This is a genomic window from Mesorhizobium sp. B4-1-3, assembly GCF_006439355.1.
GTDB lineage: Bacteria > Pseudomonadota > Alphaproteobacteria > Rhizobiales > Rhizobiaceae > Mesorhizobium.
The window spans coordinates 1-54,920 of record NZ_VFTG01000019.1 but is presented as its reverse complement, the minus strand read 5'-3'; the positions used below and the strand labels follow the sequence as shown (position 1 = coordinate 54,920).

At 62.6% G+C, this 54,920-nt stretch carries 58 protein-coding genes and 1 pseudogene (1 of these 59 running past the window's edge); 30 read left to right on the top strand and 29 right to left on the bottom strand.

The window, feature by feature from the left end; translation table 11 throughout:
• Positions 1 to 455 carry the 5' portion of an inositol-3-phosphate synthase gene (locus tag FJW06_RS21555; RefSeq protein WP_140754370.1) on the bottom strand. 649 nt of this gene lie to the left of the window's left edge, so 455 of the gene's 1,104 nt are visible here — the first part of the coding sequence; its start codon is at positions 453 to 455; its stop codon lies off the left edge, out of view.
• A gap of 157 nt (positions 456 to 612) precedes the next feature.
• On the opposite strand from FJW06_RS21555, the gene FJW06_RS21550 reads away from it, so the two are divergent.
• Complete coding sequence (locus tag FJW06_RS21550; protein ID WP_140754251.1) at positions 613 to 2,361, top strand: hypothetical protein; 1,749 nt, start codon at positions 613 to 615, stop codon at positions 2,359 to 2,361.
• Here FJW06_RS21550 and FJW06_RS21545 read toward each other — a convergent pair whose 3' ends face one another.
• The 9 genes from FJW06_RS21545 to FJW06_RS21505 all read right to left on the bottom strand — a co-directional run bounded on the left by FJW06_RS21545 (position 2,362) and on the right by FJW06_RS21505 (position 11,564).
• Positions 2,362 to 2,547 (bottom strand): hypothetical protein, encoded by a 186-nt coding sequence (locus FJW06_RS21545; RefSeq protein ID WP_140754249.1) that lies wholly within the window; start codon positions 2,545 to 2,547, stop codon positions 2,362 to 2,364.
• Positions 2,548 to 2,628: 81 nt separating this feature from the next.
• Positions 2,629 to 3,663, bottom strand: coding sequence for a UDP-glucuronic acid decarboxylase family protein (locus tag FJW06_RS21540; protein ID WP_140754368.1), 1,035 nt, complete (start codon positions 3,661 to 3,663; stop codon positions 2,629 to 2,631).
• Positions 3,664 to 3,686: 23 nt separating this feature from the next.
• The gene (locus FJW06_RS21535; RefSeq protein ID WP_140754247.1) at positions 3,687 to 4,796 is read right to left on the bottom strand and encodes a glycosyltransferase; all 1,110 of its coding nucleotides are present in this window, start codon (positions 4,794 to 4,796) and stop codon (positions 3,687 to 3,689) included.
• Entirely contained in the window at positions 4,793 to 5,887 is a 1,095-nt protein-coding gene (locus tag FJW06_RS21530) for a glycosyltransferase (protein ID WP_140754245.1), read from the bottom strand. The genes FJW06_RS21535 and FJW06_RS21530 overlap by 4 nt, the downstream gene beginning before the upstream one ends.
• The gene (locus FJW06_RS21525) at positions 5,884 to 7,011 is read right to left on the bottom strand and encodes a glycosyltransferase (protein WP_140754243.1); all 1,128 of its coding nucleotides are present in this window, start codon (positions 7,009 to 7,011) and stop codon (positions 5,884 to 5,886) included. The genes FJW06_RS21530 and FJW06_RS21525 overlap by 4 nt, the downstream gene beginning before the upstream one ends.
• Before the next feature lie 2 nt (positions 7,012 to 7,013).
• A complete protein-coding gene (locus FJW06_RS21520) occupies positions 7,014 to 8,114 on the bottom strand; it encodes a glycosyltransferase family 4 protein (protein WP_140754241.1) in 1,101 nt (366 codons plus the stop codon).
• Positions 8,099 to 9,391, bottom strand: coding sequence for a TIGR04295 family B12-binding domain-containing radical SAM protein (locus tag FJW06_RS21515; RefSeq protein ID WP_140754239.1), 1,293 nt, complete (start codon positions 9,389 to 9,391; stop codon positions 8,099 to 8,101). The genes FJW06_RS21520 and FJW06_RS21515 overlap by 16 nt, the downstream gene beginning before the upstream one ends.
• Positions 9,388 to 10,461, bottom strand: a complete 1,074-nt coding sequence (locus tag FJW06_RS21510; protein WP_140754237.1) for an NAD-dependent epimerase/dehydratase family protein — start codon at positions 10,459 to 10,461, stop codon at positions 9,388 to 9,390. Before FJW06_RS21510 ends, FJW06_RS21515 begins: the two co-directional genes overlap by 4 nt.
• Positions 10,458 to 11,564: an NAD-dependent epimerase/dehydratase family protein gene (locus FJW06_RS21505; RefSeq protein ID WP_140754235.1), complete on the bottom strand. Its 1,107-nt coding sequence runs from the start codon at positions 11,562 to 11,564 to the stop codon at positions 10,458 to 10,460. The genes FJW06_RS21510 and FJW06_RS21505 overlap by 4 nt, the downstream gene beginning before the upstream one ends.
• Before the next feature lie 187 nt (positions 11,565 to 11,751).
• Between FJW06_RS21505 and FJW06_RS21500 the strand changes: the two genes are divergently transcribed.
• Entirely contained in the window at positions 11,752 to 12,024 is a 273-nt protein-coding gene (locus FJW06_RS21500; RefSeq protein WP_140754366.1) for a hypothetical protein, read from the top strand.
• Positions 12,025 to 12,118: 94 nt separating this feature from the next.
• Here the strand turns inward: FJW06_RS21500 and FJW06_RS21495 are convergent, their stop codons facing one another.
• The 3 genes from FJW06_RS21495 to FJW06_RS21485 form a co-directional block, all read right to left on the bottom strand.
• On the bottom strand, positions 12,119 to 12,358 hold the full coding sequence (locus FJW06_RS21495) for a hypothetical protein (protein WP_140754233.1): 240 nt from the start codon (positions 12,356 to 12,358) through the stop codon (positions 12,119 to 12,121).
• Between the two features lie 57 nt (positions 12,359 to 12,415).
• On the bottom strand, positions 12,416 to 13,594 hold the full coding sequence (locus FJW06_RS21490; RefSeq protein WP_140754231.1) for a zinc-dependent alcohol dehydrogenase: 1,179 nt from the start codon (positions 13,592 to 13,594) through the stop codon (positions 12,416 to 12,418).
• Positions 13,595 to 13,670: 76 nt separating this feature from the next.
• Positions 13,671 to 14,456 carry an SDR family NAD(P)-dependent oxidoreductase gene (locus FJW06_RS21485; protein WP_140754229.1) on the bottom strand — a complete coding sequence of 262 codons (786 nt, stop codon included), beginning with the start codon at positions 14,454 to 14,456 and terminating at the stop codon, positions 13,671 to 13,673.
• A gap of 162 nt (positions 14,457 to 14,618) precedes the next feature.
• Between FJW06_RS21485 and FJW06_RS21480 the strand changes: the two genes are divergently transcribed.
• Positions 14,619 to 14,825 carry a hypothetical protein gene (locus tag FJW06_RS21480; protein ID WP_140754227.1) on the top strand — a complete coding sequence of 69 codons (207 nt, stop codon included), beginning with the start codon at positions 14,619 to 14,621 and terminating at the stop codon, positions 14,823 to 14,825.
• A gap of 242 nt (positions 14,826 to 15,067) precedes the next feature.
• On the opposite strand, the gene FJW06_RS21475 is transcribed toward FJW06_RS21480, so the two are convergent.
• Positions 15,068 to 15,385 (bottom strand): hypothetical protein, encoded by a 318-nt coding sequence (locus tag FJW06_RS21475; protein WP_140754364.1) that lies wholly within the window; start codon positions 15,383 to 15,385, stop codon positions 15,068 to 15,070.
• Between the two features lie 138 nt (positions 15,386 to 15,523).
• On the opposite strand from FJW06_RS21475, the gene FJW06_RS21470 reads away from it, so the two are divergent.
• The 4 genes from FJW06_RS21470 to FJW06_RS21455 all read left to right on the top strand — a co-directional run bounded on the left by FJW06_RS21470 (position 15,524) and on the right by FJW06_RS21455 (position 17,326).
• The gene (locus FJW06_RS21470) at positions 15,524 to 16,018 is read left to right on the top strand and encodes a hypothetical protein (protein ID WP_140754225.1); all 495 of its coding nucleotides are present in this window, start codon (positions 15,524 to 15,526) and stop codon (positions 16,016 to 16,018) included.
• Between the two features lie 25 nt (positions 16,019 to 16,043).
• Positions 16,044 to 16,310, top strand: a complete 267-nt coding sequence (locus FJW06_RS21465) for a hypothetical protein (RefSeq protein WP_140754223.1) — start codon at positions 16,044 to 16,046, stop codon at positions 16,308 to 16,310.
• Positions 16,311 to 16,321: 11 nt separating this feature from the next.
• On the top strand, positions 16,322 to 16,684 hold the full coding sequence (locus FJW06_RS21460) for a response regulator (RefSeq protein WP_140754221.1): 363 nt from the start codon (positions 16,322 to 16,324) through the stop codon (positions 16,682 to 16,684).
• A gap of 210 nt (positions 16,685 to 16,894) precedes the next feature.
• Positions 16,895 to 17,326: a hypothetical protein gene (locus tag FJW06_RS21455; protein ID WP_140754219.1), complete on the top strand. Its 432-nt coding sequence runs from the start codon at positions 16,895 to 16,897 to the stop codon at positions 17,324 to 17,326.
• A 53-nt stretch (positions 17,327 to 17,379) separates the two neighbouring features.
• Here FJW06_RS21455 and FJW06_RS21450 read toward each other — a convergent pair whose 3' ends face one another.
• Positions 17,380 to 17,952 (bottom strand): response regulator, encoded by a 573-nt coding sequence (locus tag FJW06_RS21450; protein ID WP_246674766.1) that lies wholly within the window; start codon positions 17,950 to 17,952, stop codon positions 17,380 to 17,382.
• A gap of 262 nt (positions 17,953 to 18,214) precedes the next feature.
• On the opposite strand from FJW06_RS21450, the gene FJW06_RS21445 reads away from it, so the two are divergent.
• Both FJW06_RS21445 and FJW06_RS21440 read left to right on the top strand, forming a co-directional pair.
• A complete protein-coding gene (locus tag FJW06_RS21445; protein ID WP_140754215.1) occupies positions 18,215 to 18,427 on the top strand; it encodes a hypothetical protein in 213 nt (70 codons plus the stop codon).
• Between the two features lie 16 nt (positions 18,428 to 18,443).
• Positions 18,444 to 19,046: a diguanylate cyclase gene (locus tag FJW06_RS21440; RefSeq protein ID WP_140754213.1), complete on the top strand. Its 603-nt coding sequence runs from the start codon at positions 18,444 to 18,446 to the stop codon at positions 19,044 to 19,046.
• Positions 19,047 to 19,208: 162 nt separating this feature from the next.
• On the opposite strand, the gene FJW06_RS21435 is transcribed toward FJW06_RS21440, so the two are convergent.
• Positions 19,209 to 19,412, bottom strand: coding sequence for a DUF2934 domain-containing protein (locus tag FJW06_RS21435; RefSeq protein WP_140754211.1), 204 nt, complete (start codon positions 19,410 to 19,412; stop codon positions 19,209 to 19,211).
• A gap of 145 nt (positions 19,413 to 19,557) precedes the next feature.
• Here FJW06_RS21435 and FJW06_RS21430 point away from each other — a divergent pair, with 145 nt between their 5' ends.
• Entirely contained in the window at positions 19,558 to 19,872 is a 315-nt protein-coding gene (locus FJW06_RS21430) for a hypothetical protein (protein ID WP_140754209.1), read from the top strand.
• 165 nt (positions 19,873 to 20,037) lie between these two features.
• Here the strand turns inward: FJW06_RS21430 and FJW06_RS21425 are convergent, their stop codons facing one another.
• The 4 genes from FJW06_RS21425 to FJW06_RS21410 form a co-directional block, all read right to left on the bottom strand.
• Positions 20,038 to 20,295: a hypothetical protein gene (locus FJW06_RS21425; protein WP_246674765.1), complete on the bottom strand. Its 258-nt coding sequence runs from the start codon at positions 20,293 to 20,295 to the stop codon at positions 20,038 to 20,040.
• Positions 20,296 to 20,500: 205 nt separating this feature from the next.
• Entirely contained in the window at positions 20,501 to 20,704 is a 204-nt protein-coding gene (locus tag FJW06_RS21420; protein ID WP_140754205.1) for a hypothetical protein, read from the bottom strand.
• A gap of 54 nt (positions 20,705 to 20,758) precedes the next feature.
• Complete coding sequence (locus FJW06_RS21415; protein ID WP_140754203.1) at positions 20,759 to 22,750, bottom strand: protein-L-isoaspartate(D-aspartate) O-methyltransferase; 1,992 nt, start codon at positions 22,748 to 22,750, stop codon at positions 20,759 to 20,761.
• 16 nt (positions 22,751 to 22,766) lie between these two features.
• Positions 22,767 to 24,527, bottom strand: coding sequence for a thiamine pyrophosphate-dependent enzyme (locus FJW06_RS21410; RefSeq protein ID WP_140754201.1), 1,761 nt, complete (start codon positions 24,525 to 24,527; stop codon positions 22,767 to 22,769).
• A gap of 1,317 nt (positions 24,528 to 25,844) precedes the next feature.
• Between FJW06_RS21410 and FJW06_RS21405 the strand changes: the two genes are divergently transcribed.
• Positions 25,845 to 26,108, top strand: coding sequence for a hypothetical protein (locus tag FJW06_RS21405; protein WP_140754199.1), 264 nt, complete (start codon positions 25,845 to 25,847; stop codon positions 26,106 to 26,108).
• 288 nt (positions 26,109 to 26,396) lie between these two features.
• Here the strand turns inward: FJW06_RS21405 and FJW06_RS21400 are convergent, their stop codons facing one another.
• From FJW06_RS21400 to FJW06_RS21390, 3 genes are all read right to left on the bottom strand, one after another.
• Positions 26,397 to 26,996 carry a hypothetical protein gene (locus tag FJW06_RS21400; RefSeq protein WP_140754197.1) on the bottom strand — a complete coding sequence of 200 codons (600 nt, stop codon included), beginning with the start codon at positions 26,994 to 26,996 and terminating at the stop codon, positions 26,397 to 26,399.
• Between the two features lie 14 nt (positions 26,997 to 27,010).
• Complete coding sequence (locus tag FJW06_RS21395; RefSeq protein ID WP_140754195.1) at positions 27,011 to 27,739, bottom strand: DUF4142 domain-containing protein; 729 nt, start codon at positions 27,737 to 27,739, stop codon at positions 27,011 to 27,013.
• Between the two features lie 304 nt (positions 27,740 to 28,043).
• Positions 28,044 to 28,556 carry a ferritin-like domain-containing protein gene (locus FJW06_RS21390; protein WP_140754362.1) on the bottom strand — a complete coding sequence of 171 codons (513 nt, stop codon included), beginning with the start codon at positions 28,554 to 28,556 and terminating at the stop codon, positions 28,044 to 28,046.
• 227 nt (positions 28,557 to 28,783) lie between these two features.
• Between FJW06_RS21390 and FJW06_RS21385 the strand changes: the two genes are divergently transcribed.
• From FJW06_RS21385 to FJW06_RS21375, 3 genes are all read left to right on the top strand, one after another.
• Positions 28,784 to 28,999 (top strand): hypothetical protein, encoded by a 216-nt coding sequence (locus FJW06_RS21385; protein WP_140754193.1) that lies wholly within the window; start codon positions 28,784 to 28,786, stop codon positions 28,997 to 28,999.
• Positions 29,000 to 29,011: 12 nt separating this feature from the next.
• The gene (locus FJW06_RS21380; protein ID WP_246674764.1) at positions 29,012 to 29,608 is read left to right on the top strand and encodes an isochorismatase family cysteine hydrolase; all 597 of its coding nucleotides are present in this window, start codon (positions 29,012 to 29,014) and stop codon (positions 29,606 to 29,608) included.
• Between the two features lie 338 nt (positions 29,609 to 29,946).
• Positions 29,947 to 30,867: a hypothetical protein gene (locus FJW06_RS21375; protein ID WP_140754191.1), complete on the top strand. Its 921-nt coding sequence runs from the start codon at positions 29,947 to 29,949 to the stop codon at positions 30,865 to 30,867.
• Positions 30,868 to 30,965: 98 nt separating this feature from the next.
• Here the strand turns inward: FJW06_RS21375 and FJW06_RS21370 are convergent, their stop codons facing one another.
• The gene (locus FJW06_RS21370) at positions 30,966 to 32,036 is read right to left on the bottom strand and encodes an HWE histidine kinase domain-containing protein (protein WP_140754189.1); all 1,071 of its coding nucleotides are present in this window, start codon (positions 32,034 to 32,036) and stop codon (positions 30,966 to 30,968) included.
• The gene (locus tag FJW06_RS21365) at positions 32,036 to 32,779 is read right to left on the bottom strand and encodes a Crp/Fnr family transcriptional regulator (protein WP_140754358.1); all 744 of its coding nucleotides are present in this window, start codon (positions 32,777 to 32,779) and stop codon (positions 32,036 to 32,038) included. The genes FJW06_RS21370 and FJW06_RS21365 overlap by 1 nt, the downstream gene beginning before the upstream one ends.
• A gap of 147 nt (positions 32,780 to 32,926) precedes the next feature.
• Here FJW06_RS21365 and FJW06_RS30380 point away from each other — a divergent pair, with 147 nt between their 5' ends.
• Complete coding sequence (locus tag FJW06_RS30380; RefSeq protein WP_210238986.1) at positions 32,927 to 33,427, top strand: hypothetical protein; 501 nt, start codon at positions 32,927 to 32,929, stop codon at positions 33,425 to 33,427.
• Positions 33,428 to 34,097: 670 nt separating this feature from the next.
• Positions 34,098 to 34,472, top strand: coding sequence for a hypothetical protein (locus FJW06_RS21350; protein ID WP_210238985.1), 375 nt, complete (start codon positions 34,098 to 34,100; stop codon positions 34,470 to 34,472).
• Positions 34,473 to 34,722: 250 nt separating this feature from the next.
• Here the strand turns inward: FJW06_RS21350 and FJW06_RS21345 are convergent, their stop codons facing one another.
• Genes FJW06_RS21345 through FJW06_RS21335 form a run of 3 tightly spaced genes read right to left on the bottom strand, consistent with a single transcriptional unit; the run spans position 34,723 to position 37,758 of the window.
• The gene (locus FJW06_RS21345) at positions 34,723 to 35,226 is read right to left on the bottom strand and encodes a gamma-glutamylcyclotransferase family protein (protein WP_246674763.1); all 504 of its coding nucleotides are present in this window, start codon (positions 35,224 to 35,226) and stop codon (positions 34,723 to 34,725) included.
• A gap of 16 nt (positions 35,227 to 35,242) precedes the next feature.
• On the bottom strand, positions 35,243 to 35,455 hold the full coding sequence (locus FJW06_RS21340) for a hypothetical protein (RefSeq protein ID WP_140754181.1): 213 nt from the start codon (positions 35,453 to 35,455) through the stop codon (positions 35,243 to 35,245).
• On the bottom strand, positions 35,452 to 37,758 hold the full coding sequence (locus FJW06_RS21335; RefSeq protein WP_140754179.1) for an FdhF/YdeP family oxidoreductase: 2,307 nt from the start codon (positions 37,756 to 37,758) through the stop codon (positions 35,452 to 35,454). The genes FJW06_RS21340 and FJW06_RS21335 overlap by 4 nt, the downstream gene beginning before the upstream one ends.
• Before the next feature lie 934 nt (positions 37,759 to 38,692).
• Between FJW06_RS21335 and FJW06_RS21330 the strand changes: the two genes are divergently transcribed.
• From FJW06_RS21330 to FJW06_RS21265, 13 genes are all read left to right on the top strand, one after another.
• Positions 38,693 to 39,199: a cytochrome c3 family protein gene (locus FJW06_RS21330; RefSeq protein ID WP_246674762.1), complete on the top strand. Its 507-nt coding sequence runs from the start codon at positions 38,693 to 38,695 to the stop codon at positions 39,197 to 39,199.
• On the top strand, positions 39,183 to 42,158 hold the full coding sequence (locus tag FJW06_RS21325) for a TAT-variant-translocated molybdopterin oxidoreductase (protein ID WP_140754175.1): 2,976 nt from the start codon (positions 39,183 to 39,185) through the stop codon (positions 42,156 to 42,158). Before FJW06_RS21330 ends, FJW06_RS21325 begins: the two co-directional genes overlap by 17 nt.
• On the top strand, positions 42,151 to 43,509 hold the full coding sequence (gene nrfD, locus FJW06_RS21320; protein ID WP_140754173.1) for an NrfD/PsrC family molybdoenzyme membrane anchor subunit: 1,359 nt from the start codon (positions 42,151 to 42,153) through the stop codon (positions 43,507 to 43,509). Before FJW06_RS21325 ends, nrfD begins: the two co-directional genes overlap by 8 nt.
• Positions 43,506 to 44,033, top strand: coding sequence for a DUF3341 domain-containing protein (locus FJW06_RS21315; RefSeq protein WP_140754171.1), 528 nt, complete (start codon positions 43,506 to 43,508; stop codon positions 44,031 to 44,033). The genes nrfD and FJW06_RS21315 overlap by 4 nt, the downstream gene beginning before the upstream one ends.
• Complete coding sequence (locus FJW06_RS21310) at positions 44,030 to 44,572, top strand: cytochrome c (RefSeq protein ID WP_140754170.1); 543 nt, start codon at positions 44,030 to 44,032, stop codon at positions 44,570 to 44,572. Before FJW06_RS21315 ends, FJW06_RS21310 begins: the two co-directional genes overlap by 4 nt.
• A complete protein-coding gene (locus FJW06_RS21305) occupies positions 44,569 to 45,684 on the top strand; it encodes a hypothetical protein (RefSeq protein ID WP_140754169.1) in 1,116 nt (371 codons plus the stop codon). The genes FJW06_RS21310 and FJW06_RS21305 overlap by 4 nt, the downstream gene beginning before the upstream one ends.
• The gene (locus FJW06_RS21300; RefSeq protein WP_140754168.1) at positions 45,677 to 46,126 is read left to right on the top strand and encodes a hypothetical protein; all 450 of its coding nucleotides are present in this window, start codon (positions 45,677 to 45,679) and stop codon (positions 46,124 to 46,126) included. Before FJW06_RS21305 ends, FJW06_RS21300 begins: the two co-directional genes overlap by 8 nt.
• Positions 46,127 to 46,134: 8 nt before the next feature.
• Complete coding sequence (locus tag FJW06_RS21295) at positions 46,135 to 46,875, top strand: SCO family protein (RefSeq protein ID WP_181178493.1); 741 nt, start codon at positions 46,135 to 46,137, stop codon at positions 46,873 to 46,875.
• Entirely contained in the window at positions 46,872 to 47,825 is a 954-nt protein-coding gene (gene coxB / locus FJW06_RS21290) for a cytochrome c oxidase subunit II (protein ID WP_140754166.1), read from the top strand. Before FJW06_RS21295 ends, coxB begins: the two co-directional genes overlap by 4 nt.
• Positions 47,822 to 49,465 (top strand): cytochrome c oxidase subunit I, encoded by a 1,644-nt coding sequence (gene ctaD / locus FJW06_RS21285; protein ID WP_140754165.1) that lies wholly within the window; start codon positions 47,822 to 47,824, stop codon positions 49,463 to 49,465. Before coxB ends, ctaD begins: the two co-directional genes overlap by 4 nt.
• Positions 49,462 to 50,097 carry a cytochrome c oxidase subunit 3 gene (locus FJW06_RS21280; RefSeq protein ID WP_140754164.1) on the top strand — a complete coding sequence of 212 codons (636 nt, stop codon included), beginning with the start codon at positions 49,462 to 49,464 and terminating at the stop codon, positions 50,095 to 50,097. Before ctaD ends, FJW06_RS21280 begins: the two co-directional genes overlap by 4 nt.
• On the top strand, positions 50,094 to 50,342 hold the full coding sequence (locus FJW06_RS21275) for a cytochrome C oxidase subunit IV family protein (protein WP_140754163.1): 249 nt from the start codon (positions 50,094 to 50,096) through the stop codon (positions 50,340 to 50,342). Before FJW06_RS21280 ends, FJW06_RS21275 begins: the two co-directional genes overlap by 4 nt.
• 1,971 nt (positions 50,343 to 52,313) lie before the next feature.
• Positions 52,314 to 52,685, top strand: coding sequence for a hypothetical protein (locus tag FJW06_RS21265; RefSeq protein ID WP_140754161.1), 372 nt, complete (start codon positions 52,314 to 52,316; stop codon positions 52,683 to 52,685).
• Between the two features lie 71 nt (positions 52,686 to 52,756).
• Here the strand turns inward: FJW06_RS21265 and FJW06_RS21260 are convergent, their stop codons facing one another.
• Positions 52,757 to 53,653: a hypothetical protein gene (locus FJW06_RS21260; RefSeq protein ID WP_246674761.1), complete on the bottom strand. Its 897-nt coding sequence runs from the start codon at positions 53,651 to 53,653 to the stop codon at positions 52,757 to 52,759.
• Between the two features lie 385 nt (positions 53,654 to 54,038).
• Here FJW06_RS21260 and FJW06_RS21255 point away from each other — a divergent pair.
• Positions 54,039 to 54,920 (top strand): annotated as a pseudogene (locus FJW06_RS21255) (glutamine--fructose-6-phosphate aminotransferase); the annotation flags it as partial.

The window sequence follows — 54,920 nt, the reverse complement described above, 5'->3', positions numbered from 1 at the left end:
AGTGCGCATTCGGCATAAAAGTGCGCAGCCTCTTCGGAGCCGACCGGAAGGTAGCATATGAGCACCTCGGTCCCGCTTTCCTTGAGCCGTGCGATTACGTCTGTGACCGGTTCACCCGACTCTTCGATCTCATCGCGCAGATACTTGCCGATTCCGTCCAGCGTCGGGCCGCGCTCAACGCGCACCCCGATCGGAGCGACATCGGCGAAACGGAAGGTGTTGTTTGGCGCGGTGTAGATCGCTTCCGCCACATCGCGCCCAACCTTGTTTTTCGCAACATCGAAGGCGCAGACCACCTCGATATCATCGACATGGTAGCCGCCGAGATCGGCATGCATCAGTCCGGGGATCGGCTCGTTGCCATTGGCGTGGCGATAGTAGGAGAGACCTTGCACAAGGGATGATGCGCAGTTGCCTACGCCGACAATGCCGATACGAACTTTCTTCGGTGTCACGAAACCACTGCCTCTTTTAAGTTGGAGGTAAGTTCCTCGCCGCCGAACCGGGAGTGGCCTCGAATGTTCCTTCGCGCCGCGAAAAATTGGTGAGCCTGATTGCGGATCAAACAGGCGCCGCTTCGCGTTGGCGGCCAGACAGCTAGGCAGGAGCCGTATGATCGTCTTCGGCGACCACAAGCGAACGCGTAGCGCAAAACAGCTCCGGAAGGCTGTCTTGGCCGCGGCTGGAGCTATCGGCGATCTGCCTGCCGGCCTCGAACGTCACGCCGCTGTGGTCGATCTATTCGTCACCGCCTCCGAACTTCTGCAGGGCCTCGCCGATGCGGAATTCGACATAACAGGCGTCGACAGCAGTTCGTCGAGACAGAAGCTCGGGTCGGAAATTCTCGTCGAGTTGTCGCAGGAAGTGCTGCGGTCCTGGCAACAAGGATTTGCTCGAAGCGGAGTGCTTGATGCGTCGCTGCTTGCAAAGCTTGCCGGCATCGACTGCGGCAGCGCAATAACCACCGGACCGGCTGAAGGCTATGCGCTGTACGCCCTCTACCCGGAAACCTATCTGCTTGCGGCGCTGGGGTCGGGCCTCGGCGCAAACACATGCGTCATCGGAATCCGCAGCATCGGTCTCGGCCTCGCGGCGATGGTGGCCGCCGCCCTACATGCGCCGCCGCCTATCAGCCTGCGACCGATCGGCCATCCGTTTTCCCGGCACATAAGCGCCGCGCCCGAACTCCTGGGTTCTTGGCTCGACAGACCGCAGTCCGAATTTGCCATCGTCGATGAAGGTCCGGGTCTCTCCGGCAGTTCCTTTCATGCTGTCATTGCCTGGCTTGGGCGGCACGGCATCGACCATGAGCGCATTCATCTGTTCCCGAGCCACCGCGGCGGCCCGGGCGCGCAAGCTGCTGCCGAAACTGTCGCTGCCTTGTCGCAGTGCCAAAGTCATGTCGCGGATTTCGAAGACGTCTTTGATGGCGCGGTCGGCCCCGGGCTGCGGGACTGGATAGGACATTTGCTCGGCAAGGCTGATGTTGAGCTTCATGAAATTTCAGGCGGCGCATGGCGCGAAGTTCTTTCAGTACCGACCGGCGCTTGGCCCCCGATATTCCCGGCATTCGAGCGGCGCAAATTCATCGCTTCGGTCGGCGGCGAGCGCTGGCTGGTCAAGTTCGCAGGTTTCGGCGAGGCCGGCCAGCGCAAGCTGCGTACGGCCAAGGCACTCCACGAAGCGGGCTTTGGCGCTCAGCCTGCCGGTGTCTGTCACGGTTTCCTGGTCGAGCGCTGGATCGATGCCGGCAGGCTGGACCGGGCAGGGCTGCCCAGAGATGTGCTGATCGACTGGCTCGGGCGCTATCTCGGCTGGCGCGCCGCCAAGCTGCCGACCGACGAGGCCGGCGCCTCGCTGGAAAAGCTTGTCGACATGGCCGTACAAAACTGCAGGGAAGCTTTGGGAGAAGGTCGGGCCAAAGTATTGGCGGGTTGGTTCGCCCGCAACCCGTCACAGACCGGGCTGGGGAGGATCGAGATCGACGGGCGCCTTCATCCATGGGAATTTCTGGTTCGCCAGGACGGGACCGTGCTCAAGACGGATGCCGTCGACCACTGCCGCTCGCACGACATCGTCGGCTGTCAGGACATAGCGTGGGACATTGCAGGCGCGAGGGTTGAATATGAGCTTTGCGAAGCCGAGCTTGCGCGGCTCATCAAAGGCATCGAGACAGAAATGTCGCGTGCCGTCGATCGTTCCCTGGTCGATCACATGGAGCCCTGCTATCTCGCGTTGCAGCTTGGCCTGTGGACGATGGCCGAACAGTCTGCAGAGGGCCGTGATCGGGTGAAGGCCATTCGCGCCGCTGACCGTTACCAGATCAGGCTTTCGCGTTTCACCGAGCGCTTGAAGACTTGATCAGTCCAGCCTGCGCAGCATGTCGGCTTCCTGCTCCAGGATGTTTGCCACTTCCTCGCGTCGCAGATGCGTCATCATCAGGCTGACGCAGCACTCGAGATAGGTAATGGAAGCTCTTCGCAAGAATGCGGCCGTTTCCGCCGCCGCCATCTGCTCGATGTCCTTGACTGATCGCTTCGACTGCACAGCTCTTCCTCCAACGCGGTTGTCATGCCCAACCGCGATGTCTGCTGGTTGTTCCGCCCCGGTGAAAAAGATGCCGCTGCTTCAGAGCTGCAGGTCCTGCAGCTTTCCTCCGCCTGCTCTGTCGATCGCAACCACGGGCTCGGTCGCCAAGTCGTCCATATTTGAAAAGTAGACGATCGTCTGCAGCAGGCCTTGCCTTAGAGGCACCTGGGGCGACCAGCCGAGGAGCGCCTTTGCGCGGCTTATGTCGGGGCGCCGGCGGCGCGGGTCGTCCTGCGGCAACGGCAGGTACTTCACGGGCGATCTGGTGCCGGTCAGTTCGCGCACCAATCTTGCCAGCTCGAGGATCGAAAACTCTCCAGGATTGCCGAGATTGACCGGTTCGCGCGGATTTGGATCGACATCCATCAGGCGGCGCAGTCCCTCGACCAGATCAGTGACATAGCAGAAGGAGCGGGTCTGTCGGCCGTCCCCGAATATCGTCAGCGGCCGCTTTTCGATCGCTTGCATGACCAGGTTCGAGACGATGCGGCCGTCGGCAGGGTCCATCCTGGGCCCATATGTGTTGAAGATGCGGGCCACGCGAATATCGGCCATCGCGGCTCGCAGATAATCGAAGCAGAGCGTTTCGGCGGCGCGCTTGCCCTCGTCGTAACAGGCTCGCGGTCCCGTGCAGTTGACGTGGCCGACATAGTCCTCGCGCTGCGGATGCTGTTCCGGATCGCCATAGACTTCGCTGGTCGATGCCTGCAGGAAGCGGGCACCGTTGCTGGCGGCGAGCTCGAGAAGATTTAGGGTCCCGATGACACAGGTGCGCGTCGTGTGGATCGGGTCGGCCTGATAACGAGGGGGCGATGCCGCGCAGGCCAGATTGAAAACGCGATCGACAGGTTCACCGAGTTCCAGCGGCGTGCAAACATCCTGCTCGATCAGCCGAAAGCGCGCCAGGCCAACCAGCGAGCCGATGTTCTCCATTCTGCCAGTAAGGAAATTGTCGACGCAGATCACACGATAGCCGTCATGCAGCAGCGCCTCGCACAAATGCGAACCGAGGAAACCGGCACCGCCGGCAACAAGCGCCGTCTGTGTTTTTTCAGCCCTTTTTGATCGCCGCATCTCGATGGTCTCCTGTCTGTCACTCATGCTGCACTTTCGACGTCCAGATCGATCGCCGGACGCGTTCCAACGGACGGCGTCAGCGCCGAAACGAATTCACGCGCCCGCGCCAGGGCGGTATGTCTTGAAAGCACCGCCTCCCGCGCCGCCCTGGCCATGTCGAGCCTTTCCCGCTCGGATTTGGCGTTTAGGATATCCTCGACATCTGCGGTGCTTGCCGCCGTCTCGATCGCCGGCGCCGGGAAGAAATCATCGAGCCCGGGCCACCGGTCGCTGATGATCGGCGTGCCGCAGGCGGCGGCCTCGAAGAGCCTCACGCTGGGCGACCATCCTGCGGCAATCATCGATGCCCGGGTAAGATTCAGCGTGTAACGCTGGCGGCTGTAGAACGCGGCATGCTCGGAGGGCGGCAGGTGCTCGATCCGCTCGACGTTCTCCGGCCAGGCGATGTCGGACGGATATTGCGAGCCGGCAACGACGAAGCGGCGGTCCGGTAGGCGCCGCGCAGGCTCCAGCAGCAGCGCGTCGAGGGCGGGCTGCCGGTCCGCGCTGTAGGTGCCAAGATACCCAAGGTCCCATTCGATCGCGTGCCTGGCACGATGGTGTCGTTTCGGATCGACGGAGCAGTAGAGCGGCTCCGTTCGGCGGGCGCCGAACTCGGATTTCAGCCGCTCCAAGGTCGGGCCGCCAGTGAAGGAGAAATAGACGTCGAAATAGGGGATCTGCCTGAGGGCGAGATAGTCGCAATCGCCCTCGGCAACCCGCGCCAGCGTCACTGGCGTGTCGATGTCGTAAAAGCAGAACTGTCCCGTGCACAGCGAAGCAAGATCGTCGATGATCGCCCTGCCTTCCGGCACGAAGGAGCCTATCACCACTGCGTCGGCCCGCTGCAGCTCCTGCCGGTGGTTGCGGAGCAACTCCGAGGTCGTCTCGTAGTAGTGCAAGTCGCAGAAATCAGGGTCGCGCAGGTCCCTGTGATGCGCGTACCAGGGCACGTCGCGTTCAAGGAATGTGACGCGATGGCCGAGCTCGCCGAGCGCGCGCAGCAGTCCCCGGAAAGTCGTCGCATGGCCGTTGCCCCAGGACGAAGATAGTGAAAGCCCGAGGAAAACGATGTCGAGCGGCTTCGTCATTCCGCGGCCTCCATTGCCCGGCGCTCGAAATGCGCCTTGAAGATGTCGTTCACCAGCTGAGCCCTCAGCGTGTAGGTGTGCTCGGCCAGAACGCGCCGCAGCGCTGCCGCGCCGACCGCTTTGGCCCGCTTCGGCGTCAGCGTGCGCATGATCTCTGCGACATCGGCGCCGTCCCGGGCGACCAGGATCTCTTCGCCGGGTGTTAGAAACATCTCGACGCCGAGCCAGGCGTCGGTGATCAGGCATGCACCCGCGCCCGCCGCTTCGAAGACACGGGTTGCGGGCGAAAAGCCGTTGGCCGCCATGCTGTCGCGGCTGATGTTGAGCACCGCCTTCGCCGTCACGTTGAAGGCATTGTGATCGCGCGTGCCGACATGGCCGAGCCACGACACGTTTGCCGGCAAGGGCTTGTCCCCCCAACCGGAGCCACCAAGCAGGAAGCGCTGGCCGCCGAGCCCGCGGGCTGGATCGAGGAAAAATGTGTCGACACGCGCCTCACGGTCGGGCAGCCGATTGCCGAGGAAAGCCAAGTCGCAGGCAAAGCGCGGATCTGCGGCGACCGGATGATGCGTCTCCGGATCGAGCGCGTTGTAGATCGGCACGCATTCCGTCGCGCCGAGCGCCCGATAGTCCCAGACCACCGGGTCACCGCCGCCATAGGTCAGCACGATGCCGATCCTCTTCAACGCTTGATGCAACGGGTGTTCGGCATCGTTGCGCAACTCGCTTAGGGTCGCCGGCGCGTCGACATCCCAGAAGACAGTCAGCGCGTCCGGTCGGGCATTGTCGAGAACCGCGCGCAGCAGCGCATCGTCTTCGAAGCCGACGCCGCTTGCCTTGACCACGACGTCCGCCTGCGCGGCGCGCGAGGCGACCTGCATCAGCGCATGCGCTGTCGGCTCGTAGACGACGACGCTGCACCAGTCCGGCGCCTCGATATCGCGATGCTTTTGCCGATCGTATACGTCGGGCTCATAGAAGACGATGTCATAGCCGCGCTGCGACAGTGCCTTGAGCAAGCCGCGGTAGTAGGTGGCGGCGCCATTCCAGTAGGATGACAGAAGGCTCGATCCGTAAAAGGCTATCTTCATGCCGCGGCCTCTCTTGCAGGCTTGATTTCGGCCGCCGCGCGATTGCCGCATGCGGCCAGGATGTCGAACAGCTCGTCGGCGCGGTGCCGGCACGTGTGTCGCGCCAGGATGGTTTCCAGGCCGGATGCGGCCAGTGCTTCTGCACGCTGGCGATCGTTCAGCACATCGCGGAGGTGTCCTCGCATCTCGGCGCCGTTCCGGGCGAACAGGAAATCCGTGCCGGCGCGGAACAGCCCTTCGACATCCGACCACGGCGCCGAGACCAGCGGAATCCCGCAGGCCAACGCTTCGAACATGCGAATGGTGGGAATGCCCGGCAGGCTCTCTCGGTAAGGCCTGCGGGGGATGTGCATGGTGACGCGATGACGAGCGAAGGCTTTTGGCACGTCGGCATTGGCAATCCAGCCATCATAGCGCAGCCCAGCTTCTGCAAGCGCGGCGCTGGCATAGGCCGGATAGCGCACCCCGTGTACGGTTCCCGACAGCCGGAGTGTGCTCGCCGGCTCGATCAGGAACTCGGCGATCTCGGCGCTGCGTTCATCGTCGCCCCAATTGCCGATCCAGACGAGGTCGAAGGCGGGGCCGATTTCCGGGCATGGCTTGAACAGCCGGTCGTCCGCCGCCTCATGCCAGGTGAACACCCGTCTGCCCCAGCCGGCGCGAAGATAGCTCTCCCGCAGCACTTCGCCGAAGACCAGCACCCCGTCATAATGCTCGAGCTGAAGCGCAGCGATCGCCTGCGTCGCCGATACCGCACGATGATGAGTGTCATGGAACAGTAGCGTGAAATTGCTCAGCACGCGCGCTTGTCCGATGCGCGCGACGAGATCCTTGTCCGTCCATTCGTGGACGATCACGACATCCGCGCCGGCCAGCCAGGCTTCGTGCTCGAAGCCAGGGGCATAGGCCACCACCCTCAGTTCCGGAAAATCCTTGCGGAAGCGCTCGACGGCAAAGGGGCCTTGCTCGGCGAGCAGGTTCGATCGGCTCCAGCCGTCGATGGGCTCGAGCGCAACCACCTCATGGCCGCGCGCGGCAAGCTCGCGCATGATGCCGCGCTGGAAATGCGCGTTGCCGTGGTTCCAGTCCGAAACCGCCGAATGGGTGTAGAATAGAAAACGCATGGTCAACACCCCGCTGCGGTCAGCGCCGCCCGGTTGTAGACGTCGCGCATCACCCTCACCTGCTTGCCCAGCGAGAATTTGCGCGCCTGCCGCGCGGCGCGCCTGCCCAGCTTGCGCCGCAAGCTTTCATCGTGGGACAGGTTCTCGATACAGCCGGCCAGCGCATGTGGATCGCGCGCATTGAAGAACATGGCCGCGCCGTCCCAGATTTCGCGGTAGGTCGCGATATCGGCGAGCACCAGCGGCGTGGCCGACAGCGCGGCCTCAAGGGCGGCCAGACCGAAAGGCTCGTAGATGGAGCTCGAAACGAAGATGCCGGCTCGCCTCATCAGCCGGCGAACTTTGCCGTGGTCCATTGGCCCGAACGAGACGCAGTTATCGAAACGGGCGCGCTGTCCGTCAGGCCCGGCGAGCGGGCCGGCGACCTGAATGGGCCAGTCGCAGAGCGCGGCGGCGGCGTCGAGCGATGCCGCATTCTTGCCCTCGTCCCACCAGCGCGCAGCTGCGAAGACGAAAGGCTCGCGCCGTCCTGGCCTCGGGCCGGGCAGGGCGCCATTATGGACGACGCTCAACCCTTCGATCGCGCCATAGCAGACTTGGAGCATCTCGGCATGGCTTCGGCTCGGAGCGACAACGGCTTCGGCGCGATCGAATCCGGCCTTGTTGCGATCTCGCTGCCACGACCAAGCGTCCGCTGGCGCTTGCCCACGCACCGCGTGCAGCCAGGTTGCCACGCATGAATGCGAGACCGCGACGACAGGACATGCCAGATCAAGGCCGGCCGCTTGCGCCGGTGCATTGAGATGGATGAGGTCGATCGCATAGGTCTGGACGAGGGTACGCAGTTCGCCCGGCAAGCTGTCGAGATCTTTTTCGTCGCGCGTCATCCAGTCCGGCGGGCATTTGAGCCAAACCAGAGTGGCGAAAGACCGCGCCTCCCGCGCCTGCTCCGGAGAAGGTTCGGGTCCCAGCCCGGCGAGCACGATGCTGTCGCCTCCGGCCGCCAGCTCGCGCGCCAGGTCGAGCGAATAGCGCCAGACGCCGCCGACGGCGTCGGTCGTCATCAGGATGCGCCGCGGACGATGGATCAGTGACTGCAGCATGAGGACTCCAACTCAGCCAGCGCATGCGGGCGCTGGTCCTGGATGTCGCTGAAGGAGCGGAAGGAGGCGAGGTAGTGCTCATGCGCGCGTTCCCAGGCGAGGTCGTCGGGTTCGCCCCAGAGTTCGCGGTAGCTGGGAGAGCTCGGATAGGGATAGAGCGGCACGGGCTCGTTCGCCCAGACGCCGTGGTCGATGAGGTGCTTGCGCCAATAATCCACCAGCGCCGGGTCGTCCTCGACCACGCCGATCAGATTGGCCTGGACGAAAGGCACGTGGCGACGGGCGTCGACCAGAAGCGCAGCCAGATCCTCGGTATCCAGCCGGCAGCGCTTGGCAAGCATCGCCCGACCCTCGACGGTCAGGCTTTCAAGGCCGGCCTCGATCGAGACGCAGCCGGCTTCGCCGAGCAGCCGGAGCAGTTCCGGCTTCCAGAGGTCGATGCGAGTCTGGACGCCGAACTGGACGTCGCGATCGACCAGCGCTTCCAGCAGCGCCTTCTGGGGAAGGAAAATTTCGTCGATGAAATAGATGTAGCCGACGCCTTGCGCGATCAGCCCGTCGATCTCGGCCATGACGGCGTCGTGGTTTCGGCGCCGATAGGCATCGCGAAAATCGATCTTGGCGCAGAAGCTGCAATTGTAAGGGCAGCCGCGCGACGCCTCCACCTCGGCGCCGGCGCCTCTCTGGACGGAATCGAACCTGTGATGATGATGGTCATGCGCGGCGATCCAGTCGGACGGCCAGGCGAGCGCCGGGTGATCGACGAACGTGCTGGCATGCACGCCGCCATTGCAGGCCGGTACGTCGCCTTCCAGGCGAGCCGTATGCGCAACCTCGCCCCAGTCGTCTCGCCGCGCGAGCTCCGCCACCACCTCCTCGCATTCGCCGCGCACGACGAGATCGGCGCCCAGCTTGCGCAAGGTAGGGCCCGGCGTCGCCGAGCCATGCGGTCCGACCGCCACCGTGCGTCCGCCGCGTCCTGCGAGATGGTTGAGGAACTCCGCCGGCACGCGCAATTCAGGCGGCGCGCAGCGCCAGAACAGGTAGGTCGGCGCGGTGGTCACGACGGTCATGTCGGGCTGAAAAGCCGCGACGCTTTCGGCAAGGGCCTCGTTGTCGAGCCCCTGCAGCAAGCCATCCAGCATCAGGACATCGTGCCCTTCGGCTTCCAGCATTGCCTTTGAATAGCCGAGCTCCAGCGGCAGATGCGGCTGGCGGCAGCCGAAATAGATGCTGTGCTCGTAGGTCCAATGAGGATTGACCAAGGCGACTTTCATGCGACATACCTCGTGGCTTCGGGGCGCGATTGGAGCCGATGCCGCAGCAACCAGCTGGCGAGATCGCAGACGCCTTCATGCCATGGGACATGCGCCTGCCAGCCGATCGCGGCTTGCAGCTTGCGCGTGTCGGCGACGAAGAAGGGCTGATCGCCAAGGCGTTCGCGGTCATGGCGGATCGCGATTTCGCTGCCGGTCATGTCGGCGATTTGCGCCAGCAGCACGCGCAGGCTGACCGTGTTGCGCGGACCGCCGCCCAGATTGAATGCCTGGCCCTTGACGTCCTCGATCCTGGCGAGCACGCCGCGATATGCAGCCACGGCATCGGATACGTGCAGGATGTCGCGCACCTGCCGGCCGTCGCCGTAAATGGTAATCGGCTGGCCGGACAAGGCGCTCAAAAGAAAATGTGCGACCCAGCCCTGGTCCTCCGTGCCGAACTGCCGCGGCCCGTAGATGCAGCTCATGCGCAGGACGGCCGTCGGCAAGCCGTAGGACTTGCAGTAGTCGAGGACATACTGGTCGGCTGCGCCCTTCGAGCAGCCATAGGGCGTGCAGAAATCAAGGCCGACCTTCTCATCGACGCCGCTCGTACGAACCGCCTCGTCAAGCGGTTCATAGTGATCGTCGGCTTCTCTCACCGTGATCTGGGGCAGGCTGCCGTAGACCTTGTTGGTGCTGGCGAAGACCACGGGAATTCCAGTGCCGCGGGCAACTTCCAGCACGTTGAACGTGCCTTTGAGGTTGATGTCGAAATCTTGCGCGGGATCGGCCAGGCTGGTTGTCACCGCGGTCTGAGCTGCGAGATGGAAAATGGCCTTTGCCGGCCCCAGTGCCGTGGCCAACGCGCTGAGGTCGCGTATGTCGACGATTTCGGCGATCAGCCGCTCGCCATGCTTTTGCGCCAGCCAGTCGAGATTCTGCTCGACGCCTGGACGGCTGAGATTGTCGACGACCAGCACTGTTTCCCCGTCGGAAAGCAGGCTGTCGGCGAGATTGGAACCGATAAAGCCGCTGCCGCCGATGACGGCTATCGGCCCCTTGCGGCCATGGCGGTACGTCTGGGTCATGAGACCAGTCCCCGCTCTTCCAATTCGCGCCGCATGTCGGCGCCCCGGTCGATGACGACGCTGTTGCGAACCCAGGCCGCGAACTCTCCAAGCGAATTTTCCAGTCGGTGCTTTGGCTCGAAGCCGAGCAGTTCGCGCGCCTTGGCAATATCGGCGAAGCAGTTGCGGATATCGCCCGAGCGCGCCTTGCCGAGTATTTCGGGCGGGCGCTTGGGGATGCCCATCGCCTTCGCAAGAAGACGGGCTACTTCGCTGATCGAATAGGCGTGGCCGCTGCCGATGTTGATGGCATGCCCGGCTGCCTGGCGTTGCTCCAGCGCCAGCCGGAACGCGGTGGCGACATCGCGCACATGCACGAAGTCGCGCTTCTGCTCGCCATCCTCGAAGATCGTCGGCCGCTTGCCGTTGGCGAGGCGCGAGGCGAAGTTGGCGAGAACGCCGGTATAAGGATTGGAGAGCGCCTGTCCGGCGCCGAAGACGTTGAAGAGGCGTAACGCCACCGCGTCGATGCCATAGGCCTGCCCGAAGATCAGCACGGCGCGCTCCTGAGCGTATTTTGTCAGCGCGTAGATCGAGGCGAGATCGGGCCGTTTCTCCTCGTCGGTGGGAATTGGCAACAGCACCTCGCCCGATGCTGATTTGAGATTCCACAGACCATCCCTGATCTCGGCTGGCTTGCGGCGCGCATTGTCAATCCGCTCCCCGTCCGGGGTCTGGTAAAGGCCTTCGCCGTAGATGCTCATGGAGGACGCCACCACGATCCGTTCGACCGGATGCTTGATCAACGCCTCGAGCAGCACCGCGGTGCCGAGATCGTTCGCGCCGACATAGCGGGCGATCTCGTACATGGACTGGCCGACGCCGACCTCGGCCGCCAGGTGGATGACCGCGTCGACACCCGAAATCGCCTCGACGACCGCATCGCGGTCGCGCACGTCGCCCTTTATCAACTCGACTCCAGTCGGAAGACTGATGGCTTCGGCGCCGTGCACCTGGTCGACAAGCGCATCCAGCAGGCGCACCTGATAGCCATGGTCGGTGAGTTCCTGGGCGACGTGGCGGCCGATGAAGCCGCAACCTCCCGTAACCAATATGCGTTCCACGATGACTCCCTTGCGGATTTTGCTTCGGCGCCCCGAACTGCGCGCTAAAAGGTTTGTTCCCTGCTTCAACAAAGTTCCCGCCGCGGGAGCTTACGCAGCTTGGACAGGGCTGTGCACCCGCTGGAACATTGCCTGCCGGCTGCTGTTAGGACCGCTCACCAACCGTCGCTGCGAGAAAGGGAAATCCATGTCCGAGGCCAAGACGACCACCGATCATGACGAGATCCGGAAATGGGTGGAAGAACGGAAGGGCCGACCGGCCGTCGTTCGCACCAAAGGCGAAGGCGGCATCCTGCGCATCGATTTCGGCGAGCCAGAAGACACGTTCGAGGCGATCGAGTGGGACGAATTCTTCCGCATTTTCGACGAGAACGATCTCGCCTTCCTGCATCAGGATAAAGCCGGCAGCGGCGGAACGAGCCGCTTCAACAAATTCGTCGAGCGCAGCCGAAAGAGTTGACAGCCAAGGAAAGTGTCATGGCGCCGTTGCAGGGACCGGAGACCATGCAAAGGTGCCGCGACGGCGGTCAGGCTGCGGCATTTGTTCGTCCCCCTCAATCGAGCGGCTTGTCCGTCGGCCTGGGCGTCTGCCCAGCCTCGCGGCGCCGGCCGGCGTTGCGGTTGGCAACCCGGTTGTCGAGCGGCGAGGACGAGGGCTGCCCTGCGCCGGCGGTCTTTGGCGTAGTCGGTCTCGCGCCCGCATCGCTGTTCTGCGCATCGCGACGCGGATGCGGAAGCCCTTCGGGATCGGGCGACTTGACTGCAGGCTTGGAGGTGTCTTTCGGTTGCGTCATTGCGAACCTCCCTGGTTTGGTTGACGCTACAAAGCGGCGCCCGAGATGCACGCCCGATCAGCCGTGCGGGCGCATCACCACTTTGATGCAGCCGTCCTGCTTGTCGCGGAATGTCCTGTAGAGGCTGGGTCCGTCTTCAAGACCGGCGCGGTGGGTGATGACGAAGGATGGGTCGATCTCGCCTCTCTCGACCTTTTGAAGGAGCGGCTCGAGATAGCGCTGGGTGTGGGTCTGGCCCATGCGGAATGTCAGCCCCTTGTTCATCGCCGCACCGAAGGGAATGTGATCCACCAGGCCGATATAGACGCCGGGCACCGAGATGGTGCCGCCCTTGCGGCAGCAATAGATCACCTCGCGCAGCACATGCGGCCGGTCGGTGCCGAGATAGACGGTGGCCTTGGCCTTGTCGAGCATGGAATCGGATGTTGCGGTGGCGTCGGCCTCCGTGCCGACGCAGTCGATGCAACTGTCGGGGCCGCGACCGTCGGTCATGGCCATCAGGGCATCGTAAATATCGGAATTGCTGAAATCGAGCGTTTCCGCCTTGCCGTAGTCGTGCGCCATGGCGAGCCGTTCCGGCACCTTGTCGATAGCGATGACGCGGCCGGCGCCGAGCATCCACGCGCTCTGGATGGCAAACTGGCCGACCGGTCCGCAACCCCAGATGGCGACAGTGTCGCCTTCCTGGATGCCGGCGTTTTCGGCCGCCATGTAGCCGGTCGGAAAGATATCGGAGAGGAAAAGCACCTGCTCGTCATCGATGCCGTCGGGCACCTTGATGGGGCCGACATCGGCAAACGGAACGCGCAGATACTCGGCTTGTCCTCCCCAATAGCCGCCGACCAGATGCGAATAGCCGAACAGGCCCGCGGGCGACTGGCCCATAACCTTGGCAGCCTGCTCGGCGTTGGGGTTCGACCGGTCGCAGAGCGAGAACAGGCCGTTCTGGCAGAACCAGCACTCGCCGCAGGAGATGTTGAAAGGCACGACGACACGATCACCTTTCTTGAACTTCGTGTGGGCGCGGCCGACCTCCACCACTTCGCCCATGGTTTCGTGGCCCAGTACGTCGCCCGATCTCATCGTCGGCATGTAGCCGTCCATCAGATGCAGGTCCGAGCCGCATATGGCGCAGCAGGTGACCTTGATGACGATGTCGCGATCGTTCTCGATCGTCGGATCGGCGACCTGATCGCAACGAATGTCGCCTTTGCCATGCCATGTCAGGGCTTTCATCGGGATTGTTCCTATGAATTGTGGGTCCTATTTGTGCGGCGGACTGACGCTGAGCAGGAATGTTCCCGGATCATTTTCAGCCATCTTTTGCGGAGCCGGGCTCGGCCATCTCGCGGTGCTGTTCGGCCAGTGTGCCGGCCGGCGTGACATGGGCGGCGGCGACCTGCGTCTTGTTCTTCCAGCCGCTGATGACCTGTTCTTCGCCCGCCATCAAGGCATCGTAGCCGTCTTTCGCCACGTCTGCGGGGTTGTCCTTCTCCTGCGTCCCGACCTCGGTGTCCATCATGTCGGCGCGCTCGAAGAAGCGTGTCTGCGTGGCCCCCGGCATCAGCACGGTCACGCTCACGCCGCTGTCTTTCAGCTCATGGCGCATCGCGATGGCGAAGGAATCGATGAAGGCCTTGGTGCCGTTATAGACCGCCTGGAATGTACCCGGCATGAAGCCGGCAATGGAGCCGGTGAACAGGATCCGGCCGCGACCGCGCTCCACCATTTTGCGGCCGAGCTTATGGGCGAGATAGACGGTGCCGGTGATGTTGGTGTCGATGACGCGGCGTGCCTCGCTCCAGTCCTGGTCGACAAAGCCTCGGCCCAGGCCGCGCCCCGCATTGAGGAAAAGAAGATCGATGTCGCGATCGCCGATTTTGGCGATCAATCTCTCGGCGCCGTCCTCGCTTGCAAGGTCGGCCTCCACTGCGTCGACCGAGACGCCATGTGATTGGAGCGCCTCGGCGGCCTGCTCGATGGCAGGCTCATCGGCGACAATGACGAGATCGTAGCCGTCCTTGGCGCAGAGTTTCGCGAGCTCCTTGCCGATGCCGCTCGAGGCGCCGGTGACGACCGCCAGTTTCCCGTTTCCCATTCGATCCTCCTGGGTCGTTCGGCCGAACATCCGGTTTGACCGAATGTTCCTCGGGCGGGAGGATTTCGGCCAAGGAGGATTTGCGCGCGGTCGATTGCAATGCGGTCGGCCGAGGGAACCGCGTGGGCGCTCAGGCTGTTGGATCGGCAAGGAGCAATGGCCATGGGACTCTTTTCCGACCTGAACAAGAAGCTGGCCGAGAACCTATATGCTCATGGAAGCTATCTGAGCGATCCGGGCGCCGACCTGCCGCGGCGGGTGGAGGAAACGGTCGATCTGCTTATGCCCTTCGTGAAGCCCGAAGCGCGGGAAACGGTGAGGCTGCAGATCCTCGGCATCATCCACGAGCATATCTTCGACGAGGAGTGACTCCGGCGATCGTTCGATCCCGGAGACACTAGCCAGCGGGGGCTCTGTCACCCCGAACGTCGGGATCCGCGCTGCTTTTCGGCTTCGCGCAGCACCCGCACAATGGCGTCGACTGGAGAGGGGGGCGTTGTTGGCTGTGCTTTCCAGCGCCACAGATGGCGAAACAAACTTCTCAAGCTTGGCATCGCAATAACCTCCTTGCGCTATCAAACCTCGGGTGGCGAATGAGGTTCCTTCCATGCCTAGCGCAAGGTTGCCGCGAGCAGAAAGGCGACTGCGGCCAGGACAACCAGCGCCACGATGACCAGGACCGGCCCGTTCCTGCGCGGCTCCAGGTCGGGCGCGTTCTCCGGCGGTCGCATCGCATTGGCAAAGCTCGCTTGGTTGGTGAAGTTCGGTTTACGTGGCTCGACCGGAGCAGAGGAAGTCGGGACAGCGCCGGCTTCGGCATCCGCTTCCAGCGGCGCTGCCGCCGGGTCGAATCCGGGAGTCTTGTCCTGTGTCCTGCCGGCCTGAATTTCGCCGCGGGCCTCGGCGGATGGGCGTTGCTTGGGTGACATTCGGCGCTTCCTTTTTTCCCAAACCTGCATCCGGCCCCGCTGTTCCAATCCAGCCGAGTTCGGCGCGCTCATCGCTCGGACGGAACTTTCGGATCAGGGAAGCTTTGTATCCTGGAATAGCAGGACACGGAGGCAGAAATGCAAGTTCTCGACACAACCGTACATGCAAGTCCCAAAGGCGCGACAGTCGAGTTTCTTGGCGAGGGCGGGGAAAACATCGCTGTCACCATGGTTGTGTCCGACCCGTTGCTCGGCGACGCCGCGCTGATCGATCGCGCCAGAGAGATGATGCTTCAATGCGCCGCGTTCGGCGGCCCCGCAGAACGAGACGGACCGGGCGGGAAGGTGAACGCAGGCCGGCCTGAGATCGAGCGGCCAAGCGATGGAGGCCAGGGTCCGTACACATTCGAATACCGCGAGGGTGGCACTGTGAGGCGGCTTGAGAGCGTCGAGTTGCCCGACCTCGAAGCTGTTCGCCATGAAGCGCTGCGCTCGGCGATCGACCTGCTCGACGATGCGGCTGAGCCCCATCAGGGCGACTGGGCGGTTCGGGTTCGTGGCGGCGACGGCGCTGTCGTCGCGTCCGTCGATTTCGAAGAAGCAAGGCAGGAAAAGGCAATGGCCGCAATGTGAGGGAGCGCCGCGTCTGTGAAAGGTAATGATGATGATGAATTCCCTCATGTCACTGCACGCGCTCGCGAGTTCACGGGGCGATGGGCTCAGACCGGAGTTTCTTCGTCTCTTCGAGGCGCGCGCCGCCTTGTTGGGCCCCGAAATTGTAGAACTCCGTTTCGGCAAGGAGCAGGCGGGCCCCAATCCCATCGGCGGCGCCGCAACCGGGCCGCAGAAAAACATCCTGCGCTTTCCCGGCGGGCACGATGAGAACAATCGCGAGCCCCGGCCGAGGAGGGGCATTATACGCTGACGGAGGTGGAAATGCGTGCGCCCTTGGCACTGATCATCGAAGACGAGTATCTGATCGCGTCGGACGTGGCGAATGGCCTGAAGGAGCGCGGTTTCGAGGTGGCCTGTGTGGCGTCGGAGCGGGCAGCCACGGCTTGGCTGGACGACCACAAGCCGGACCTGGCTATCATCGATATCCAACTGCTCGACGGCCAGCGTGGCCTCGCCGCCGCCCGCCTTAAGGCAGCCGGCGTGCCTTTCGTCGTCCATTCGGGCTATGATCCGGAGTTCCAGTCGCCGATCTTTCACGGCGCACCTTATCTGCCCAAGCCGGCACCGATCCCGCATCTGATCGAAATAGCGAGCCAATTGGTAAGCGATCGCGCCGAACCATAGACGAGCCTGTCTGCCGTCGCAAAAGATGGCTGGAACATAGGAGATCGCTGGCAGTTCGGGTTCGCTTCAGACGCCGTGCCAGGCGTCTGTTGAAGACGGGTGGGCAACACCTGGTCGGCCCGCGCCTGTCCCTCGCAGGCGTGGGCTTCAGGTCCGGCAACTTGCCGCGCCGCGATGCGGATGCGCCGCCAAGAACCACAGGAGACAGCAATGAAGCATCAGACCTCATACGAACTTCAATCGGTGGCGGTCGTCGACCGGCTCGGATTGATTCCTCTTGCAACGAGAACGCAACGGATCGAGCGGTGGGCGGAACTGCTGGACCGCAATCCGCAGCGCTGCCTCTCGGCACTGACGGGCACCGAATATGTCGATCCGGGGGTTCGCGAGCGGGTGCGGGCGGACGGATCGCCGCTCGCGGTTGCGTTCGATGATCCGCTGCTGCGCGCCGCCGGATTGCGTTCGGATACCTATGGCGAGGCGAAGCGCTTCTTCGAACTCTCCGATTGGCAATTGCATGACATCGTCTGCAGCTGCCATACCGGCGCGACGATGCAGGCAAGCTGGGCCGCCGCCCGGGTTCGCCGGATCATTAGAGGCAACCCGATCCTCGGCTGGCTCAGAAGCCGTTTCACCCATTGAGACAGACTGGTCGCCCGGCGAACGCAGGTCGCCGGCGGCTCTGTTATCTATGATCAATGCAGCAAGGAGGCTCCGCGCAACTGCGCTATCCTGCGCATGATGGTGTTCAGCCAGTCGGCGATGGACGAGCCCTCCGGCCTTTTGTCTAAATCCTCAAGCGCCTGTTCCAAAGTATGCTCGACAAGGCGATCGGAAGCGCCGGCATCGTCCAGCAGCAGGCGTGCGGTGAGCCGGAGCTTGGGCAGCAGCGCGACGACGTCCTCTATCGCGGATGCCGGCTGCGCAATAGTCACTGGCTCTGTGGAGGGCTCCGGGAACAGCGCATCGACGACGGCGGCGCGGTTCGACGACTTGCTCAGGCTACTTGCAAAACGCAAATGCTCGGGGATGGCGATCTCGTCATATCCGCTGAAGAAGACGAAGGGCACGTTGCGCAGCATTAGTTCGTCCGCAACCGGGAAAACCTTACGGCCGTGCAGGTCAATGTCCAGGATCGCGGCCTCAGCTGCCTTTGCATGCAGTCTGGCCTGCTCCACCGTCGCCACCGGCCCGAGAATAATGGCTCCCAAGTTGGCGAAGAAGGTCGCCAGATCGCTAGCGAGCAGCCACTCGTCTTCCGCGATCAAGAGGTGAAGTCCCCTGAGGTTTCGCACACGAGTTCCTTCAGTTCGCGTTCCGACGTGGTGAGGCCGCAGTCGTAGACCATGCCGCGCCGACACCGGAGCGCATGACAATGAGGTCGCAGGGAAGCCAGATGTTAGAACGCGGCGACAGGTTAACTGTTCCGGCCGTTCGCCGCATGCGCTTCGATCCGGTCTGACACGCGTGGAACCATTCCGCCGGCCTGCGGTTCGGCACGAGGCGGGAGCCCGGCCGGGAACCATGATCATGACATCGCACGGCGAAGCCTCCAGGGACGACAACGAGCACAGGGACGACAACGAGCATGAGAATGCCGAACGCGTCCGCGACCTCGCGGAAAGAGCAGGAATCCCAAGCGGATTGGCGCTGTCGCTGATCCTGAAATACGGCAACGATCCGGATGTGCTCGATCGTGAGGCGGCAAAGCTGAAGCGCGATGCGGAGAACGCCGGCAGATAGGAGCAGGAGCTGCCTCGTGCTGGCCGATCCGATGGCCCTCATCCTGATGTATTTCGTCCTGCCGGTTTGGCTGATCGCGGGCTTTGCCGACTGGCTCTGTCATCGTGCGACCCACATCGAATCCACGACCGGCGCCAAGGAATCGCTGATCCACCTCCTGATGTTCGTCGAGGTCGGTATCCCATTGCTTGCGGCCATGTTCCTCGAGGTGAACGCCCTGGTCATCGCTGTTATGATCGTCGCTTTCTTCGCCCATGAAGCGACGGCGATGTGGGACGTGCGCTACGCGACCACGGCGCGCACGGTCGGACCGATCGAGCAGCATATCCACAGCTTCCTGGAAATGATCCCGCTGATGGGCCTGGTCAGTGTCGTGTCTTTGCATTGGGGTCAGTTTCTGGCGCTGTTCGGAACTGGAACCGAGAGGGCGCGCTTCGACCTCGCCTGGAAGCAGGAGCAACTGCCGGTGACATATGTCGCCATCGTCATGATCGTCATCGCGCTGTTCGAACTGCTGCCCTATGTGGAGGAGTTCTTCAGAGGCCTGCGCGCCAATGCAGGCCGGCTCGTGCCCGCCAAGGCCAGGCGGCGTGAGCCCGACGATACCGCCATCCGGTGAGGTGTACGTCCCCTTCTCAGCCGTTCTGGTCGATCGCGTGCGGCGATGGCTGCTGGGCACCGCCGGCAGGACGCCCGCCGTTGTGGCCAGCCCAAACCCAGAGGGCGACCAGAACGATCACCAGAATACCGAGCCCAATTGCAATACGACGCATCTGCGGCTTCACCGGCCTGCCCGGTTGGCGGCCGGGTCCGAGCCGACGCCAACCGCGGGATCGGGTGTCACCGGACCGCGCTCGGCTTCCGAACCTTCCGACTCGATCTCTTGGACGGCCTGATCCCAGTGTTCCTGCTGGCGGCCCTCGGGGCGGCCTTCCCGCTCCCATATCTCATGGGCGCGTTGCCTGATGCGTTCTTCCCTGTCCATGCGTGGCTCCTCTTGCGGCTGAGCTGCACTGCCTGCGCCTAATCGAATGCCGGAAGGATTGTTCCCTCGGCAGCTTGGCTCGGGCTGCGGAGATGGAACGCCGTCCTCGCACCGGTGTTATCTTCCATCCAACCGGAGATGAATCATGAAGGACATCCAGAACCGCCGCGAGACCGGCGCCAGGAAATATCCGGCGAACACCGGTCCGGATCCGAGCGACGAATTTTCACAGGACGCCGCCAGCAACGACAAACCTCACGTCGATCCAGGCCTCAGCCGCAAACAGGGCGAGGTCGAGGACAAGACCCATCAATCGGACGGCCGCAATCCGCCCCGGCCGCCGACGCCAAGCCCGGCGACCGAAAAGAGCTCAGGCGCTGGCCCGGCAGTCGCAGAGCATTCCAAGGACGCCAAGGCGCCCAGGAGCGGTCGTCAGCCCGGCGCCTATGTGAAGGAATGAACGCGCTGCCGACGTCGTGGAACATAGCTATGACTTCTAAGTTCGGAGACTGGCCGCCGTCGGCGATCCGGCGGCGGCTGACCGCGGGACGTGGCCGGGCCGGCACTGTCGCAAGGCCGGAGGCCCGCCTTCCGGACGTGCCTCCGGCCGCGTAAAGGCTAGCGTTTACTTGTTGCAATTCTGCGTGTCGGACGTGGTGTTCCCGCTGGCCGTGTTGTTCTGGATGTCGTTTCCGGCTGCGTCCTTGCACCGGTCGCCGATGCCGCCGGACCCGTTTGTCGTCGTGCTGTTTGTAGCATTCGGATCGACCGTGCCGCCATTGCCGTTGTTGTTCATGCCGTTGGTGCCGGTCGTGGCGCCTGTGTTGTTGGTGCCGGTCCCGGTGCCGCCGGTCCCAGTACCGGAACCGCTTGATTGGGCCATTGCGGATGTAGCCAAGACAATTGCGACGGCCGAAGCCGAGAGAAGCTTAATCATGGGGAAGTCTCCTGTGTGATCGCCTGATTGCGATACGTTTCAAACAAGAGACTCCTATCAATGTTCCAATTGAGCTATGCGCGAGTTGTGATTTGTTTGCTGTTCGTTTGTGAAAGATGCAACGTTGTGTCTAACGTAAGAACGAACGGATTTATTTGTTGGTGCGGACTTTCTGGCGCGGGTTGATTCCGCCCGCGGAGGTGGTGTCGTTTTCGACATCTCCCTCAACGGTGTTCTCGCCGTGCTCCAATTCGTCGCCTTCCTTGATGGTGCCCTTGGAGGTGCCGATGCCGGGATCGTTCGCCATGTCGGCGTTGCTCGGTTTTTTCGATTTCGGGTGCTGGTTTCCACTCATGGCTGTTCCTCGCTATGTTTTTCCGAACCCGGGGAGGCTCCGAAGGTTCCAGTGTCAAACGCCGAACGGATAGGTGTCGGGCACGCCTTCAGCCGCGTGCTCGGGTCCGAGCGGCGTGACTGCGCTGGTTTCATCGAACCAGACGAAGGCGTCGAACTGCCGGGCCAGCGAAGCGTCGGCATAGTGGCTGTGCAATTCGGTTTCCGGCCGGTAGATCACGCCGATGAAGCGCTCCAGACGGCGCTCGGTCAGACGGTCGCGCAGCTTCGGGTCGCGCCCGAGGTCAAGCAGGAACCGGTCGATGCCGGCGTCGTGGCAGAGCCGCTCGTAGCTGTCCTCGCGCGAAGGCCGCACCGACTTAATTTCCATCTCGCCGTCCCAGTCGGTTGCCGCGGCGACAGTGCCTGTATGCGTGCCGAGACCGATGAGCGCCGCCGCATTGCCGAAGCGCTGGCGGCAGAGCTGGCCGATATTCACTTCCTCGCGCGAGATACCCATTTCGGTGTAACGCGCGTCGCCGATATGGGAATTGTGCGCCCACACCACGGCTTTGGCGTTCGGTCCCCGCGCGTCGAGAATGCGTTCCAGCGTTTCGAACATATGCGTGTCGCGCAAATTCCAGGATTGCGATCCGCCATAGTACATGGTGCGGTAATAACGCTCGGCGGAGGCGACGAGCCGGGCGTTCTGCGCAGCGTCGAAAAGTTCCTCGCCGTCCTCGCCGGCATGATCGAGCTGCCTTGCAAGCAGGTCGCGGCATTGTTCGAGGACAGCTTCCTCGCATTCGCGATAGCCTTTGGTCAGCGCGGCCCGGGCATAGGTCGACGGTTCGGTCTGCCACGGCGTCAGGCAGCCATAGCGCTCCCGCGCAACCCTTGCCGCTTCCGGGTCGACGCGGTCGAGATACTCCAGGACGGCGGCGATCGAGCCGCGCATGTTATAGATATCGAGGCCATGGAAGCCTGCTTGCGGCTGGAATGCCTTGACCTTGTCATTGTGCCCGCGCAGCCATTCCACGAATGCTGCGACCTCGGTGTTGCGCCACATCCAGGTCGGAAAGCGCTGGAAGGGTCGCTCGGCGCCGGGCGAGGCGCCGCGGCCGCGGACATAGCGGTCGATCGCGGCGGCATCGGGCCAATCGGCCTCGACCGCGACGATCGTGAAGCCGTGCCTCTCGATCAGCCTTTTGCTGATTGCCGCGCGCGCCCGGTAGAATTCGGACGTGCCGTGGCTGGCCTCGCCGAGCAGGACGACCCGCCGGTCCGCGAACCGGTCGAACGCTTCGGCAAAGCCGGGGTCGTTGAGGTCGGGCAGCGGCTCGGCGGCTGCGGCGATCATCTCCGGCAGGCTGCGCGGGCGGGCAAGCGGGGTCGTTCGGACAGTCGCCGGGCGGCTTTCCTCGCGCCAGCCCTGTTCGCCGATCAACGGGACGAAGCGCACCCCGCCGAAATCCTCCTCGCTGTAAGTCGATGCGCCGGTGCGGGTTACCTTGAGCAAACGCTGCTCGTCCGGATCGTCGCCCACGGGAATGACCAGCCTGCCGCCGACATCGAGCTGCTGCTGCAGGGCCAGCGGCGCGCCCGGTCCGCTCGCCGCGACCACGATGGCATCGAAGGGCGCCGCTTCGGGCCAGCCCCTTGTGCCGTCACCGGCCCGGACTTCGATGTTGCCGTAGCCTAGCTTTTGAAAGCGCCGTCGCGCCGCCTCGGCCAGCTCCGCATGCCGTTCGATCGTATAGACATGGTCGACGACGCGGCTCATGACCGCGGCTGCGTAGCCGGATCCCGTGCCGACTTCGAGCACTTGGTCGCCCGGGCGAATCTGCGCCATTTCCAGCATGAAGGCGACGATGTAGGGCTGCGATATCGTCTGCCCTTCCGCGATGGGCAACGGTCCATCTTCATAGGCGAATTCTTCATAGCCAGGATCGACGAAGGCTTCGCGCGGAACCTCCCGCATCGCCGCCAGGATTTCCCGATCGTGGATGCCGCGACGACCGAGATGAACGTCGACCATCCGACGGCGCTCGCGGGAAAGATCGAGCATGTGAATGTCCTCCGTCCTATTCTCCGGCTTCCATCATCGTCTTGGCGGGCTCGCGGGCGACGTTTTCCTCGATCTCGCCGCGACCCGGAGTCTGCGGCAGCGCCTTGCGGAAGTTCTCAGCGTAGTCGGGTGGCATTTTCGGCGGCATCATCGGTTCATAGGCGTCGACCAGTGCCTCGATGATCACCGGGCCGCTGGTGGCGAACGCCTGGGCAAGCACGCGCTCGACATCATCCGCCCGCTCGACGCTGAAGCCTTTTCCGCCCATCGCCTCAGCGGCCTTGGCGAAATCGATCGGCTGCAGCTCGCAGCCGAATTGTGGGTTACCGAGAAACATCATCTGTTCCCAGGCAATCTGGTTCAGCATGTTGTTCTTGATGACCAGGAGTTTCAGCGGGATGCCGTAGCGCACCGCGGTGGAAAACTCGCCGAGCTGCATGGCAAGGCCGCCGTCGCCGACAATCGCCGCGATCGGGCGGCCCGGAAAGGCAATGCCCGCGGCGATCGCATAGCTGAGACCGCAGGACATGGAGGCAAGCGTGCCCGAAACGCCGAAGGCCTGCCCAGCGCGAAGGTCGACATGGCGAGCGGCGAGTTCCGTGTTCTGGCCGGAATCGGTCGCCAGCACCGTGTTTTCGGCGAGGTGTTCGCCGAAGGCGCGCGCGATGCGTTGCGGCTTGAGCGGATGGGCCAAGCCGTCTTCGGACTGACGCATCATCTCGCGCCATTTTTGCATCGAGCTTTGTGCCGCCGCCAGGAATGCGCCGTCGTCCTTCTGCTTCAATCGCTTATTGAGGGCGCGCAAGGTCTCGGCTGCGTCGCCGACCAGACCGGCCTCGACGGGGAAGCGCAGTCCGATACGCTGCGCATCGCAATCGATCTGGACGCCACGGGCTTTGCCTGGTTGCGGATAGTACTCGATATAGGGGAAGGTCGATCCGATGATCAGGATGGCGTCGCATGTCTCCATCGCCTCCTGCGACGGCAATGTTCCCAGGATGCCGATGCCGCCCGTGGTGTGGGGATGGTCGTCCGGCAGCACCGCCTTGCCGAGCAGCGCCTTGGCGATCGGCGCCTGCAGCAGCCGCGCGGTCTCTTCGAGTTCCGCCGCCGCGCCAATCGCCCCGCGTCCCGCCAGGACCGCCACCCGCCCCGCGTCGTTGAGAAGGGCCGCGGCCTTGTCCAACTCGGCATCTTGGGCGAGACAGTGAGGAGCAAACATGTCCTGCGGCGTGTGTGCTGGCCGGTTGCGCTTGGAACGTTTGGCCGCGTCGGCGGGCTGTTCCTGGATATCGCTGGCGATCGAAAGATGGGCGACGCCCTTGCGGGCGAGCGCCGTGCGGCAGGCGAGGCTCGCCACGTTCTCCATGTGCGCCGCGTCCGAGACCTGGACGTTGTAGACGCTGACGTCATTGAAGACGCGGGTGAGATCGACATCCTGCTGCGTGAATGTCTCGATAAGATCATGAAACTGCATGCCGGTGATTGCCAGCACCGGCGCCTGGTCGAGCTTGGCGTCGTAGAGGCCGGTCAGAAGATGGGTGCCGCCGGGCCCGGACGTTGCGAGGCACACCCCAAGCCTGCCTGTCCATTTGGCGTAGGCGCAAGCCATGAACGCGGCCGACTCCTCGTGCCGCACCTGGATGAAGGATATCTTGTCCTGGTTTTTGCGCAGCGCCTCCATGACGCCGTTGATGCCATCGCCGGGAAGGCCGAAGACGACCTCGACGTTCCAGGCAATCAAGGTGTCGACGAGGATTTCGGCTGCAGTTGGCATGGCGAGACTCCGCTGTTGCTGCCGAACCAGCAAGGTTGCGGTTGGTTCCCTCACGGGATCGGGCCGGGCCGACAGCCACGGGGACCAACCCGATTGCGCAGGATTGGGCGGCCACTGCAGTGTGGTGCCCTTGAGGAGGCGGCTGGAGGGATTCCTGGCCGACCCCGGCAGGCGAAGGGAAGTTCGCCGGTCCAGCGGACGGGCGAAGCAGGAACCTTTTCTCCGTCAGTGGGTTAGAGGGAAGGCATTAACCCATGTTAGGGCACGGCCGTGGCACGGAAAGTTCGTGAAGCACTGAGATCGGAACTGTCCGAGACAACAACGCCAAAACGCGAAACGATCGTCGCGTTGGAGGCGCTGAGGGTCGAGGACGCGCCTTCCCGAATGCTCGAACTGGCGCGAAGGCTCGACACCGCGATCGCGTTACGTGCGCGCAAGTCCCGTCCGAATTGACTTTCAACTGACGACATCGCGCCGACCCGGAACAATTAGGACCGGCATCTGTTCGCCTGTAAAACCTTCCATGGGCAATCGGATGAAGAGCCTTATTCAAAGCCTGATGGCCGAGTTCCTGCCGCGCTGGTGGCGCCGAAAATCCCGCATCCCGGCGCCGAGAGAGATGCTCGCTCGTGCATCCTCGCGAGCGACGCCGAACCGTTCCCAGGCAAGCGGAGCAGGGGAAGAACCGGACGCCGTTCCAAGATAGCTCAAGCCCGGGCATGCCCCGCCGTACCGGCTAAAACAATCGCCCTCGATTGCTCGTTCGGCAACATCATTTCAGCGAGCACAAGTGACACCGGCAATGCCGAAGAAAGCCTCCCCGGCCGACGCTGCAGCCGGGGCTGAGATTCATGACCAGAAACTTGTCCGCGGCAATGGCGGCGAATTGCATCAGATGGCCGAAGGCGAGGTCGAGGTGTAGACGACGGCGCTTGGAACTCCAGCCGATTCGGACGAGGGACTCCTCGAGCTCACAGGCGGCGGTTCCGCGCGCTCGTTCGTCGAGGCATGCCGCAAGCTGCGGCTGTGGGCGAGAGGGCGCCGTCAAAACTCTGAGGTGTTCATCCGACCCCGTTAGCAGCGCAGGAATTTTGCCGGAACATTTGGAGCGCCTGCCGGTTTGGGAGAAGATCGCCCTCCCTCCAGCGATCCAGGGTCCCATCAAGGCCCAAGGCCCGTTGCAGCATGCAGGCAGCGGGCCTTCTTCGTATCCGGAGATTCCATTACGGCGAGCCTCCCGAAACCGGCACAACGGGAACAAGCGGGATGTATTCCGGGTTTCTTTCGAGAGAGAGGAACCGTCAATAGGAGGCCGCAATGAGCGAGGCTATGACCACCTCAAATCACGAAGTGATCCGAGCGTGGATCGAGGCGCGCGAGGGCAGGCCTGCCGTCGTCGCGGCGCCGGGGAAGGCCGCGACGCTGCGGGTCGATTTCGGCGCGAGCGATGAAGATCTTAGGCCGATCGAATGGGAAGATTTCTTCAAAGTCCTGGAGGACAACAACTTGGCGTTCGTCCACCAGGATATGACCGCTGAGGGCATCACCAGCCGCTTCAACAAATTCGTCCCGCGCGAGTAGGATCCGGGAAGTCAGGACGTCGCCTGTTACTGAGCGCCTGGCATCTTGCTGGCGTCCCGAGGGTTCTTCGTAATGCCGGCAGCTGGCGAGGTGTCCTGCGGTGCATTCCCGCCCTGGTTTTGTTCGGGTGTGCGTTTCCATGGCGCCGAAGACGAGCCGCTGTCGACCTCAATGAAGGCCCAGTAACAAAGCGCCATGACAACCAACAGCAGTAGCAGCGGCAAAAGCACCCGTCTCATGTCGAACTCCCGACGGACTTTGCTGTTGCACCGCAGGCGCTGCCGACGCTCATGCTTCCCGCCGTCGCGCGGCCTCGCGCTCGACATCCTCAGCCGAATAATCTCCGGCAGCCGGGTCGAAGGCTGCCCATCCGCCCGCCTGGTATTCACTGCGGCGGTCGGGGATGTTGACTGACGCGGAACTGCGGAGAACTTCCTGGGCTTCCGAGGCGAGGTCGTCCTCGACGCGGGCCGTCACCAGCGTGCCGCCGCGGCGGACGCCTTCGGCATAGACATGCGCGTCTTCCTCCGGCACGCCGGCATCCGTCAGGCTGCCGATGATGCCGCCAGCGGCGCCGCCCACAACCGCTCCGGCGACGGCGCCCGCGGCTGTCGCCGCCAGCCAGCCGGCCGCGACCACCGGCCCGACGCCCGGTATTGCCATGGCGCCCAGGCCCGTTGCCAGACCGCCGGCGCCACCCACGACCGCGCCGATGCCGGCACCGCTTGCGGCGTCTTCGGAGGCCGAGGATTGCGTGTTTCGGTGCCAGCCACGGGCGTTGTTGGCCATGATGCTGATGTCGGATGGCGGGACGCCGGTGGACTCCAGCGCGCCCACGGCGTCAGCGGCGTCGTCGTAGTCGTCGAACAGAGCGGTGATCGTTTGCATGTCGGTTCTCCTGTCTACTGTTGGCCGGCAAAGACGTTGCCCTGATAGTCGAGCGCAACGGGGGTGCCCTTGCCGTCCTTCGTCGCCTGGCCGCGCCAGATGCCCTGTTCGTCCTTGGCGAGCGCCGAGACGTCAGCGTAGCCGGCATCCTGGATGCGCTTCTTCGCCTGCGCTTCGGTGAAGCTGTTCGCGCCGGGCACAGGAGCGGGTGGCTTGGGCGTCGATGCGGATTTGACCGCGGGCATGCCCGCGCTGGCGCCGGCGATCTTCTCGATCATGTCCCGATGCATCTTCAGCGTCGGCAGCGTCTCCGCCGCGAAAGATTTGAGGGCGGGATTGTCTCCATCCTTGGCGTATGCCTCGAACAGACCGACCGCATCCGCATGCGCGCTTCGCTGCATCTCGACATATGGCTGGTCCAGCGACGCGGTGGTGCTCTGCAATCGTTCCAGATCGCTCTTGTGCGCGGCGTCGGTTTGCGTCGGTACCCGCAATTTCTCCTCGCCGGCGATCTTCTGCAGCTTGGCGTTCGCCGCGCCGTGATCGGCAATCATCCGCTTGGCGAAATCCTTGATCTGCTGATCCTTCGCGTTTTCCTGCGCGATCTTGCTCGAATCCACTTCGAACATCCCGCCGATGGCAGCCTTGTCGACGAAGGTCTGCGCGTCGTCGGCCGCCCAGGCCGGATGGCCAAGCATCAACGCGGCGGCGGCCAATGGAATAAGCAACATCGGCTTGCTCATGGTTAATGGCTCCTTTGCTCCTGGGTGCGACCGAACCGCCATTGCGGGCCTTTTGTTCCCGGACAGGCTTTTGGCGGTTCCCGTTGGGCAAAATGAAACCCGCCAGGGTGTGGCCTGGTGGGTTCCTGATCGATTGGCCGAGGCGAAGGGCCATCAATCGGTAGGAGAGGAGTCGGTGAATTCGTCGATGAGTTCGGCCCTTCACCCCGAACCGGAATGCACGGACAAGTGCGGCGGCGAGTGTCGCCATGTCTTCAGCGAGAAGAAAGCCATTCGACCCGAGACGCGTGAGGCTTTCACAAGATCAGGCAGCCTCCGCCGCCACGTTGACCGCTCCTTCGGCAAGCTCGGTGAGCGCGGCGTCCGTCTCTTTCTCCTCGTTGAGCGTCTTGTCCAGCAAGGTGACTGCTTCGGTCAGGCCGAGTTCCTGCGCCCAGGTCTTCAGCGTGCCGTAGCGCGAGATCTCATAGTGCTCCACTGCCTGGGCGGCCGCCAGCAGACCAGCGTCAAGCGATGGCGAACCCTTATATTCTTCCATGATCTCGGCGCCTTCCTCGGTGATCCCCATGATCGCCGCGCAAGTCTTGCCCGCGGGTTTCTTGTCGATGACGTCGAAGACTTCCTCCAGGCGCGCAACATGTTCCTCGGTTTGGTCGCGGTGCTTTTCGAACGCTGCTTTCAATGCCTCGTCCTGAGCTGCCCTGGCCATCTTGGGCAGTGTGGTCAGGATCTTCTTCTCGGCGAAATAGATGTCCTTGAGCGTGTCGTGGAACAGTTCGTTGAGACCTTTTTTCGAGTCTGATTTTCTTGCCGGCATAATGCGCCCTCCTGGTGAGTGTTGATGGCAACCAACTTCATGCCGGGCGACTTGTTCCACATAAAATTTTTCTCGCATGGGAAGCGGAAACATCATTTGTAGTTGCGCCGGGCAAGAGCCCCCGCCGCCGCAAGCTCTCCTTTAGAAAAGCGCGGCAGATGCCCGGCCAGATGGAACGGATAGCTCCCGATCGAGTTAGCGGCAGACAAGTGACCGGGACATTCACAATGGAATTTACTGCCGAAAATCTCTCACCCGAAATCGCCGAGCGGGAACGGTGCGCGGCCATGGCCGAGGCACAGGCGATGGAATTCGAGCGCAACAAGATGTATCCGATCGCACGGGCAATGCGCGCCTTGGCCCGCCGCATCAAAGAGTCCACCCTGTCGCGGGATTTCGACGCGCGAACTGCTTCTCGCGATATCGGACGCGCCGCGGTTTAATGGCAAAATACCTTGGCAGCGCTCTCACCGATCTCGGCGAAAGCCGTCCATATTTGCGTAGACATGCAGCAGATGTTCGCGCCGCCGGGGCCTTGGGCGGTCGAATGGTTGCCGATAATCCTGCCACAAGTTCACAGGCTGGTGCGCAAGCGACCCGAAGCCACGATCTTCACCCGGTTCATTCCCGCGCTGAATCCGGGCGAGGGCCACGGCCAGTGGAAGCAGTACTATGAGCATTGGGCCGACATGACGATCGCAAGGGCCGGCAAGGAGATGGTCGAACTGCTGCCCGAGCTTGCCATCTATATCCCGCCGGCGCGTCTGTTCGATAAGCCGATCTATTCACCTTGGCTGAGCGGCGAACTGGCTCGCGTGCTTCAATCGGAAGGCGTCGAGGAGGTCATCGTCAGCGGCGGCGAAGCCGACATGTGCGTTCTGGCGACGCTGCTCGGTTCCATCGATCTCGGCTATCGAACGATCCTGGCGGAGGACGCCATTTGCAGCACCTCCGACGAGGCCTACGAAAACATCCTGAAACTCTTCACCAAGCGGTACTCCCATCACGTCGAGGTTGCGCCGGTGGAGGCAATCCTCGAAAGCTGGCATTGACCGCATCCGAGATGTCGACACCGGCATTTTGACCGGGATCGCTCGTTGAATTCTGCGGGAACATCTCACTGCAACCTCAGTTCGGTCGGCGACGGCGCACACCGCGTCCCGATGCGCCGTCTCGGGCCGCAAGCGTCCGATCGAGGCCCGCCCGTTCACCCTATACGGGCGGGCTCTGCTCGTTGGTGGAACGAAAGCCGAATCCGGGAATTACATACAGGCATCTGGATATTATTTGCAGGAGGAAGAAATGGGACGAGGTATTCTGCTCTGGTTGCTCGGTGTTCCGATCCCGATCATTATCCTTTTGATGCTTTTCGCCCGTTAGGAGCCCGACGATGACCAATGCCTTTTCCGCGGTCGATGAACCGGCCGCGATTGAAACGTCGAGCTCCGCGGTCAGTTGGGGTCCCATTGTGGCCGGCGCTTTTGCGGCAGCCACCCTTACAGTCATCCTGATGCTCGTCGGCTCCGGGCTTGGCTTGACCATGATGTCGCCCTGGGGCAGCGCGTCCCTGACTACATTTGCGGTCTCGACCGCGATCTGGCTCGTCATCGTGCAATGGCTCTCATCCGCGCTGGGCGGCTATATTGCCGGGCGGCTCCGTACCAAATGGGTCAACGTCCACACCGACGAGGTGTACTTCCGTGATACCGCGCATGGCTTCCTCGCCTGGGCCCTGGCTACCTTGCTGGTGGCGACCGTCCTTGGTTCGGCGATATCTGGGATTGTCGGCGCGGGCGCCCAGGCCACGACCGGCTTGTTGAGCGGCGCCGCCACCGGCGCAGCTTCGCAGGCCGCGTCGGCGCAGTCGCCATCCGCCAATGAGATGGCCGGATACTTCGTCGATTCGCTGTTCCGGCCGGCCGACAACGCGGCCGTTGCGGCGCCTCCCGCAAGTGGCGCGCCCCAGAACAACGCGGACACCGCGGCCCAAGCGTCACGAATACTAGCGGTCAGCGCCGCGAACGGGGAAATGAGCGCGGACGACAAGGCTTATCTGGCCCGCCTGGTAGCGTCGCGTACGGGTCTTCCACAAGCTGATGCGCAGAAGCGGGTCGACGACGTCTTGGCGCGGGTCGAGGATGCCAAGAACAAGGCCAAGGCGGCTGCCGATAAGGCTCGCAAGGCAAGCGCCACGACCGCGCTGGTCGGGGCTTTGTCTCTCGTGATCGGCGCCTTCATCGCGGCCGTCGCCGGAGTGCTTGGTGGCCGCCAGAGGGACGAGGACGAGGCTCGCTTCTTGGGAACCGGCTGAGGGATATCGCCACGCCTGGAGCATTCCAGGAAAATGCGAGCCGCTTTCCTTTCGGAATTGCGTTATAGCGGCAATCCAGCCGCCGATAGTCCGCGATGCTACTGGCTGCCGATGGCCTCAAGCGGTATGGCAGCCATGAAATTAAGACCGCTCGGAGCGATCCGCAAGTCCACCGTCGCTCCGAGCTCGTAAGGCAAGGTGTGCTCCAGCACCTCCAGACCGAAACCGCGCCGCTCAGCGGGCCTGAAATCATGAGGACTGTTTTCGGTCCATGCGAAGCGGAGCGTGTCGTCTTCCAGCTGCCATTCGATGTCGATGCAGCCCGCGCGACTTGAAAGCGCTCCGTACTTCAGCGCATTCGTCGCCAACTCGTGAACGGCGAGCCCCATTGTCTCGGCGGCCTTCGGCGCCAGGGCTACGGGCGGGCCTTTGATCGTCAGGTTTTCGCCTTCCCGGCCACCTGCGGCGCGCAATTCTTCCGCGACGATCGACGCCAGATTGATGCCGATGGACGGGCGACGCGTAATGGCTGCCTGCACGCGGGCGAAAGCGTTGATGCGACCCTCCAGATGAGCCGCCGCCTCGTCCAGCGATTGGCTCTTTTCCATCGTACGCCGAACGATAGAACGGATCACGGCCAGCGTGTTGCGCACATGATGCTGCAATTCAGCGAAGCGCGCCCGCTGCCGTTCCTCGGCTTCCCGCTGACGCGTGATGTCCTGGCCGACGCCACCGATATGCGCGACTTTTCCCGCTTCATCGCGCATCGGAAAATCGGCATCGCGCAGCCAGCGTATCTCGTTGTCGGCCGGCCGGCATATGCGGTATTCGAAGGTAACGCTTTCGCCCTCGCGAATGCGCTCGATCTGGCCCAGCACATGCTCGCGATCTTCGGGTACGATAAGATCCATCCAAGTGGCGAAGTTGTCGCCGGCCAAGGCCTGTTCACGGCTCATCCCGTAAATGGCATCGAAGGCGGGCGTGAGGTATTCCCACTGCAGCGTCTCGGCGTTGCGGATCCATAATACGTCCGAGGCGGCCTCTCCGAAATCCTGCAGGTTCTCCTCGCTCTGACGCAGTCGAGCCTCCGCACGCGCATGCTCGCGCATGGCCGCCTTGACATCGGCCAGACCGCGTTCAAGCGGCTTGTTGGGTGGGCCCTTGGACATCACTCCTCATTAGCATCGAGATGCCTGCCTTCGCGATCGAGATGCAGATAGTTGGGATTGAAAAGCGCGACATCCTGCAATGCCTGGAGATTGGGAATGGTGAGCGTCCTGTCCTTCAGCACAATGAGGTTCGAAGCGCGCAACTCCTGCAGCGTACGATTGACGTGGACCGTCGACATGCCCAGCGTCTCGCCCAACTCCGTCTGCGTCAACGGAAATTCGCAACTGCTATTGCTTGTGCAGCCGGCAGCCTCCAGCCGGATGAACAACTCGCATAACAGATGCGCCATCCGCTCGAGCGCATCGCGCTGGCCGAGGTTGACCGTCCACTCGCGCTGGATGGCAGCCGCGACGAGCGATTCCCACCACAGTGCCTGAGCGATGCGCGAGTGCCCGATCGTCATCTCGTCGAAGGCCGCGCGCGAAATTTCCGAAATGACGACTGGCGTGATGGCACCGATCGAGTGGTCCATCTCCTGGAGGATGAAGACGTTGAGATCGCATAGATCGCCGGGGAGGAAAAACGCAATGATCTGCCTGCGCCCGTCTTCGAGGGTCTTATAGCGGCAAGCCCAGCCCTCGTTGATCAAATTGATGAATTCAGGCTTCTCGCCTTCGTGGATAATGTCTTCTCGGGCGGAGAAACGCCGAACGCGTTGCGCCGCGATTTTGACCAGCATCTCCTTGTCGGCGTGCGAAAGCCGCGCGAATTTCTCGAGCTTGCGGATCAGAGGTCGCCTCATCCTTATCCTCTTGTCCCGTGATACACAGAATGATCCGGCAACGACCTTACCTATGTTAATGTCGAGCATGGCCGCCACCCCCCTCAAGGGAGGCCGACCCACGGACAAGAAGGTCGCCGGTGCTCGTGTCCTCGAAATGGAAGAGGAGTGTTTCTGCCACAGAATATCACCAAAGCGCTCGCTGCGCTCGGTCTGGCTATCATCGGCCCTGTCGCGACCAGCGATGAAGCGATGGATTGTCGGTCGGGATCGCGTCGACGCCGCCATCCTCAATCTGGACCTCACCGCAACCATCGACTTTGCCGCCACGGACGAATTGCTGCGACCGCGGCTGCAACCGACTTTCGCACCGCCTACGGCGCGAAAGTCGCAGGTGTGAAAGCTTACGATCCCACGGAACTGGCGCGTCACATATCGGAAATGACACGCCAGCCATTGCCGGCACCTTCCGACGCTGAGCGTTCGTCGCCGGGTCAGATGCTCATCAAGTCGAAGCTCACGGCATGGCCGTGCTTTACGGCCGATCGCGCGATCATGTTGCTCAATTGCGGGCTCTCCACCGAGCAATCCGGCATAACCGTCAAGATGGCACGAGCGGCCGCGGCCACCGACACCGGCGAGCGGTGCGAGGAGCGCGTTTCCATGTAATGTTCGATGAGTTCGTTGAGCCGCACAGGATGATACTTGATCACGCCGCAACCTCCCTTAGCCGCGCTTTGTTGTCTTGGAGTTGATAATTGCGCTCGGCCTCGCGGCCACGCATTAACCCATGAGAGGAAGCCGCAAATTCTTTGGAAGCTTCGGCGCGGCAAGGGGCCGATCGGCAGAAAGGGCCCGCCTCGCCTAGGGGTAGAGTTAGGCGGGCCCTCCGGCTCTCTTTAGTTGCCACCGTTTTGTTAAGCCAGGGCTGAAATTTATCCGAACCGGAAAGAGTCGCTTTAACTTGCGTTATCGTCGGGGACCTTCGCCGAGCGCAGATATCTTCAGCGACGCCGGCGAATCCTGGTTGAAATGGCGCCTTGGATCACCCGCAAGACGCTCAGCTGAGCAATAAGAAGAACAAACGATCTCCGTCGAGGCCTTCAGGCAGGCGTTGCAGACGCAAGTGGCGTCTGAAGATGCGCCGCCATTGAGATTTCGCGACGCTGAGCCATATTCCTTTCCGCTCCACTGAAATGTCGTCATGCCAGCATTGGAGCGGGAGGCTGGATTGCGGAAAGATGACAAAGGGAGTCATCCGCCGCGTCAATTTCGCGGTCCGCCCAGGGGCAGCAAAAGCGCTCCTGAGGGTGACGCGGTGTTTGGAGGAGCACTGGCTATGATGGCAGGATCTGATCTCGGCGGCCGCACTGTGCTGGTCGTGGAGGACGAATATTACATCGCCCTCGAGGCGGCGCGCGCGTTGCGCTGCGCCGGCGCCGAGGTCATCGGGCCATGTCCCTCCGATCGGGCTGCAAGGGCCGAACTCGAAGAACGGCGTCCCCATGCGGCTCTGCTCGATATCAATCTCGGATCCGGGCCGTCATTCAGCCTAGCCGATTCCCTCAAGGATATCGGTATCCCGTTCGTTTTCATCACCGGCTACGATCAGGAGGTGATCCCCGGCCGGTTCGACGACATCGAGCGGCTGCAGAAGCCGGTGCAACTCCGGCGAATCGTCGGCGCCATTTCCAAGGCGCTGGGAGATGCTTAAACGCAATAAGCAGCCTGTGGCGTTTTGGATGGCTGCTTGAGATCGACAGCGGCTTTGGAGGGACGGCGACAGGGGCGCGCCTACCATGCGAGACTTTGCGAAGCAGGTTCATGAGCGCAACGCGAGGGTGTCTGCCGCAACGAAGGCCTGGCGCGCCACGCGTGGCGGCTTTCCGTCCCGCAACACCGACAACATGCCCTGATCGCATGGATGTCGCGCGCTGGAGTCCGGTTGCGGCCAGGCGGTGCCGTCAATCACGGGGCGACGTGGATCTGGCCTTTGTGCCCTCACCCAGGTTAGGCCCGGCCTGCATTCTTGTGTCACGGACAACATCGCGGGCCGGCTTTGCCGGGTCCTCCCGGGTGAAACGCCGGTCCTCATAGCGGTCGAGCAGTCCGGAATGGATCGGATCAGCAAGGCTGCGAGACTTCATGTAGACATGTACCAGAATGCTTGGCTCGCCCGCGACAGGATCGATCTCGATCAGAATGCGAAAGTTCCCGGGCTTGCCGATTGACTCCATGCTATCGAGCTTCGCCAGAACCCATTCATCCACGGTATAAAGCTCGCCGCTGACATGAAGGCCGCTCCCGGGCTCATTGAACATCATCGGGGCGAAGCGTGGCCCTGCGATCAGCATCGGATATCGCTGTTTGGTCCGGCACGGGCCGATAAATCGCGCGCGCGACAGGCCTTCGTCGTGGAGCGGAAAGCCTCTTTTCAAGGTGCCGAACACGAACACGTTCTCGGCCAATGGTCGGCTGGACATCTCAATCGACGGGCTGTGACAGGCGGCGAAGCCTGTCGCGGTGTTCGAGATGCACCCGTTGGTTTTTCTCCAGCAAGTCCAGGAAGTGAATGGCCTCGCCGGCCGGAAAACCCTTCGCTTCCAGATCGGAGATGATCCCGCGTTGACGGCGGATATGCCGCTCCCCGACGCGGACATGTCTTTCAGCCACACGGATTTCGTCGGCGAGCGTCATCCAGGTATGACCACCCGAACCGGAACCGATTTCGCCGCCGGTACATGGGCTTTCTCGGCGTGGTGCCAAAGCGGGATGAGGGGATTGAGCTCAGGGTAGTAGCCTGCACAATCTCCGGGCGGGATTGAGTAGCGCGTCACCCGCAGGCCAAGCACACGGCGCTCGACACCGTCGGCTGCCGCGGACTCCAGATCGATCATTTCCCCTTCATGGAGTCCCAGCCGTTCGATGTCGTGCTCGTTCATGAGCACCACCATCCGTGTCCCGTCGATGCCGCGAAGGCGATCACGGTAGCCGTAGATGGTGGTGTTGAACTGATCGTTGGAGCGAACCGTGATCAGCGTCAGCACGTCCGATTGCGATGTGTTGATATCGGGATCCGTCTCGAGCATCGTCGGCGGCTTGAAGTTGGCCTTTTTGTTCGGTGTCTGCCACACACGCTTGGAGGCCTTGATGTCGCGATGAAAACCCCCCGGCACCAGGAAGCGTTTGTTGAAGTCCTTGAAATGGTCGGGGAAGCAACGTTCGATCTCGTCCCTCACGCGCGAATAGTCTGCGACCCACTCGTCCCATGGGATCGAGCTCTTTCCAGGCACCGTAGCCTTGGCAAGCTCGGCGACGATCTTTGGCTCGGAGAGCAGCTTGGGCCCCGCTGGCGGGCGATAGCCGAAGGAACCATGGATGCAGGCGGTCGAATCCTCCATTGAGATATGCTGCTCGCCGGTAGCCTGCAAATCCTTCTCGATCCGTGAAAGACAGGGCAGCAAATAGGTGACGGCTCCCGGTATCAGGTGACTGCGGTTCAGCTTCGTGGCGATCTGGACATGCAATCTGAGGTGCCGCCAGGCCTCTTCGACAAGTCCGGTTTCCGGAACGGCCCGAACGAAATTGCCGCCCAGACCGATGAATGCCTTGACCGAACCGTCGATCACGCCTTCGCATGTCTCGACGGTATCGCGGCCCTTCTCGCGCGGCGGCTCGAACTTGTAGAATTCGGCAAACTTGTCGAGCGGGACAAGTTCCGGCTTTTCGGAGATGCCGACGGTCCGTTGGCCCTGTACGTTGGAGTGGCCGCGAAGCGGCGAGACACCTGCGCCCGGTTTGCCGACGTTGCCGCGCATCAGGAGCAGGTTGCAAAGCATGTGGACGTTTTCGGTCCCGTGCCGGTGCTGTGTCAGACCCATGCCGTAATTGCCGATGACCGCCGAGGCCCTGCTGTAGATTCCGGCCACATGCTCGAGATCGGCGCGCGTGATGCCTGAGCGCGCTTCGATCTTTTCCCAGGAGGTGCGCCGCAGATAGGCCTCGAACGCATCGAAGCCATGCGTGTGTTCTTCGATGAAAGCCGTATCGAGAACACGCGGCGCGCCGGCCTGCTTCGCCGCGTCGTCGAGCGCCAGAACGGCTTTCGCAATGCCGGTCATTGCCGCAATGTCGCCGCCACCACGGATCTGGAAGAAGTCGCTGGACATCCTCGTGCCGGGGCCTGGCGAAAGCATTTCAACCGGGTTCTGCGGATTCTTGAAGCGCTTAAGCCCGCGCTCCGGCAGCGGATTGAAGGTGATGACGGGTATGCCGCGCTGGCGCGCTTCCTCGATCGGGTGAAGCAGCCGTGGCGCGCTGACGCCGGTGTTGTGGCCGAAGAAGAACATCAGGTCGCAATGGCTGAAATCCTCCAGTTGCACGGTGCCCACCGGCGAGCCGATGGATTCGGGCAGGCCGACCGAAGTCGACTCGTGACACATGTTGGACGAGTCCGGCAGGTTGCCCGAGCCGTAGATGCGCGCGAAGAGCTGATACATGAACGATGCCTCGAGCGAGGCGCGGCCCGAGGTGTAGAACACGACCGATTTCGGATCGAGCTTGCGGAGCTCATCGCCGATGTCGCGGAATGCAGCCTCCCACGAGACCGGCTCATATTTGTCGGTGACCTCGTTGTAGCGCATCGGCTCGATCAGCCGGCCCTGCTTTTCAAGATCGTGATCGGGCCAGTCGAGCAACTCGTTGACGGAGTGTGCGGCGAAAAAATTCGGGCCGCAGCGCCGTTTCGTCTGGTCCCAGATCGTCGCCTTGGCGCCGTTCTCGCAGAATTCGAACGGCCGTGGCTCGGCGGGCTTCGCCCACGAACAGGAGACGCACATATAGCCATCTGCCTTGTTCTGCTTGAGCAGCGTGCTCCAGATACCGGACATCAGCAAGCCTTCGCCGCGTGCCTTGCGGATCAAGGACTTCAGCGAACCCCAGCCGCCGGTCGGATGGTTGTATTTGCGGATTTCGACATGGTCTGTGGTGGAAGGATTCATGGTGGAACTCGGCTTTTGGTGTCCAACCTTTCGGGGGGCGGTATGTTCCCACGCGCTCTGAGCGCGGCGGCGGGTTTCCGCCTTGCGCGAGATGAAGCTGCTAGGCGTGCTCAAAGCGCCAACGACTGGTGTGCGGTCTCCGTTCCGAAAGCGGAACAGTTTACCCTTTCACCGGTTGGCGCACCGCCGGCGCGCCTGCTTGCGGAAGCACAGTCTCGATCCCCGCACGCCGCGGCGCTTGTCGACGATATGATCAGATCGAAACGCCTCGCAGGAGCAGAGATTACGCGCGTCGCCACTATCGGCGGCTCTCCGCTCGGTCGCTCTTGGAACTGTTCTTTCCCACGCTGGTTTGAGTATCGAAGCCCGATTTCATCCGCGCCTGACCCCGATACGCGGTCCGAGACACAGAGACGTCCATGTTTCACATCGGCATATGGATGCTGGTCGTTGCCGGCATTCCCGTGATTCTGATCTTTATCTGGATGTACTCCCTCGCCAGGCGCCGAAGCGCAGGAGTGGGCAACAGAAGGCAGGCGGGGGCCGGACCACATGGCGGCCGGACAGGCTAGCGGCTCCAAGCGTTGCATGCAGCCCGCGACCTCACCCCCGGCAAAGCATAGGCGATGACTTCGTCGCCGATCTTGGTTGCGGAATAATTCGAAACCCGCCGTCGCTGAAGGTCACCATTCTGTGATTCCGGCACGGGCCCGGAACCTTCGTGACGAAAGCACCGTTAAGGGCCGTCAACTCTGAGTTTGCCTTCAGCAGAATCGGCGAGGGGATGCCGCAGATCTTCTCGAAAAACGCCAATGGCGTTGCGCGCTTTGTAATCTGGGGAAGCTGTGCCGCTCTGCTGATCGCCGCGGCGATCGGGACAGTCCTTCCCCGTTCGGACCTGATAACGGGAGTAGGTGAGCCATTGGCGCAGCCGGTGCCGTTCAGTCATAAGCACCATGTCGGCCAGCTCGGCATCGACTGTCGCTATTGCCACAACGGCGTCGAAAGCTCGTCTTCGGCGGGCCTGCCGGCCACCGAAGTCTGCATGACCTGCCATTCGCAGCTTTTCACGAATGCCAACATGCTGGCGCCGGTCCGGGCCAGTCTTGTCAGCGGCAAGCCGATCGAATGGCAGCGCGTCAACAGCGTGCCCGACTTCGTCTTCTTCAATCACGCAATCCACGTCAACAAGGGCGTCGCCTGCGAGACCTGCCATGGCGAGGTCGACCAGATGCCGCTGACAAGGCGGGCGCATACGCTGAGCATGGAATGGTGCCTCGGCTGCCATCGCAATCCCGGACCCAATCTGCGTCCGCCGCAGGACGTGTTCCTGATGCACTGGCAGCCGCCTGCGGACATCGATGAGATCAGGCGGCAACTGATCGGCATGCTCGACATCCATCCCGACACGATGACGGATTGCTATGTCTGCCATCGCTGAAAAAGGGCCAGGTTTCGGCATCGACATCGCGGCCCTGCGCAAACAGCTTGCGAGCGGTCACGAGATGTGGCGCAGCCTCGACGAGATTGCGGGCACGGCCGAGTTCCGCCGCTTCGTCGAAGCCGAATTCCCGGCCATTGCCGAGCGTTTGCCGGCAAGACCGAACCGGCGGACGCTGCTGAAGCTGATGGGCGCATCGCTGTCCCTTGCGGGGTTGGCGGCCTGCAGCAGAGCGGAAAGCATCGTGCCCTATGTGCGCCAGCCGGAGATACTCATTCCCGGCAAGCCGGTTTATTACGCGACGACGCTGTCGAGCGACGGCTTCGGCATCGGCGCGATCGTCGAAAGCCATGAAGGGCGGCCGATCAAGATCGAGGGCAATCCCGATCACACGGCGTCGCGCGGCGCGACCGACGCCGTGATGCAGGCAGCTGTGCTGACGCTGTTCGATCCCGACCGCTCGCGCACGCCGCTCAAGGATGGCCAGCCGGCATCCTATGGCCACTTCCTCAAGGACATGGCGGGGCTCTTTTCGCGATGGACGGTGTCACAGGGGCAGGGCGGTGCGTTGCTTCTCGATGCCTCTGCATCGCCCACTCTTGCGGCACAATTGGATGCGCTGCGGGCACGCTATCCGAAACTGAAAATCTACCGCCACGACCCATTGGCGATACCGGCGGCGGCGGAGGCGTCCCATGCATTGTTCGGATCGGCGCTGACGCCGGTCTACCGCTTCGATCGTGCCGAAACGATCGTCAGTCTTGACGCCGATTTCCTTGGCGAGGGGCCGGGGCGGCTTGCTTACGCGCACGACTTCGCTGCGCGACGACGTGTGCGCAGCCCAAACGACCGGATGAGCCGGCTCTATGCGGTGGAGTCGACGCCGACAATCACCGGGGCCGCTGCCGATCACCGGTTTGCGATCAAGCCGAGTGAGGTCGAAGCCGTGGCCGCCGGATTGAACGCGGCGTTGACCGGCCAAGCCGGACGTTCCGCATCGCCGATCGACCAGGCCTGGATGACGGCGCTAGCCGACGACCTGAAGGCGGCAGACCGCAACGCATTGGTCGTTGCAGGGGGGCATCAGAGCGCCTTCGTTCAAGCCGCCGCTTTGTCTGCCAATGCGAAGCTTGGCGCGCTCGGCAACACGGTCCAGCTGATCGAGCCGCCGGATGCATTGCAGGTCGATGGCGATTTAGCCCGGCTATGTGGGGCAATCGGAGATGGCGCAATCGACACGGTCGTGGTGCTGGGCGCAAACCCGTTGCACACGGCTCCGACGAGGCTCGACGCGCATAAGGCGTTCTCTAGCCTGAAGTTCATGGTCCATCATGGGCTCTACCGCGACGAGACGGCGTTCCTGGCGCACTGGCATGTGCCTGCGGCGCATGAGCTGGAGAGCTGGAGCGACATCCGCGCCTATGACGGAACCGCTTCGCTGGTGCAGCCGCTGATCAAGCCGCTTTACGACGGCAGGACCATGCATGAACTGCTTGCCGTGCTTGGCGGCCAGTTCGAGGCCGATCCGCTGGCGCCCGTCCGGCAACATTGGGCTGCGCTCGATGACGATGCGTGGAAGAAGGCGCTACGCGATTGCATCGTGCCGAACAGCGCCGCCAAGCCCATATCCGTCACCGTGCCGCCGGATCTGGGCGGCTTAAGGCCGGCGGCGAAGGCGGCCGACGGCATCGACATACGCTTCGTCGCCGATCCGTGGCTGCGCGACGGCCGTTTTGCCAACGCATCATGGCTGCAGGAGCTGCCACGGCCGCTGACCAAGATCGTTTGGGGCAATGCGGCGCTCATCTCGCCTGCCACCGCGGAGCGATTGAAAATCGAGAACGGCAAGATCATCAACGTCGCACTCAACGGCGCGGACATCGATGCGCCGGCCTGGATCGTGCCTGGGCATCCGGACGAGAGCGTGACGCTCTCCTTCGGCTTCGGACGCAGGGCCGGTTCCGTTGCCGCGTTGGCGGAAGGCTATGACGCATTCCGTTTGCGCAGCGGGGCGGAATGGATAGCGACCGGTGCCACCCTTACGCCGCGCCAGAACAGCGTGCGGGTCATCACCACACAGCATCACCAGGCGATGGAGGGTCGCGCCATCATCCGCCATGCGTCGCTCGATGCTTTCCGGCGGAATCCGGATTTCGTCCGCAAGGATGTGCCGCCGTCACCAAAGGAAACGCTCTATCCCGATTGGCCCTACGACCAGGAAGCCTGGGCGATGGCGATCGACCTTTCGGCCTGCATCGGCTGCATGGCCTGCGTCTCGGCGTGCCAGGCGGAGAATAACATCGCGCCGGTGGGACCGGACGAATGCGAGCGTGGACAGGAGATGCACTGGCTGCGGGTAGACCGCTACTATGCCGGACCGGTCGAAGCGCCTGACACGTTCTTCCAGCCGGTTCCCTGCATGCATTGCGAGAAGGCGCCATGCGAGGTTGTCTGCCCGGTCAACGCCACGGTGCATACGCATGACGGCCTGAACGCGCAGGTCTACAATCGCTGCATCGGCACGCGCTATTGCTCGCAGAACTGCCCCTACAAGGTGCGGCGCTTCAACTTCCTCGACCACCAATCCTTCGACAAGGACGACGCGGGTCCGGAGCAGGGCGTGCACAACCCCAATGTCAGCGTGCGCTCGCGCGGCGTGATGGAGAAATGCACCTACTGCGTCCAGCGCATCAGCGCCAAGCGCATCCAGGCGCAGATCGAAAATCGCGACATTGCCGATGGCGAAGTGGTCACCGCCTGCCAACAGGCGTGCCCCACCCAGGCCATCACCTTCGGCGATCGCAACAAGAAAGATGCAAGGGTCGTCCGCGAGAAAAGCGCGCCGCAGAATTACGCACTGCTCGAAGAGTTGAACACACGGCCGCGCACCACCTATCTCGGCAAGATCTCCAACCCGAACGGCAAGCTTGCCAAGACAGGCGAGGCGACCGATGGCTGAAGCGAGCACGAACAGCCCTGCCGTCCTGCGTGGCCGCCACGATTTTCCCGAGATCAGCGGACGCATCGGCTCGATCGTTCTCAACGGCCGCCTGCCGCGTCATTTCTGGATAGCGTTCCTTCTCTGCTTCCTGCTCGTCCTGCTCTTCCTCTACTCGATTACCTACCTGATCGCGGTCGGCGTCGGCGCCTACGGCATCAACGTGCCCGTGGTCTGGGGCACGATGATCTCCAATTTCGTCTGGTGGATCGGCATCGGCCATGCCGGCACGCTGATCTCGGCGGTGCTGTTGCTGTTACGCCAGCCATGGCGCGCCTCGATCAACCGCTTTGCCGAAGCCATGACGCTGTTTGCGGTCGCCATGGCCGGCTTGTTCCCTATCCTGCATCTCGGCCGTCCCTGGTTCTTTTACTGGCTGCTGCCGCTGCCCAATGTGCATATGCACTGGCCGCAATGGCGTAGCCCCTTGGTCTGGGATTTCGCAGCGATCGCCACCTACGCGACAGTCTCGCTGCTGTTCTGGTATATGGGGCTTCTGCCCGATCTGGCGGTGCTGCGCGACCGCGCAAGGTCGAGAGGGGCGCAGCTCTTCTACGGCATATTGGCGCTCGGCTGGCGCGGCTCGGCATTTCATTGGTCACGCTACCAGGTCGTCTATTTTCTGTTAGCCGCCCTGGCCACGCCGCTCGTTGTCTCGGTGCATTCGATCGTCTCGCTCGATTTCACCTTCGCGATCACGCCCGGCTACCACTCGACGATCTTCCCTCCCTATTTCGTCGCCGGCGCGCTGCTTTCGGGCTTCGCCATGGTGCTCACCATCGCCATTCCGCTGCGCTGGGCTTTTTCGGTCCGGGATATGATCACGCTCAGGCACATGGACAATGCCGCCAAGCTGATGATCGCAGCCGGCATGGTCGTCGCCTATGGCTATGTCTCGGAGGCATTCTTCGCCTGGTATTCGGGTGAGCCCTATGAACGCGCCATGATGGCCGAGCGCGCGCTAGGTCCGTATTCGCCGTTGTTCTGGACGATGCTCGGCCTGAATTGCGGTGTGCTGCAACTGCTTTGGTTCAGGCGCATCCGCCGCAACATGCCGCTGCTGTTTGCGATCGCCATTGCCATCAACACCGGCATGTGGATCGAGCGCTACATCATCGTCGTGACGGGGCCCAGCCGCGACTACCTGCCTTCGGCCTGGGGTGAGCAGTCGCTGACCTGGCTCGATTTCGGCATTCTGTTCGGCTCGATCGGCACTTTCTTCGCGTTGGTCTTCCTGTTCATCCGCATCCTGCCGGCGATCACCATCTTCGAAGTCGAGGAATTGGCTGAAGAAGAGGATAAGCTCAGATGAGTCTCTATGGTGTCATGGCGGTGTTTGCCGATTCCGAAGGGCTCGTCGAGGCAGCGCGCGGCATGCGCGAGCGCGGCTATCGGCGTATGGACGCGTTCTCGCCGTTTCCGGTGAAGGAGCTGGACGGGATATTGGAAATCCCGAAGACGCGGCTGCCCTGGGTCGTGCTCGCCGGCGGCATTGCTGGTGCTGCTCTCGTCTATGGTCTGATCTGGTATTCCGTCGAAATCGACTATCCCATCAATGTTGGCGGGCGTCCGCTGCATTCCTGGCCGCCTTTCGTCGTCATCGCCTTCGAGGCCGGCATCCTTGGCGCAGCCTTCGCCGGCTTTCTGGGCCTGCTCGCGGCCAACGGGCTGCCTCGCTACCATCATCCGATCTTCAACGCCGAGAGCTTCAGCTATGCGCGCGGAGGCCAGTTCTATCTGCTGATCGAAGCGGCGGATCCGAAGTACCGCAAGGGCGTGACCAAGGGGCAGCTGACGCGGCTCGGCGCCGAGGTCGTCGAAGAGGTCAAGGCGTGAGCGTCCTGCGCGTCACGATCGTGTTCGGCGCGCTGGCCATCGCCGGCTGCCGGCACGATATGGAGGACCAGCCGCGCTACGATCCACTTGAGGCGAGCAACCAGTTCGCCGACGGCATGTCGGCCAGAACGCCGGTGGCGGGAACCGTGGCGCGCGATGCCGATCTGACGCCGGTCCCGGACAGAATGCCCTACCCAATCACGATCGAGCTGCTGCAGCGTGGCCGGCAGCGTTTCGACATCTTCTGCTCGCCCTGCCACGGCCGCACCGGCGACGGCCGCGGGATGATCGTTGAGCGCGGCTTCCCGGCCCCGCCGAGTTATCACCAGGACGCGTTGCGCAAGGCTTCGGACCGGCACTTCTACGACGTCATCACCAACGGCTATGGCGCCATGTATTCCTACGCCGCGCGCGTGCCGCCGCAGGATCGCTGGGCGATCGTGGCCTATATCCGCGCGCTGCAGTATTCGCGCCACGCTCCAGTCGCCGAACTGCCTCAAAGCCTGCGCGGACGGCTCGAAGCGGAGGCATCGCCATGAGCCGCCTCGAGCAGGGTTTTGCGGCCGTCGGCATTGCGGGTCTTGTCCTCTGCGCTCTTGGCGCACCGCTCGATGCCAAAGCGATGCTTGGCGCCTGGCTCGCGGCGGCTCTCTTTGCGCTCAGCCTGTCGCTCGGGGCACTGACCATATTGATGGTGCACGGGCTGACCGGCGGACGCTGGGGCGAGGCCGTCCGTCAGCCTTTGCGGATCATGATCGCGATGCTGCCGTTTGCGCTCGTCTTGCTCCTGCCCGTGCTGATGAGGCTCGATTTGGTCTTTCCTTGGGCCGGGGCCGACTCCGGGATGCTGCCGGAGAAGGTCCGCGAGAAGCTCGCCTATCTCAACGTGCCGTTCTTCCTGCTGCGTTGCGCCGTCTGCGCTGCAATCTGGCTCGTTCTGACCTGGATGGTGCTCGACGCGACAAGCGATGAAGCCAGTTCCAACGGCCGCAATGGCAAGAAATTAGCTCTCGGGCTGATCCTCCATGCGCTTGCCGTCAGCATCTTTTCCATCGACTGGATGCTGTCCCTTGAGCCGGAATTCACCTCGACCATTTACGCGCTCTGCGAGACGTCGGCCGAGGTGGTCGGTGCGTTCGCGGTTGCCGTCCTTGTGTTGGCAGCGAGGCGGGCGGTCGAGGTCTTGCCGGGGGGAGATGAAGAAACCTCGCTAAGCGAAGATCTCGCCAACATGCAGTTCGGCTTCCTACTGACCTGGATATACCTCGTCTTCATGCAGTGGATCGTCGTTTGGGGCGGTGACCTTCCGGACGAGATTCACTGGTATATCGTCCGGGCCACTGGCAGCTGGCAGTATCTGCTGTGGCTGCTGGTTGCCTTGCCGGCGGCTGCCTTCGCAGGCTCGCTCAGCCGACCGCCCAAGCGCAGCCATGACGGCCTGATCTGGCTGGCAGGCATAGTTCTTGCCGGCCATTTCGTTGATGTGTTCTGGCGCGTCCGGCCACCTCTCTTATCCGGCGGTCAGCTGGCGCTATGGCATGATGCGGTCGCCTGGATTGGAGTGGGAGGACTGTGGCTCGCCCTATTCCTTTTCCTGCTGCGCCGGCCGGACAGGATCGTCTGGTGGAAGCGGGAGGTTGCCCATGGCTAAGGCGCAGCGCCATCCCGAGACACGCGATGTCCAGCCACGGGTGCTGCTCGCCTTCGGCGGCGGGCTGTTGGTGTTTCTGGCCCTGGCGGCGATCGGCATGAAGCTCGTCTTCAACACCACGCCAAGCTGGCTCCCGAAATTCGAGAACGCCAGCCCGGAAGCTCCCGATTTGCAGAGCGCGCCAAGGCAGGATCTTGTCAACTTCCGCGCCGAGGAGGACCGCCAGCTGAAAATGCTTGGGTGGGTCGACCGCAATGCCGGCACTGCGCGCATTCCGATCGACGACGCCATGTGGGCAGTTGTCAGCAGCGGTTTGCCGGATTGGTCGCAGACAGGTGCCGCAGTCTCGCGACCCGATGATTGCGCTCTGCTCGCGGCTGCCATTCCTCGAACGCCTCAGGCGCAGGAATGCCAGAAGCAAGGCGGCGGGGCAGGGCGATGAGAAGCTTGTTGGCTGCGCTTTGTCTGTTCGTTGCCGGCGCGGCCCCCGCCGCCGAGCGACCGACATTCGATCTGAAGCTCGGCACGCAGCTGAGGCTGGACCGCGAGTTGGTTGACGCCGGCAGCCGTAAGCAGACGCTTGGCGAAACGCTGGGCGGCCATCCGGCGCTCGTTATCTTCGGTTACGACAAATGCCCGAACCTGTGCGGCGTTACCCAGCAGGCCGTTGCCTCCGACCTGAAGAAGACATCGCTTCACCCAGCGGATTACCGCGCGCTGTTCATCTCGATCGATCCCGAGGAGACACCGGCCGACGCAGCCGCGGCGCAAGCCGAAATCGCCTCCGCTGCCGGTCCGGCAGGCCTTCCCGCTTGGCGTTTCCTGACCAGCCGCGAGGGCACCGGCGCGGCGCTTGCCAACGAGGCCGGCATCACTTTTGATCGGCGCAAGGGCATCGATCAGTTCGTCCATCCGATCGCGGTGATCGCGCTCACACCGTCGGGCCGAATTTCACAGGTACTGCCGGCGCTGACCTTCACGCCACGCGACCTCGAGCTTGCGCTGGTCGAAGCATCGGCCAACAGGCTCGGGTCGATTGCCGACCACATTTTCCTGCTCTGCGCCGGGTTCGACAGTTCGAAAGGCCAGTACACGCCGGCGATCTGGGCGGCGCTGAAAGTGGCCAGCCTGGCAACGCTGCTTGGCCTCGGCGCAACCGTGCTCTGGCAGAGCTGGGGGAGGACCAGGTGAGCTTCGGCATCCCCTTCTTCCCGCAGGAAGCATCATCGGAAGCCGGCCAAGTCGACGCGCTTTTTTATACGCTGCTCGCTTTTTCAGTCGTTCTCGGGCTGGCACTTACCGGTCTCGTCGTCGGCTACGCTGTGAAATACCGCGTCGGCTCAAAGGCGGATCGAACGGGCAAGCGGTCCCGCAGCCTGCCGCTCGAAATGAGCTGGACGGTTGCCAGCCTGGTCATCGCCTTCATCTTCTTCGGCTGGGGCGCGGCGCTTTTCGTTCGTCGCGACCATCCGCCGGCTGACGCGCTCGAAATCACGGGGCTGGGCAAACAGTGGATGTGGGAGTTCAGGCAACCCGGTGGCCAGCGCGAGATCAACGAACTGCACGTCCCCGTCGGCAAGGCCGTCGTCGTGTCGCTCGCCGCGCAGGATGTCATCCACTCCTTCTACGTGCCGGCATTCCGCATAAAGCAGGACGCGGTGCCGGGCCGCACGACGCATATCTGGTTCATCGCCACCGAGCCCGGCCGCTATCACCTGTTCTGCGCCCAATATTGCGGCACGCAGCATTCCGAAATGGGTGGCTGGGTGACCGTTATGGCCCCCGAGCAATATGCTGCGTGGCTGAACAGCCAGGCCGAAGGCGAGACGCTTGCCGCGGGCGGCGAGAAATTGTTTCGCGCGCTCGGCTGCTCCGGTTGCCATGGCGCGAGCAGCAAGGTGAGGGCGCCGTCGCTTGACGGCATCTTCGGCCGGCCGGTGGCGCTCGACAATCAGCAGACGGTCATCGCCGACGAGCGTTACCTGCGCGACTCCATCCTCAACCCGAAGAAAGAGATCGCCGCAGGCTACGAGCCGGTCATGCCGAGCTTTGACGGCCTCATCGACGAAGGCGAGCTGCAGATGCTGCTTGCCTATCTGAAGTCGCTTTCGCCTCAACCAACGGCTGGAGCCAGGCCATGACCAACGTGGCGATGCCAGGCACTTATCTGGGGGACGGAACCGGGCCTCGCGCGTGGCTGCTGACCACCGACCATAAGCGCGTCGCATGGCTTTACCTGATCTCGCTGACGGCCTTTTTCTTCCTTGGCGGCGCCATGGCGGTGCTGATGCGGATAGAGCTGGCGACGCCGGCCGGCGATCTGGTCTCCGACGATGTCTACAACCGGCTGTTCTCGCTGCACGGCATCATCATGGTCTGGTTCTTCCTGGTGCCGTCGATCCCGGCGACATTGGGCAATTTCCTTTTGCCGCTGATGATCGGCGCGCGTGACCTCGCCTTCCCGCGGCTGAACCTCGCCAGCTGGTATGTCTTCATCTTTGGCAGCCTGTTCGCTCTGTTTGCGGTGGTGGCCGGCGGCGTCGACACCGGCTGGACCTTCTACACGCCGCTGTCGACGCTCTATGCCAACGGCTGGGTCTCGACCGCGGCCTTCGGCGTCTTTATCGTCGGCTTCTCTACGATCATGACCGGCATCAACTTCATTGTCAGCGTGCACACGCTGCGCGCGCCGGGGCTCACCTGGTTCCGCCTGCCGATCTTCGTCTGGACGCTCTACGCCACCAGCCTGGTGATGGTGCTGGCGACCCCGGTGCTTGCCGCCTCACTGATCCTGATCGTGCTGGAGCGCGTCTTCGGCATCGGCGTCTTCAATCCCGATCTCGGCGGTGATCCGCTGCTCTTCCAGCATCTCTTCTGGTTCTACTCGCACCCGGCCGTCTACATCATGATCCTGCCGGGCATGGGCGTGGTGTCGGAAGTGCTGCCCTGCTTCAGCCGCCGGCCGCTGTTCGGTTACAATGCGGTGGCGATCTCGTCGATGGCGATCGCCGTCTTCGGCTTCCTGGTCTGGGGGCACCACATGTTCGTCAGCGGGCAGTCGGCCTATGCCGGCGTCGTGTTCTCGTTCCTGTCCTTCTGCGTCGCGATCCCATCGGCAATCAAGGTCTTCAACTGGAGCCTGACGCTGCGCAAGGGCGAGATCAGCTTCGAGACGCCGATGCTCTACGCCCTATTCTTCCTTGCGCTGTTCACTTTCGGCGGGCTGGCTGGACTTTTTCTCGCGGCGCTCGCGGTTGATGTCCATGTCCACGACACCTACTTCGTCATCGCGCACTTCCACTACATCATGGTCGGCGGCATGGTGACCGCCTATATGGCCGGCCTGCATTTCTGGTGGCCTAAGCTGACCGGCCGCATGTATTCGGAAACGGCGGGGCGGATCGCGGCGATCGTCACCTTCGTCGGCTTCAACCTGACATTCTTCCCACAATTTGTACTGGGCTTCGACGGCATGCCGCGGCGCTATCACACCTATCCGCCCGAGTTCCAGTTCTGGAACGTCTTGTCCTCGGCAGGCGCGGTGGTGCTGGCGATCGGCTATCTGATGCCGTTGTTCTATCTCGGCTGGTCGCTGTTTCACGGCGCCCGCGCGCCCGATAATCCATGGAACGCCACCGGGCTCGAATGGCAGACAAGCTCGCCGCCGCCGCCGCATAATTTCGAAACCATGCCGATCGTGACGCGACCGGCCTATGCCTATGACATGAAAGGGCTGGAGCACGAACGCTTCAGCCCGCACCGGGAGGAGGCGGCTCCATGAGCGGCACGGAAAGCGTCGCTTTCGACACGCCCCGGCGCGAACGGCGCGCCGACACTTTCGCGATGTGGGTGTTCATCGGCTCCGAAGCGATGCTGTTCGGCGCGATCTTCCTGGTCTTCCTCGTCGCGCATATCGATTTCGGCCCCGCCTTCGCCGCAGCCTCGAAGCGCCTTTCTCTGCCGCTTGGCACGTTCAACACGGCCGTGCTGATCACCAGCAGCTTCACCATGGCATTGGCGCATGGGCTTGCGCTTCATAGACGTTGGCGCGCGACGATCTGGGCGCTGGTCGCGACCGCGGCTCTGGGCGTGTGCTTCCTGATCGTGAAGGGGATCGAGTACGGCAAGGAGATCGCCGAGGGACTGGCGCCACTTCTCGGCCTCCCGTTCCGCTATGCAGGACCGGATCCCGTGCATGCCGAATTCTTCTTCGGCCTCTATTTCGCGATGACCTCGCTGCATGCGCTGCACCTGATCGGCGGCATCGTCGTCATCGCCGGCATGATCGCGCTCTGGGGGGCAGCCAGCCCGGCCAACCGGCTGCGCCGGGTCGTGGCCATCGGCCTCTACTGGCATTTCGTCGACATCATTTGGGTGTTCATGTTCCCCGTTCTTTACCTGATCAACCGATGAGCGAACTGCGCAAACTCACCTTCGGCTATATCGGGCTGCTCGCGCTGCTGGCGCTGACAGTCGCCTCGTCCTTCATTGATCTCGGCGGCTTCAACGTGGCGCTGAACCTTGCGATCGCTGCCGCGAAGGCGGTCCTGATCGCCATGCTGTTCATGCATCTGACAGGCACGTTGCCGCGGCTGGCCGTCGCGGCCGCCGGGCTTTGGCTCATCGTCCTCTTCGGGCTGACGCTGATCGGGCGATAGCAGAGAGACATTAATCGCCGGCAGGGACGCCGACATAGTTTTGGCTCTTGAAGAGCCCGGCCAGATGAGCCGCGTTGGAGGCCGCCATCTTGAGAATGAGCCCGCTCATTCCCCCATCTGGCGGGCGCTTTCAATGCTTGCTGACCCCTCGGGCACTCGAACACTCAGATGCTGGTGGGCCTCGAAGAGGCGCAGTTTTTCGGGATATCCAAGGTGCAAAACGGCGTCGCATGACGGGCATCGGAATCTGGCTATGGTCTTGAACCAAGTGCCTTTTCGGGTGATCGGAGTTCGACACCCCGGGCATTCAAACGAGAGGTATTTATCGTTTAGGTTTTGAGGAATTGGCACTTTGAACCCCATTTGCCAGATGCATGTCCGCGACTTCGCAACTCGTAGCGGCCGTCCACTGGCGATAACGGACTATGGCTCGCCAGCGGGTTTTAAATGAGCAACGGAGTTCTAGGTTTCACGAGGCGGACCAATGCGCGCAGACGTCAGACCATAGTCGGGTGGCGACCGATGTTGATGCCGGGGCTTGCGATTCAAGGGGCGCAAAAGGGCAAGCGATGCAGAGTTCGGTCAGGCCCGTATCCTGGAAGGGTTCGCCCCCGACAGCACGCCAGGTAGCACACTTAGGCCGGGACAGGTCTCGGTCGACTGCCTCGCATGCAGGAAAGAGATCTCGCTAGTTGCGACGGAGCAGCAATGCCCGGGTCGGGACTTGCTCAAGATCATTACCCTGCCAAGCGCAGAGCAGCGGGCCGCGAATGATCGGAATTCGAAAATCGCGGACACGCTGTGAGATCGGATAAGCGCGGGGCTTCGACACCTTGCATGAAACGGGGCGGCCCGGCAGTTATCGCAGGTGCGATTGAAGAGGAGAAACTGCCGAGCCTTGCCGGTGGCGACTTTGGGGGACATTAAACGCCGGCTTAGGCTCTTTTATCGACTGCCGCTAATGTATTCTCCGTGCGAACGGATGATGCAGGTCGTCGAGAGGGTCGTCTTCGAACCGGTTTGTCGGTGCACCGAACTGGCTGCGGCTTGAGGTTGGCGCATCGGCTTGCGCTCGTCACGTCCAACGTCACTGCCGGAACTCTGCAACGGGAATTGGACGCTTCTCGGTAATTTGGACTGAAGTCATGTCATCAAGGCGCAATGGGCCCAGCATTAACATGTGATGTTGCTCATAGTCTGGGAGCGGCTTGTAGTTGCGAATGAGGGTACACGGTGTTCGGAGTGAGCGATGCCCCTGTCCGCGGCGCTGAATGATGCCGACTTGGAATTCAAATGTCTGGAATGCGGCCATGCCTTTGTGAGAAAAGGGTCGTGGTTCAAGGTGATATCGACCTTCAAATGTGAAAGGTGCGGAGTGGCGAACCGCATCGGCTATGCCGACAAGTTAGCCTTGTTCGAAAAGCACTCGCCACCGTTTGGTTCAACGCAGCGCCCGACCGTGAATGGCGGCCCGGCACTCACCCGTTGGAGTGGCGTTGGTTGGACCGCTGGACTTAGCAGACCTTCGGCGAAATAGGTCCGACGCTCCCTATTCGCTGTTGCCAACATGGTTCGTTGGACGGAGCAGCGAGACGATTTTGCTGCGAGCGAGCGGCCCGGCACGAGAACGGGGGAGCCCACGGGCCGGGCCTGACCGGCGGGGGCACGGACTAGCTACAAGGCGCCGGGTGACGCTGTCATAGCAAATCCCGATAGAGGCTCCGCCGTGCGAATGGAGGACACCCCTCAAATGACAAAGCCAATGAGTCACGACTATGCGAGATGCCATGCGGATGACCCGAGCCTCGCAGGGGGCCGGTCGCGCCGAACATTACTCTTGACCAAGTTACCGCGCATTGCATCGTCGATCGGCAACGGCATCAGACGATGCAAAAAAATCGTGACTTATCCCTCGCTTGAATGAAACGTTTGTCGCCGATACCCAGTATGCAAAGGATTAAGGGGTGAAATATGCTGCACGAAGTCCATGGGGATTGCGCGTTGAATCTGAGCGAGGACGAAGCGCGCCTTGCTGAACGTTACCGTTTTCTTTGCGTCCAACAAGAATGCCATCCTAGATGCGGCATTGTAGCCAAGGTTGGCGCGCTTGCAGGCGGTGTGTTTATCGTCTCCGCGATATTCTTTGGTGGCGGAGAAGAAGGCGATCCTCTCTTCATATTCGGCATTGGCGTATGCTGCCTTGTCGCTGGTGCTGTCATTTGGTTCCATGAGCGTGAAGCCGAGAAGCGTCGCTGGCAGGAAAAGAAGTCAATCATCCATAAGTTTCGCAGCCGAGGACTCGGTATCCAGCTGAACGGTCAGGTGCATCGCCTGTTCGGTTAGGTTTCGGCGGCCTATGCCCAGGATCTGCGCCTGAATATTCAGTGCCGGCGATTCAATGATCGCGGCTGTTGCTACTGCTCGGTGTTATGCGCCTTGAACGCCAAACGAAGCTTAATCGCCTCAGGGCTGGTGCTGCCTAGCTTGATGTCTCCGTTCTGCGAGCCCCACGCATACGCAAAGTCGAATACAGGAGCTGGCGAGTAGGTGGCCCAGCGCGCGAATATCTGGTTCGCCTGGTCCGGCGTCGGCAGTATGTAGGTGTCCGTAGCCGCTCCGGTACGCGTCTTCCAACTGCCGCCGCCGAAGGCCTGGAACACCGGTACAATCCTATCGAGAGGGATGCCAGCGGCAACAGCTGCCTCGACTGTTCGATCGATGAAGTCCAAATCGAAAGCCCTGCCGCGCACCGGATAGGGATCCAGGCCGAAGAGGTCGATCCCGGTGTTGGCGGGATTGAAGGTATTCATGAAGCTGGGGGCTTCGAAAGAGCCCATGTCCATCAAAGTAATAAATGTGACTGCCTCGGGGGCATTGGCTCTGATCCAGTCCGCTTCGGCTTTCAGGGCTGCCGGACTAACCGCCGGGGAATGGTACTTGCCGGTTATGTCCGGCTCATCGCAGAGGCGAAAACCGAACAGTCGTGGATTGCCGATAAATGGCTTCACCCTGTCGATGAAGCGTGGCGTCACTCCGCTGGATTCATTTAGCCATATCAGCCCCTTCATTCCCGCCGGCAAGGCATTGAGTTGCTCTACGGATTGCACATCGGCGAGGTCGAAGCCCGCGGTCGCGATTGCAGCGCCCGGGCCGCCGGAAGTGTAGTGGAGCGTTTTGGTACGCCCCTCCGCGAACAGCGCCGATTGGGCGTAGATCACCGTGATGAGAAACGCCGATATGCATAGCTTGCTCACTCGTGTGAGCTTTGCTGGTGAAATTGTCGGCGCGACGGGTTGCCGCTTGATGGCCAACGCGGCTCGAAACGCAGCGCGACCCCCGCAGGTTAAGCTCGTCGACATGCTTCAACTGTCCACCACTTCGCACCACGTCCTTTTTAGCCTGTACGGAAAATTCGGCTTCATCTGTTTGATCGATGAGGCAACTCGGGGCGAATCTGGCGCCAAGTCCGCATAGCTGGGGCATCGATGCGGCCGAGCCTCCGACGGCGTGATCTCCGGATGTTATCCGAGTGGCGCCGGAGTTCGTCTCGTGGGCAAGGTTGTGATCCGACACGATAGCCGGCGGCGGATTAAGCGCCACTCCTTCGAATGAACGATCAGCTGCCAGTCAGGCGGAGATAATATCGTGGCAGCGGCGTCCAGGCCGATATTCTGCTGAAAAAGGAAGGGCAGAACAATGTGCGGTATCATTGGAATTGTCGGCCGAAGCCAAGTCGCGCCGCTCATTGTCGATGCGCTGAAGCGGCTTGAATATCGCGGTTATGACTCGGCTGGCGTCGCCACCATCGAGAAGGGCGAGCTCGGCCGGCGCCGCGCCGAGGGCAAGCTCGTCAACCTCGAACGGCGGCTGAAGGACGAGCCGCTCGAGGGCACGATCGGCATCGGCCACACGCGCTGGGCCACTCACGGCGTGCCCAACGAGACCAACGCGCACCCGCATTTTTCCAACGGCGTCGCCATCGTCCACAACGGCATCATCGAGAATTTCGCCGAGCTGCGCGACGAGCTCACCCGCGACGGCTACAAATTCGCCTCGCAGACCGACACCGAGGTCGTTGCGCATCTGGTGGCGCGCGAGCTCGCCAAGGGGCTGAAGCCGGTCGAAGCCGCGCATCACGCGCTGAAGCGGCTCTCGGGCGCCTTCGCGCTGGCGATCATGTTCAAGGGCGACGGGGACCTGATCGTCGGTGCCCGCAACGGTCCGCCTCTGGCCGTCGGCCATGGCGATGGCGAGATGTTTCTGGGCTCCGACGCGATCGCGCTGGCGCCTTTCACCAACTCGATCACCTATCTCGAGGACGGCGACTGGGCCGTGGTTCGCCGCGCCAGCGTGACCATCCGCGACATCGACGGCAACAAGGTCGACCGCAAGCGCCAGCAGTCGCTGTCGACCAGCTTCATGGTCGACAAGGGCAACCGCCGGCATTTCATGGAAAAGGAAATCCATGAGCAGCCGGAGGTGATCTCGCACACGCTGGCGCATTATGTGGATTTCGTTTCCGGCAAGTCGAAGCCGCTCGACCTGCCCTTCGACTTCGCCAGGATCGGCCGGCTGGCG

Excerpts from the sequence above, each read along its gene's own strand:
- FJW06_RS21445 (WP_140754215.1), top strand. The coding sequence starts at position 18,215 with ATGACATCGCACGGCGAAGCCTCCAGGGACGACAACGAGCACAGGGAC.
- FJW06_RS21415 (WP_140754203.1), bottom strand. The coding sequence starts at position 22,750 with ATGCTCGATCTTTCCCGCGAGCGCCGTCGGATGGTCGACGTTCATCTC.
- FJW06_RS21495 (WP_140754233.1), bottom strand. The coding sequence starts at position 12,358 with ATGACGCAACCGAAAGACACCTCCAAGCCTGCAGTCAAGTCGCCCGAT.
- FJW06_RS21340 (WP_140754181.1), bottom strand. The coding sequence starts at position 35,455 with ATGACGCTCGCCGACGAAATCCGTGTGGCTGAAAGACATGTCCGCGTC.
- FJW06_RS21305 (WP_140754169.1), top strand. The coding sequence starts at position 44,569 with ATGAGCCGCCTCGAGCAGGGTTTTGCGGCCGTCGGCATTGCGGGTCTT.
- FJW06_RS21425 (WP_246674765.1), bottom strand. The coding sequence starts at position 20,295 with ATGGCCCAATCAAGCGGTTCCGGTACTGGGACCGGCGGCACCGGGACC.
- FJW06_RS21475 (WP_140754364.1), bottom strand. The coding sequence starts at position 15,385 with ATGTCACCCAAGCAACGCCCATCCGCCGAGGCCCGCGGCGAAATTCAG.
- FJW06_RS21515 (WP_140754239.1), bottom strand. The coding sequence starts at position 9,391 with ATGAAAGTCGCCTTGGTCAATCCTCATTGGACCTACGAGCACAGCATC.
- FJW06_RS21390 (WP_140754362.1), bottom strand. The coding sequence starts at position 28,556 with ATGCCGGCAAGAAAATCAGACTCGAAAAAAGGTCTCAACGAACTGTTC.
- FJW06_RS21510 (WP_140754237.1), bottom strand. The coding sequence starts at position 10,461 with ATGACCCAGACGTACCGCCATGGCCGCAAGGGGCCGATAGCCGTCATC.
- FJW06_RS21350 (WP_210238985.1), top strand. The coding sequence starts at position 34,098 with ATGATGGCAGGATCTGATCTCGGCGGCCGCACTGTGCTGGTCGTGGAG.
- FJW06_RS21335 (WP_140754179.1), bottom strand. The coding sequence starts at position 37,758 with ATGAATCCTTCCACCACAGACCATGTCGAAATCCGCAAATACAACCAT.
- FJW06_RS21480 (WP_140754227.1), top strand. The coding sequence starts at position 14,619 with ATGGGACTCTTTTCCGACCTGAACAAGAAGCTGGCCGAGAACCTATAT.
- FJW06_RS21535 (WP_140754247.1), bottom strand. The coding sequence starts at position 4,796 with ATGACGAAGCCGCTCGACATCGTTTTCCTCGGGCTTTCACTATCTTCG.
- FJW06_RS21315 (WP_140754171.1), top strand. The coding sequence starts at position 43,506 with ATGAGTCTCTATGGTGTCATGGCGGTGTTTGCCGATTCCGAAGGGCTC.
- FJW06_RS21325 (WP_140754175.1), top strand. The coding sequence starts at position 39,183 with ATGTCTGCCATCGCTGAAAAAGGGCCAGGTTTCGGCATCGACATCGCG.
- FJW06_RS21430 (WP_140754209.1), top strand. The coding sequence starts at position 19,558 with ATGAAGGACATCCAGAACCGCCGCGAGACCGGCGCCAGGAAATATCCG.
- FJW06_RS21365 (WP_140754358.1), bottom strand. The coding sequence starts at position 32,779 with ATGAGGCGACCTCTGATCCGCAAGCTCGAGAAATTCGCGCGGCTTTCG.
- FJW06_RS21470 (WP_140754225.1), top strand. The coding sequence starts at position 15,524 with ATGCAAGTTCTCGACACAACCGTACATGCAAGTCCCAAAGGCGCGACA.
- FJW06_RS21520 (WP_140754241.1), bottom strand. The coding sequence starts at position 8,114 with ATGCTGCAGTCACTGATCCATCGTCCGCGGCGCATCCTGATGACGACC.
- FJW06_RS21275 (WP_140754163.1), top strand. The coding sequence starts at position 50,094 with ATGAGCGAACTGCGCAAACTCACCTTCGGCTATATCGGGCTGCTCGCG.
- FJW06_RS21405 (WP_140754199.1), top strand. The coding sequence starts at position 25,845 with ATGAGCGAGGCTATGACCACCTCAAATCACGAAGTGATCCGAGCGTGG.
- FJW06_RS21385 (WP_140754193.1), top strand. The coding sequence starts at position 28,784 with ATGGAATTTACTGCCGAAAATCTCTCACCCGAAATCGCCGAGCGGGAA.
- FJW06_RS21400 (WP_140754197.1), bottom strand. The coding sequence starts at position 26,996 with ATGCAAACGATCACCGCTCTGTTCGACGACTACGACGACGCCGCTGAC.
- FJW06_RS21300 (WP_140754168.1), top strand. The coding sequence starts at position 45,677 with ATGGCTAAGGCGCAGCGCCATCCCGAGACACGCGATGTCCAGCCACGG.
- FJW06_RS21395 (WP_140754195.1), bottom strand. The coding sequence starts at position 27,739 with ATGAGCAAGCCGATGTTGCTTATTCCATTGGCCGCCGCCGCGTTGATG.
- FJW06_RS21490 (WP_140754231.1), bottom strand. The coding sequence starts at position 13,594 with ATGAAAGCCCTGACATGGCATGGCAAAGGCGACATTCGTTGCGATCAG.
- FJW06_RS21500 (WP_140754366.1), top strand. The coding sequence starts at position 11,752 with ATGTCCGAGGCCAAGACGACCACCGATCATGACGAGATCCGGAAATGG.
- FJW06_RS21435 (WP_140754211.1), bottom strand. The coding sequence starts at position 19,412 with ATGGACAGGGAAGAACGCATCAGGCAACGCGCCCATGAGATATGGGAG.
- FJW06_RS21550 (WP_140754251.1), top strand. The coding sequence starts at position 613 with ATGATCGTCTTCGGCGACCACAAGCGAACGCGTAGCGCAAAACAGCTC.
- nrfD (WP_140754173.1), top strand. The coding sequence starts at position 42,151 with ATGGCTGAAGCGAGCACGAACAGCCCTGCCGTCCTGCGTGGCCGCCAC.
- FJW06_RS21370 (WP_140754189.1), bottom strand. The coding sequence starts at position 32,036 with ATGTCCAAGGGCCCACCCAACAAGCCGCTTGAACGCGGTCTGGCCGAT.
- FJW06_RS21455 (WP_140754219.1), top strand. The coding sequence starts at position 16,895 with ATGAAGCATCAGACCTCATACGAACTTCAATCGGTGGCGGTCGTCGAC.
- FJW06_RS21485 (WP_140754229.1), bottom strand. The coding sequence starts at position 14,456 with ATGGGAAACGGGAAACTGGCGGTCGTCACCGGCGCCTCGAGCGGCATC.
- FJW06_RS21465 (WP_140754223.1), top strand. The coding sequence starts at position 16,044 with ATGATGATGATGAATTCCCTCATGTCACTGCACGCGCTCGCGAGTTCA.
- FJW06_RS21410 (WP_140754201.1), bottom strand. The coding sequence starts at position 24,527 with ATGCCAACTGCAGCCGAAATCCTCGTCGACACCTTGATTGCCTGGAAC.
- FJW06_RS21530 (WP_140754245.1), bottom strand. The coding sequence starts at position 5,887 with ATGAAGATAGCCTTTTACGGATCGAGCCTTCTGTCATCCTACTGGAAT.
- FJW06_RS21265 (WP_140754161.1), top strand. The coding sequence starts at position 52,314 with ATGCTGCACGAAGTCCATGGGGATTGCGCGTTGAATCTGAGCGAGGAC.
- FJW06_RS21280 (WP_140754164.1), top strand. The coding sequence starts at position 49,462 with ATGAGCGGCACGGAAAGCGTCGCTTTCGACACGCCCCGGCGCGAACGG.
- FJW06_RS21460 (WP_140754221.1), top strand. The coding sequence starts at position 16,322 with ATGCGTGCGCCCTTGGCACTGATCATCGAAGACGAGTATCTGATCGCG.
- FJW06_RS21540 (WP_140754368.1), bottom strand. The coding sequence starts at position 3,663 with ATGCGGCGATCAAAAAGGGCTGAAAAAACACAGACGGCGCTTGTTGCC.
- FJW06_RS21525 (WP_140754243.1), bottom strand. The coding sequence starts at position 7,011 with ATGCGTTTTCTATTCTACACCCATTCGGCGGTTTCGGACTGGAACCAC.
- FJW06_RS21420 (WP_140754205.1), bottom strand. The coding sequence starts at position 20,704 with ATGAGTGGAAACCAGCACCCGAAATCGAAAAAACCGAGCAACGCCGAC.
- FJW06_RS21375 (WP_140754191.1), top strand. The coding sequence starts at position 29,947 with ATGACCAATGCCTTTTCCGCGGTCGATGAACCGGCCGCGATTGAAACG.
- ctaD (WP_140754165.1), top strand. The coding sequence starts at position 47,822 with ATGACCAACGTGGCGATGCCAGGCACTTATCTGGGGGACGGAACCGGG.